The sequence below is a fragment of the Anabaena sp. UHCC 0187 genome (genome assembly GCF_009712035.1).
Lineage (GTDB): Bacteria > Cyanobacteriota > Cyanobacteriia > Cyanobacteriales > Nostocaceae > Dolichospermum.
The window spans coordinates 115,344-173,014 of the sequence record NZ_VILB01000004.1; the positions used below are offsets into that span (position 1 = coordinate 115,344).

The following is a 57,671-nucleotide window of genomic DNA, read 5'->3' on the forward strand; positions in this document are numbered from 1 at the left end:
CAAGGTGTTCACCTCAAAGGGAAAATTTATCCTATAGTTCATAGAGATATAAAACCAGAAAATATATTTATTAATGAAACCGGACAAAAATCAGAGATGGTGAAAATTCTCGATTTTGGGATTGCTAAATTTTTAACAGAAACTGGGGGAATGACACTAACAGAATCTTTTGTGGGTAGTTTACCTTACTCATCTCCAGAACACATGGAAGGACAAAAACACATAGATGCCCGTTCTGATATTTATAGCTTGGGACTGTTAATGTTTGAAATGCTGACGGGGAAACATCCCTTCCATAATACCAGTAAATCTTTTGGTACTTGGTATCACCTCCATCATTTTCAAAACCCTCCAACTTTTACAGAGGTAAATCCCCAAGTTGAAGTTCCCGATAAATTACAAAAATTAGTCATCAGTTGTTTAGCTAAAAATCCAAATAAAAGACCTCAGAACGTTAAAGAAATATTATCTAATTTAGAAGAGATTAAAACACAAATAGATAAAAAAAATCATCTATTAGTTAATTCTAAAACGACTGATAGTCAGGAATTTATGCCCACACCAGCAGTAGAATTAATCCTGGTTACAGCCATTACTGAAAAAGAATGTGTGCAAAAAAAATGGCCTAAAAGTAAACCAGTTGCACTAATTGGATTTCCTCATCTTTTATATACACAACAAGGTTTTATCCCAACTTTTTGGGCTATGCTACCCCAGCAAGAAATTGATAAATTCATTAACAATAAACATCATACTGAGTTGATTAGCCAAATGCAGATATATCCAATGGTATTATGGATAACAATGCTATATGATGAAAAATCTTCTCTGACTAGATGGTTATCCCACTATTTAGATATAAAAAATGAATTCGGGCAAAAAATTATCAAATCTTTAGAAAGAGTAGGTTATTATCATCTACTATTTTTTAGCGTGGAAAACCCAAATCATCAACCCAAAGTCATGACTTTGACTTTAAGTGCTATACAACGTCAATATTTGACTGACTGTATAAACGTAAATTATGTAGAAAATATCAATATTTCACCCCAGCAAGCTAAAAATTTACTTAAAATTGACTATGAAAAAGTTAAATTACAAATAGCAGAGAATTTAAATCGAGACGAACAAAAAATTACAGGTTGTGCAAAATCATGGATAGCTAAGATATTTGATAGTTTCTTAAGAAAAAATTCAGCGATAAATCGTGATCATTCAGAGTCAATAACCCCACCATGAAGAAGATAAGCTAGTCAGAAAGCAAATCTTAAGGTTAGGACTCGTACCCACAAAAGATTAATGCGGATACGCACTTCTAAATCGTCATGCTATGCCTACAGCACACTACGTGAACGCTATCGGACACATTCCTTGGCTATTTATTGAGTCGTTGGATGAAATTTGTTTTAGTTCTGACTCCTGACTGCTAAATTTTGTAATATTTACCTATATCTAGAGGTTATCGAAGTGAATAATAGCCCATACCTATCTCCACAAAATCAGGAGTTGGTGGCCAACCGTTATCAAATCAAAACATTAATTGACAGGGGTAGCATGGGTGAGGTGTTTCTAGCAGAAGATATGTTGCTAGGAGGAACACCAGTTGCCATTAAGTTTTTATCTCAAACTGTTACTGATCCTCAAATACAAGAAAGCTTTAACCGAGAAGCTCTCCTTAGTGCAGCTTTAAGTCAAAAAAGTATTCATATTGTCCGTGCTTATGATTATGGTGTAACTAATAATGGCAACCCATATTATGTCATGGAATATTTATCTGGACAGAGTTTAAAGGAATTAATTCCCCTGCCGATCCCAATGTTTCTGAATCTATCACGTCAAATTTGTTTAGGCTTAAAATGCGCTCATCAAGGTGTGAATATTGACGGAAAAGTTCATCCCTTAGTTCATAGAGATATTAAGCCAGCTAACATTATTGTCACCCCTGACCCCATATTAGGTAAATTAGCCAAAATATTGGATTTTGGGATTGCTAAATTCCTCAATAATACAGGAGTCATTACTGCTAGCCAAGGATTTCATGGGACTTTACCATACTGTTCTCCTGAACAATTAGAAGGAGGAAATTTAGATAGTCGCTCAGATATTTATAGTTTGGGAGTGATGATGTTTGAAATGTTGACAGGGCAAAAACCTTGGCAACCAGAAACAGATGGCTTTGGAGCTTGGTATCGAGTGCATTTATTTGAACCACCAAAACATATATCTGATATTAATCCCCATCTCCAAATTCCCCAGCAGCTAAATGATTTAATTATGAATTGTTTAGCAAAAAAGCCAGAGCAGCGTCCCCAAAATATGGCAAAAATTCTCCAAGTTTTGGAGAATATAGAACAATCTACTGACCAGATATCTTTAGCTTCAGGTCTTAGGAATACTGTATCATCAAAACAAAGAATCATCCCTGATCAACAGTTCATTTGGCCTGAAAGTAAACCAATTCAAGAAATTGTTTTTCCACAGCTAATCACTGAAGAAAAAGTACATAAAGCTTCTTTGTGGTTAATGTTGCCTCAATCAGAAATTCAAAATTATGCCTATACTACCCGTTACACTCGATTTATTTTTATTACACATCCCCATCCAATGTTGTTATGGATAACACTACTTTACGACCGTGACCTGACTCCTAAGTGGCTACCATGCTATTTAGATATGAAAAATTCCCAAAATCTAAAATTGATGTGGACATTGGCGGAAACTGAGTGCTATTCCTTGCTGTTCTTTGCCTTAGAACCCCCCCATCACTGCACTAATATTTTCAGTCTCAGCATTTCTCCCCCACAAACACAAAACCTCAAAAGTTGGGTGCAACAAAGTCTGAAATTAACAGACTCTAACCAAACCCTAATTAGTAAAAACTGGTTGAAGCAGCAATACAAGGAGATACAATTAAAAATATTAAAACATCTAGAAGCGTAAATTTTCTCATGTAAGTAGCAACTGAAATTGAGGAAGCAGATACTTTTTCCTAATTATCCTGTTCCTAATTCCCCTCAAAAAAAATTTTTCGCAAACTACTTGACAACTAGAAAAGGAATAGGCATAATAGTGAGAGTGCAAGTAACGAAGCAATCGAGGGACTGTAGTTCAATTGGTTAGAGCACCGCCCTGTCACGGCGGAAGTTGCGGGTTCGAGCCCCGTCAGTCCCGTTCTAAAATGCTGAATAGAAAATACTGAGGTTATGAAAAAGACTCACAGGTTCTTATTCAGTAGGTGTAATCATGATTTGTAAAAGAGAGAATCAACTGTGACCGTTAGAGTCCGTATAGCTCCGAGTCCTACCGGAAATTTACACATTGGTACAGCGAGAACCGCTGTATTTAATTATTTGTTCGCCCGTCACCATGATGGGAAATTTATTTTAAGAATCGAAGATACAGATTTAGAGCGATCGCGTCCAGAATACACAGATAATATTTTGGCTGGACTCCGCTGGTTAGGATTGAACTGGGATGAAGGTCCATTTTTCCAATCTCAACGCCTCCATCTTTACAAAGAAGCAGTTCAAAAATTACTAGATCAAGGGTTAGCTTACCGCTGCTACACCACATCCGAAGAATTAGATGCACTGCGAGAAGGGCAAAAAGCCAGAGGGGAAGCGCCTCGCTATGATAACCGTCACCGTCATCTTACCCCAGAACAAAGGGCTGAGTTTGAAGCTCAAGGGCGTTCTTCTGTAATTCGTTTCCAAATCGCCGATGATCGGGAAATTGTTTGGAATGATTTAGTGCGGGGGAAAATGAGTTGGCGCGGTAGCGATTTGGGTGGTGATATGGTCATTGCTCGCGCCGCTACTGATGGTACTGGTCAACCACTATATAATTTTGTGGTGGTTGTGGATGACATTGATATGGAAATTAGTCATGTCATTCGTGGTGAAGACCATATCTCTAATACTCCTAAACAAATTTTGTTGTATGAAGCTTTGGGGGGGAAAATTCCCGAATTTGCTCACACACCTTTGATTTTGAATCAAGAAGGGCGGAAACTATCGAAGCGAGATGGAGTAACTTCCATTTGTGACTTTCAAGAAATGGGCTTTGTTGCGGAAGGTTTAGTCAACTATATGACTTTGCTGGGATGGTCACCAGCGGATTCTACTCAAGAAATCTTCAATTTAGAATCAGCAGCTAAAGATTTTGGCTTTGAGCGGGTAAATAAAGCTGGTGCTAAATTTGACTGGGATAAATTGGATTGGTTGAATAGTCAATATCTCCACAGTATGCCAGTTGATAAGCTAACAGATTTAGTTGTTCCCTTCTGGTCAAAAGCTGGGTTTCAATTTACTGGTGGGAGAGAACGGCCTTGGTTAGAGCAGCTAGTGGCGTTAATTGCGGCTAGTTTGACTCGATTGGTGGATGCTGTGGACATGACCAAAGTATTTTTTACTGAGGGGGTAGAATTGACTGAAGAAGGCAGTCAACAACTACAGCAAGAAGGTGTGAAGACTGTACTGCAAGCAATTATCACAGCTTTAGAAAGTCAACCAGAGTTAACTGCCGATGTTGCCCAGGATATTATTAAGCAAGTTGTGAAATCAGAAAAGGTGAAAAAAGGCTTAGTCATGCGATCGCTCAGAGCCGCCTTGACCGGGGATGTACACGGACCAGACCTAATCCAATCTTGGCTACTATTAAATCAAATTGGTTTAGACAAAGCCCGTTTAAATCAGGCAATTAGTAATCACTAATTATTGGGTATTGGGTAAGAGTTTTCTGAAATTTTAAATTCCCCCCCTGCGGTACTCAAGTCTTTTCTGCAAAGGAACTTGAGACCGTAAATTAATGTCTTTAAAGATATTTAGGAATCTTCTCTAATTGCAATGTCAAAAATAGCTTTTACCACAGAAATCATAGTTATACTCTGCATTACAGCCGGATTTAATTCAGTCGCTAATGCTCAAACAGCTTCACCGATTTTTGGAGATATGACCATTCAGCATCCATTTTCTCCAGATCCATTAACAGTAAGGGGAATGAGTGGTGGTTCCATACCAGGAAGCAAAATAGCTGGAAAAGCAGAAACAGCGCCAACAGGTCCATGTAAAGGATTTGTGGATGAAACACCAGACCATACCCTAAAACTCACAAGTAAATTTGACTACCTGAAATTAGTAGTTCAAAGTCCTGCGGACACGACCATGATTGTCAAAGGACCCGGTGGAACTTGGTGTAATGATGACTTTGACGGTAAAAATCCCGGTATTGTTGGGGAATGGCTACCAGGTACTTATCAAATTTGGATTGGTTCTTATCAAGAAAATGAATCCCTACCTTATACCTTAAAAATTACGGAAGTTAAGTAAGAAGAGGGTTTCGACCTTTTTTAGATCAGCTTTTTCCCCTGGACTTGTGCTTGTAGGGCAACTTTGTATTAGAATTAAGTTAAGTTTAATTAAGATTCTTGATAAAAATCGTGGGTCTGCCATAAAACATCTCATTCTCAGACTGAAATTAAACAAAATCGTCTGAAACTGTGATTTTTGTGATGTTTATGATTAACTGTGATGACAGACTAATTAATCATCTAAATCAAATTAATCACGTAACTCATAGTTTAGACATTCCCTATAGAGCATATTGACATTTAGAGGCAAATTAAAGATGAAATTCTCTTGGAGAGTCGTAGCACTCTGGTCAGTGCTGGCTTTGGTAATCGGCTTTTTCTTTTGGCAAGGAGCTTTTGCAGGCGCTCCTGCGGATACAACTAAAAATGCAGCCAATACCCGCATGACCTATGGTCGCTTTCTAGAATACTTGGATGCAAATCGTGTTACCAATGTGGATCTTTACGATGGTGGTAGAACAGCAATTATTGAAGCTAATGACCAAGACATCGAAAACCGCGTTCAACACTGGCGGGTAGATTTACCTGTAAACGCTCCCGAATTAATCCAAAAGCTCAAAGAAAAGCAAGTTAGCTTTGATGCCCATCCCATGCGAAATGATGGCGCAATCTGGGGACTTTTGGGGAATTTGATTTTCCCAGTTTTATTGATTACCGGCTTATTCTTTTTGTTCCGTCGTTCTAATAATCTTCCCGGTGGTCCTGGACAAGCGATGAATTTCGGCAAATCCCGCGCTCGTTTCCAAATGGAAGCGAAAACTGGAGTCAAGTTTGACGACGTAGCCGGAATCGAAGAAGCAAAGGAAGAATTACAAGAAGTTGTCACTTTCCTCAAACAACCTGAAAAATTCACTGCTGTTGGCGCTCGCATTCCTAAGGGTGTACTGTTAGTGGGACCGCCGGGAACTGGTAAAACTTTACTCGCAAAAGCGATCGCTGGTGAAGCTGGTGTGCCTTTCTTCTCCATCTCTGGTTCGGAATTCGTGGAAATGTTCGTGGGTGTGGGAGCTTCCCGTGTCCGTGACTTGTTTAAGAAAGCTAAAGATAACGCTCCCTGTATCATCTTTATTGATGAAATTGATGCTGTGGGTCGTCAACGGGGTGCGGGTATTGGTGGTGGGAACGATGAACGGGAACAAACCCTCAACCAATTATTAACAGAAATGGATGGTTTTGAAGGCAATACTGGCATTATTATTATTGCTGCCACCAACCGTCCTGATGTCCTCGATGCGGCTTTGTTACGTCCCGGTCGTTTTGATAGACAAGTCAATGTAGATGCACCAGACATTAAAGGACGTTTGGAAGTATTACAAGTTCATGCTAGAAATAAGAAATTAGATGCTAGTGTTTCTTTAGAAGCGATCGCTCGCCGAACTCCTGGATTTACTGGTGCAGATTTAGCTAACCTCCTCAATGAAGCTGCTATTCTCACAGCGAGAAGACGCAAAGAAGGCATTACTTTACTAGAAATTGATGATGCTGTAGACCGGGTAGTTGCCGGGATGGAAGGTACTCCCTTGGTAGACAGCAAGAGTAAGCGTTTAATTGCTTACCATGAAGTCGGACACGCTTTGGTAGGGACTTTACTTAAAGACCATGATCCCGTACAAAAAGTGACTTTGATTCCTAGAGGACAGGCACAGGGTTTAACTTGGTTTATGCCTAATGAAGAACAAGGTTTAATTAGCCGTTCTCAGTTAAAGGCTAGAATTACAGGTGCTTTGGGTGGTCGTGCGGCTGAAGAAGTAATTTTTGGTGCAGCAGAAGTGACAACTGGTGCGGGTGGAGACTTACAGCAATTGTCAGGAATGGCACGACAAATGGTAACTCGATTTGGAATGTCTGATTTAGGGCCTTTATCCCTGGAAAGCCAACAGGGTGAAGTGTTCCTGGGTCGGGACTGGACAACCCGTTCCGAGTATTCCGAAGCCATCGCCTGTCGCATTGATGCCCAAGTGAGAATGATTGTGGAAGAATGCTATACCAACGCGAAGAAGATCATGCGTGATCATCGTAGTCTCGCAGATCGTTTGGTTGACTTATTGATTGAAAAAGAAACCATTGATGGTGAAGAATTCCGTCAAATTGTGGCTGAGTATGCTGAAGTACCTGATAAGTCTCAGTTTGTACCCATTCTGTAAGGTTTTGAATACATAGCAAAAGCCTCATATCCCCGACTTCTTAAAGAAGTCGGGGATTTTGTTATTTACAAGCAACTGCACAGACGCTGCTGCCACCCGCTATGAATATAACAAACAATTTCTCCTTCCCTACACCCCCACACCCCTGTTTCTTGAAATTTGCTGAAAAAGTTTTTGGGTTACTCCTACTACAAGAACGGTGTTAAATCTAAATGTTCTTCAATTTGAGTAGCTAAAGAATCTAAAAGCTGTTCTCGCTGTTCTCGGTAGTTAGATACACCTGTTGGTAAAGATTTCAAACCTCGTTGTTGACGAAGACGATTTACCCAAGCCCGTCGCCAAGGGCCATTATCAAAAATTCCATGCAAATAAGTTCCCCAAACTGATTGGCAACTATCTACTAACCCTAAATTAGCATCATCAAATAGAGGTTGACAGGATTTTTGATCCGCTAAGTTTTCTATGCGTGATAGCGAAGGACTGCTGAAAGTAGTTTTCCCTTGGTGGATTTCAAACCCGGTGACAGGTAAACCCGCTTGGGGATAATTGGAGGTAACTTGACGCTGACGGGCAATTTTTTGACCTGTAATTATTGTTTTTACTGATAATAAATTCAACCCTGGATATTTACCAACTTGTCCTTCCATACCTTCGGGATCGGCTATAGTCTGCCCCAGCATTTGGAAACCACCACAAATGCCTAAAACTGTGCCACCAGAAGCCGCATAGTTTTGAATTGCTTCTGCCATGCCGCTTTTTTGTAAGACTGTTAAATCAGCAATGGTGGTTTTTGTTCCTGGGATAATTACTGCATCTGGATGTCCTAATTCTTGCTTAGGATGTAAATAATTTACTGTCACCGATGGTTCTGATTCTAGAGGATCAAAATCGGTAAAATTGGCAATTCTTGGTAAACGAATCACCGCAATATTCAGTTCAGAGTTAGCTTTTGCTGGTTTCCGTTCTAGTAGATCTAGGGAATCTTCCGCTGGGAAGACTTGTTCTAAATAGGGAATCACACCCACAACAGGTATCCCTGTCCGTTCTTCTAACCATTTGATTCCTGGTTCGAGAATTGAGCGCTGTCCTCGGAATTTATTAATGACTACACCTTTAATTAAGGCGCGTTCGTCTGGGTCTAATAGTTCTAATGTTCCTACTACATGAGCAAAAGCCCCGCCTCTATCAATGTCAACAACTAATAATGTAGGTGCATTCAAGTGTTTCGCCACCCGCATATTAGTTAAATCCCGGTGTTTGAGATTAATTTCTGCGGGACTACCAGCACCTTCACAAACTAGGGCATCAAACTCTGTAGATAGGTATTCTAGACATTCTTTAATAGTCTGCCAACCAAGTTCAAAATATTGTTCATAATAGTCTGTGGCACTAACTTTACCTATGGCTTTACCTTTGAGGATGATTTGGGATGTCATATCCCCTTGGGGCTTAAGTAAAATTGGATTCATTTCTACCAGCGGTGCTACTCCTGCTGCCCAAGCTTGCACTGCTTGAGCATAGCCAATTTCTCCCCCACTGGCAGTAACATAGGCATTTAAAGCCATATTTTGACCTTTGAAGGGGGCTACTCGCCAGCCGCGCCGCGCTAGAATTCGACAAATAGCTGTGGTGATCAGTGATTTACCTGCGTGGGATGTTGTTCCCACCACCATGATTGATTTCATGTTTAATTATAATTTAGTGTATTGAGATTTAGTAGTGCATCGGTGAATAAGCTGTTATTTTTTTAACTTGCATAAGTATGGCGGGCAAGATGCCCACCCCACAAGAGTTTTAACGGCAATTAATTGGTTAGTTACTAATCAATAACATCTATCAAAAGGGTAAACGTAACCAACGAGTCATAAAATCATTGTAGCGATCGCTCAGTGAAGGACTACGCCAATGGTGATCTTGTAATTTTCCGATCAATTGATGACCCAGGGGTGTGAGCCGAAAACTATCTGTAATCCCCTGTCCATCAACTTCTCGCCGCAATACTCCTACATCAATTAACCAGGCTAAAGCATTTTCACAGGTTAATTCTGATAATGGGCGGTTGGTGTAATTTTGCCTAATGCCTTTATCCATTGCTATAGCACCTAATTGGATACTTTGGCTAGTCATGGCTACAAACAAATTCAGGTTAAAGGGCGAACAAATTAGCGATCGCTCGGCTCTTTCTAAGGCTTTATCAGTATAAACTAAGGGTTTCAGGTTTGGGGAATCAATGACAGACATTTTTTGTTACTCTAATTTGTACTTTTTGTCAAGGCTTTGGCAATAGATACTTCTTTGGGAGAATATTCATAAGCAAGTTATTTAAATATTGTAAATTATTGTAAAATCTTGATTGCATAAAGATTTTTAAACAGGACAAGGTGAATCATGGCTCTAGCAGTTGGTACAGTTGCACCTGCATTTACCACTAAAGACACTAACGGTAATACAGTTTCATTATCTGATTTTGCTGGTAAAACAGTAGTTCTCTACTTTTACCCCAAGGATGACACACCAGGTTGCACCAAACAAGCTTGTAGCTTCCGGGATGCCCAGACAGAATATACAAGCAAAGGGATTGTGGTGCTAGGTGTGAGCGCTGATGATGAAACAGCCCACCAAGCATTTACCTCTAAATATAGTCTCAATTTCCCTTTATTAGCTGATACCAATAAAAGCATCATCAGTTCCTATGACGTTGATGGTGGTGGTTATGCCAAGCGTGTTACCTACATCATTGATGGTGATGGCAAAATCATTCATGTGGATACAGCAGTGAATACACCTACCCATGCCAGTGATGTTTTAGCAAAACTTGGGTTGTAAGAGTTAAGGAGTATGGCCTTAGCCATACTTCTGCAAGTCCTTCTTCAGGTTTTATTTACCTGATGAGGGTAGGATTTGTAAAGGCAATGTATTTTGACCAGATGTAATTCCCGACATACCTGGGTTTTGTTGTTGCTGACTCTGAAGACGTTGATTTTGTGCAGCTTTAAATGCGGCTGTGGCTTGATCTAACTGTTGATTTTTTTCTTCAGGATTCCATTGGATAGTTCCCATTTGTGCTTGATGAATCAGGTTAAACATATTGAAATCTGAAGCATTATTGGACAAAGGATTACTATTCCTATCACTTTCCAAACTATTAAAGGGTTGATTAGGATCAGCTAAGGTAGGTTCTGCCACTAGCATAGAAGCAAAACCAAAACCGGCAATAGTGGCAACAATAATTTTCTGCACTGGTAAAAATGATCTTTTCATGAATTTCCCCTTATATTCTTCTTTGTATCTTAAGCAAGAGTCCGACGGAGTTGGGGTTGAATACTAAGTAAAGCGACTACTGCAAAACCCAGCAACACTAACAACGCTCCCCCAAAGGTAACATCACCCCAGAAGGCGTGCATGACGATATCATTTAATCCCCAACTGCTGTGTAAATATAAATAGCGAATTGGTTCAATCGCATAGCTGAGAGGATTAAGGGTAGCGATAACCTGTAACCAACCTGGCATAAAGGATAAAGGTGCTAAGGCTGTACTGGCAAATAATAGCGGTAGATTAGTTACAAAAATTACAGCGATAAGTTCAATGTGTCCTGGTAAGGCAAAAGCTAAACCCAGGGAAATGGCAGTAACACCCAAAGCCAGCATCAAGACAATCAGAGCGATCGCACATAATCCTGTAAAATCAGGTAAGCCAGCCCCTAAAAATGCTGCTGCTGCCACAATTACCGCTGCTTGCAGTAAACTTTGGCTAATAATAAAAATAGCAGACGCAAAAACAATTGAAAACCGGGAAGCTAAAGGTGCAACCAGCAACCGATTTAAAAAGCCAAATTCCCGATCAAACATGACAGGTAAACCGGCATTTAACGCTCCAGCAAAAGCTGTAAATACTATGACACCCGCTGCTAGAAATTGTCCGTAATTTGTCGGACTTCCAAACAAGCCTTTGGGCGCATTTTGGAATAAAGCCCCAAATAAAACTAACCACATGACCGGCTGAATAATCCCGGCTACAAAGCTAGAAGGACGGCGTTGCAGTTGAATAAACAGACGACGAGTTAAAGCAAAAGTTTCTTGGACAATTTCTCCGAAGAAATTGGAACTTGTATCGGCAACTACAGGAGATGAGGTTAATTGTTGCCAATTCATCACTACTTTATCATTATTCATACAAGATGCTAAGATTAAACGGTATCAGTTATAAACATCTCTGCAATTTTTAATTTGCAAAGAATATTTATAATTCTTAATACTATATTATAACGAAAATTATTACAGTATATTGCAGGTATATAGAAGAATTCAGGAGTCAGGAGTCAGGAGTCAAGAGTCAGTTGGAAATTGATAATTTTATAAAATCAGGACTTACGCAATAACTCTCTAAAACCCTCTTTCCTTCGTGTTCTTCGTTCCTTCGTGGTTCGTTTTTCCCTTACTTATGGGTAAGTCCTAAAAATAATTAATTATGAGTGAAGCTTTATTTAGTGTGGAAAATCTCCGTGTGGCTTATCCTCGACGGAGTGGGGAGGTGGAAAGTTGGGCGGTTGATGATGTATCTTTTGTTCTCCAGCCTGGGGAAAGAATGGGGTTGGTGGGTGAGTCTGGTTGTGGTAAATCTACGATTGGACGGGCAATTATGCGGTTGTTGCCTAGCTCTAGTTGTGTTGAGGGATTAGTAAGTTTTCAGGGGCAATCTGTATTGGATTTGACACCCATGCAAATGCGGAAGTTTCGGGGGGAAGCGGTAGCTTTGATTTTTCAAGACCCGATGACGCGCCTTAATCCGTTGATGACTATTGGCAACCATTGTATTGAAACTCTCCAAGCCCATTTACCGGACTTATCCAAACAGCAAGCGAAGGAAAAGGCTTTAGCGACTTTGGCAAAGGTGAAAATTCCCGCTAGTCGTTGGAGTCAATATCCCCATGAGTTTAGCGGGGGAATGCGTCAACGGGTAGCTATTGCTTTGGCTTTACTTTTGAGTCCTAAGTTAATTGTTGCTGATGAACCAACAACGAGTTTAGATGTAACTGTTTCGGCTCAAATTCTCCAAGAGTTAACGCGCTTGTGTGGGGAAGAAAATATGGGATTATTATTAATTTCCCATGATTTGGCAATGGTGGGAGAATATTGCGATCGCATTGGGGTCATGTATCAGGGTAAAATGGTGGAAATGGGGAAAACGGAAACTGTATTTGCTCATCCTCAGCATGAATATACTCAATCTTTATTAAAAGCAGCTTTACATATTCAAGCAGTTGATGAAGATGGGAATAATAACCAATCACCAATCACCAATCACCAATCACCAATTCTCAAAATTACAGAACTTAAACAGCATTATACTATAGAACCGAATTTTCTTGAACGGATATTTAAAGGAGAAGGTCAAACAGTTAAAGCTGTAGATGGAATTAATTTAGAATTGTATTCTGGGGAAATTTTAGGATTAGTGGGAGAGTCTGGTTGTGGGAAAAGTACACTTTCGAGAACTATCTTACAATTGATTAGTCCGACATCGGGAAAAGTCGAATTTTTAGGACAGGAATTAACCAGTTTATCCCGTCAAGACATTCGTTCTTCCCGGAGACAAATCCAAATGATATTTCAAGATCCTCATGCTTGTTTAAATCCAGCCATGACGGTAGGACAAAGTATAGCAGATCCTTTATTAATTCATAATTTGGCTAATACCCAAAAAGCTAAAGAACAGGTTTTATGGATGTTGGAAAAAGTTGGTTTAACACCCGCAGAACTTTATTATCATCGTTATCCCTCCGATTTATCTGGGGGACAACAACAACGGGTAGCTATCGCACGGGCTTTAATTACTCGTCCAAAACTGATAATATGTGATGAACCTGTGAGTATGTTAGATGCCAGTGTGCAAACGCAAGTTCTCGATTTGATGTTGCAATTAAAGGACGAATTTGATTTAACCTATTTGTTCATTACCCATGATTTATGGTTAGCAAGATTCTTGTGCGATCGCATTGCTGTGATGAATGGTGGTAAAATAGTTGAATTAGGACAGACTAAACAAATTTTTGCTCACCCCCAACATCCCTACACCCAAACTCTCTTAGCTGCTGCACCTTTACTCGCAAAAGCTTGATGTCAAGGAGTCAGGAGTCAGGAGAAAGAATAAAGAATAAAGAATAAAGAAGAAGAAGAATAAGAAGAAAATTACCAATTACCAATTACCAATTACCAATCACCAATCACCAAACTAATTAATGTCTAAAAATCCACCTTCTAACCCTTATCAAAATAAGATTTATGCCGCAGACAAATGGCAAGAGAGAATAGCACAAATAGCATATCGCTTTAATCGTCAATATCAAAATCAGAAATTTGAAGTACCCGACGAAGTTCAACAAATGCCAATATTTCAGGAATGGAAAAATGGCAGATTAAGTGAGAGAATAGTTTCACCATTTTGGGATATTGCTCAACCTCAAAAAAATCAACATTGCTTAGATATAGGTTGCGGTGTCAGTTTTTTAATCTATCCTTGGAGAGATTGGCAAGCATTCTTTTATGGGCAAGAAATTAGTAATATCGCCAGAGATACTCTCAACTCCCGTGGTTCACAGTTGAACTCAAAATTATTCAAAGGTGTGGAGTTAGGACCATCTCACCATTTAAACTATGATAAAGATCAGTTTGATTTAGTCATTGCGACGGGATTTAGTTGCTATTTCCCCCTAGAATATTGGAATGCTGTCTTGGTCGAAGTCAAACGGGTATTAAAACCAGGAGGACATTTTGTTTTTGATATTCTTAATTCAGAACAACCTTTAGCTGAAGATTGGGCTGTACTGGAAACTTATTTGGGTGCAGAGGTTTTTCTCGAACCCGTCGCTGAGTGGGAAAAAACCATTAAAGCTGGGGGTGCTAAGATAGTTAAACGGCAATTAGGAGAATTATTCGAGTTGTACAAAGTTCGGTTTTAAGAGAAAATTATCGAATAAATGGCCTCTTAACGCTGTATTATTTGGAAATATTTTATCAATAATTTTGCCCAAATAGCAGCAATGATTATCCGCCATGCCACAGAATCTGATTTACCTGCCATTGTCGCCATTTACAACGCTGCTGTTCCTGGACGCATGGCTACCGCTGATTTAGAACCTGTGTCTGTGGAAAGTCGTATGGCTTGGTTTCAAGGACGAGTTCCCTCAAAGTTTCCCTTATGGGTAATGGAAACGGATGGTGTAATTGCTGGATGGTTGAGCTTCCAATCATTCTATGGTAGACCAGCTTACTATGCTACAGCAGAAATTAGTATTTATATTTCTCCAAATTTTCAAGGACGTGGTTTGGGAAAACAACTTTTAGAAAAAGCAATTCAGGAAAGTCCAAATTTAGGGTTAAAGACCTTAGTTAGTTTTATTTTCGCGCACAATCAACCCAGTTTAAAGTTATTTGCCTGGTTTGGGTTTCAAGCTTGGGGAAATTTACCGAAAATTGCTGATTTGGACGGAGTGGAACGAGATTTAATGATTTTGGGTTTGCGGGTGATGTAAGCTTTTTTCCAGTAATATCAGACTTATGCAAGGCTGCACAGAATCATGAAACTCATTAATTCATCCGTCTTTATCTGCGTTTATTTGCGTTTATCTGCGGTGAATTATTCTGGAAATCCTGGAAACATTAAAAATAGCCCAAGCAAATTATAATCAAAATTATTGTACAAAAAATAGTTGAGAATATCAAGCCCTGAAATGAACTTTTTTCTCCGACTTATTGAGAATATTCTCAAGATTATTGACAATATAGGGGACTAGGCCTTTTTTGTAAAAATCTGATTGAAAAAAATTATAGCTTTCCGGGAAAACCATAAGTTAAAAAGTAGTTGGATTGACGAGAGAAAACCCAACTTGCTAATTGTCAAGTTACAGTAATGATCACACCTTCACTTTCATTCCCTAATCTATCCACAGCACATACCGCATAAGTTCCTGGTGTAACTGTCGCAAAGGTAGTACCAGCGGATAAAATGCGTTGAATTATCCAATTATTGCTATTTTGCAAATACAGAGTCCAAGAACGCACAGGTTGATCATCACCTGCTTCCCAGTTTAATTTCCCATCAATATACTTGAGGTTTTTGGGAGGTGGTGGCGTGATAGAACTTTGCCATGACATAGTGGGAATTAGAGCAGGTGTGGGATAATCGGTTTTAAATTGGTCAGCAATGCCTTGACGATTTTCCTTAATGCCAGTCATGCTGAAAAAGATATTACCCAAAGATAAATTACTTGCTAAATTCCGAGAAATCTGAACTTGCTTGGCAATTTCACTATTTTTCCATTCTTTACCATTTAGTTGTCCGAGATTATTACCTGCATAGACGTGACGCTGTTTAGTGTTAATTTCTGTCCACCATTTCAGGAGAACTTCATAACTTTGCTGGCTTTGGTCAGTCCGCCAATAGAGTTGGGGAGCGATATAATCTATCCAGCCTTCCTGTAACCATTTTTTAGAATCAGCATAGAGAACACCATAGGCATCTAAACCCACAATTCCCCCAGGTTGTCCAGGACGATAAATCCCAAAGGGACTAATCCCAAATTTCACATGAGGTTTGGTGGCTTTAATTCCTTGAGAAAGTCGCAATACCATTTGATTGACGTTTTCCCGTCGCCAATCTTCTAAATTCAGTCTACCCCCGCTAGTTTTATAAACTGAGTAGGTTTTATAATCGGGGAAAGATTTACCAGATATGGGATAGGGATAAAAATAATCATCTAAATGAATAGCATCTAAATCATAACGGCGAACAACATCAATAATAACGTTGTATGCTCTGTCTTGAACAATTTTTGCACCGGGGTCCATCCATAGTTGAGTACCCCATTCACAAATAAGTTCTGGGTTAGTAACGGCAATGTGGGGACTAACAGGGGAAATTTTACTATTTGCTCTAGCGCGATAGGGATTGAACCAAGCGTGTAATTCAATATTGCGTTTATGACATTCAGCGATCGCAAACTCCAAAGGATCATAAAATGGATTTGGTGCTTTTCCTTGAGTTCCCGTAATCCAAGCACTCCAAGGTTCTAACTCGGAAGCATATAAAGCATCACCTTCTGGTCTTACCTGCAAAACCAAAGCATTGAAATTTAAAGATTGTAACTGTTTAATAATCGCCACCAATTCCGCTTTTTGCTGTTCTACAGCTAGTCCCGGTTTAGAAGGCCAATCACTATTCCACACAGTCGCAACCCAAGCACCTCGGAATTCTCGACGATGATTTACCTTGACAGTATTAGAACTTGTGGGTGTCGGTTTCGATATGGTTGGAGGAACAACAATATAGTCAGAAGGGATTTTTTCCGCTTTTCCTAAATATACTAAAGCCTGATAAACCATGACTGCAACTTCGGCACGAGTAGCGGCTGTTTTATAATTCAGGATTTTGACATTGGGATAACTCACTACCCAACCAACGCGAGTTGCTAACGCGATTTGATTAATCCCATAATAGGGAATTAAAGATCCATCTTGATAAATTTCTGCCAGTTTACCTACTAAGTCTAAGTCAACTTGACCAGCAATGCCCAAACCATTGACCATTGCTACTAAAGCATCACCCCTAGCAATTCCTTCATCTGTGCCAAAACGCTTGTTTGGATAACCTGTCAAAAATCCACTTTCATAAACTTTTTTAATCGCGTTTATCGCCCAATGGGTCTGGGGAACATCTACAAAAGGCAGATATGCACGTTTAACTGGTTGGAAAAAAACTGAAGCGATAATAGCTGCAAATTCAGCGCGAGTTACAGGATTGTTGGGGCGACACGTCCCATCAGGATAACCATTGAGTATGCGCCGTGCTGCTAAGGCTTCAATAAATGGTCGAGACCAATGATTTTGAATATCGGAGAAAGTTATAGGAGTAGATACCATATTTATTGAGATAGTTGCATCTTCTGTTAATTTAGCAATATTTAAGTCATAGCTGCTAATTTTCTACCAGTGCAGTCAGACAGATAAGTTTTTTAAATCTCCCTTTTTCAAAAAAATCGCATTCCTATGTTTATTGAGAATATATTCGGTTTATTCTCAAGATTATTGAGAATGTAATCAATAAGCTAACCATTTTACTAGGGTATTGACATCTTGAAATTTTGTGCTATTGTCAAGATATATAATCTGCAAGTTTTTATATCTAAAAATTAGCGTTGCGGAAGGAAGAAATTTTTTTCACGCAGAGACGCAGAGGCGCGAAGAGTATAAAGTTTTATTTGCTGAATTTTATTGAGTATAGTTTGTGATATAGTAATCACGGCTTGACAAGTAATATCAGTTCACATGAATAATCATCAAATAATAGAACTTGAGATTAAGAATCTTAGAAACATTAAACAGTTTTCAATAGAACTTCCTTTTGAAGAAGGTGTTTATGCGATTACAGGCGAAAATGGAATCGGAAAAAGCACTATTTTTTCAGTTTTAGCGCAATTAGTCTCTAAGAATGCTTTAAAAACATTATTTAAAGTTATTGGTGATGAAAATAGTGAGATAAAATTCAAATTTGATGGTAAAGAAAATACCTGGCTAAAGAAATTAGGAAAATGGACATACTCTCATCAAAAAGAAGAGGGGATAATTTTTCATGGCTTTTTTGAAGGTAGTTTTATGTTTGGTTCAAGATTTTCAGATGTTCACAGATTGATTTTGAATAGAGATTATCCTGTTAAAGAATTTGAATTACGTGATGCAAACATTTTCATTATAAAAAATCTAGGAAAAATATTGAGAAATAATGAAAACTTCTATTCTGGTTTAAAAAAAATCAAAACAAAGAAACTTGCCCAAGAAATATATAGGTTTGAAGGGCAACCATACTTTATTAAAAGAGAAGGACATTGGTTCGCTCAGTTTTTTATGAGTTCTGGAGAATTATTATTAATCGGATTACTTAATTTTATTAATGAAACAATTAATTCCAAAAAAAGAAAAAAAATTGATACAAAAAGCCTAATTCTCATTGATGAAATTGAACTTGCTCTTCATCCTTCTGCACAAGCAAGATTATTATTATTTCTAAATGATATTTCTAGAGAACACGGGTTTTGTATATATTTTGCAACGCACTCTATCCAAATTATTAACCATATTAAGCCACAGATAATTTATCATATACAAAGAGATATAGCTGGCAATATTGAGTTAATAAATCCATGCTATCCAGCTTATGCAACACGTAATTTATACACAAATGATGGATTTGATTTTATTTTTCTTGTTGAAGATGAACTAGCAAAATATATTGTAGATAAAATCATTGACTTGAATAATCTTAGAATTAACAAGCTTGTAAAAATACTGCCTTGTGGTGGCTGGGAGCAAGTTCTCGCAATGCACTATGATATGATGGATTCTAAATTGGCTGGTAAAGACTGTAAAATATCCTCTATTCTCGATGGAGATGTAAAAGAACAGTGTGAAAAAAAATATTTAGTTGGTTCTAAATATTTTGCATTAGAAAAACATTATCTTCCTATACCAAGTATAGAAAAGTTCTTGAAAAAGAAATTTATTGATACACCTGATGCCGAATTAGCTAGACAAATTGGCGATAAATTTTTTCATTACGAGAGCATAAATTTAATTTTGGAAAGTTACAGAAACAATCCAAAATCGCAGAATGATAAGGATGGTAAACGATTATTTCAAGATTTAATAAAATCTGTAGAAAAACAAGGAATTTCAGAGAAAAATTTTAAATCAGATATTTGTATGTTTATTTACCAATATACAAAAGACACTTTTAGGGATTTAGAAGGATTTTTAAGAGGCTGGTTGCAAAGGTAAAATATTAGGATAGCTAATGCGAGTAAAGATAAGACAGTGAAATTGAGGACACGGGGAAGTATGCAATCTGAGGATTAGTAAAATGCTGCTATATTTAAGAATTGAAAATTTCGCCTTAATTGATCATCTGGAATTGGATTTTGGTGCGGGTTTGAACGTATTAACAGGAGAAACAGGTGCAGGAAAATCAATCATATTAGATGCCATTGATGCGGTTTTGGGTGGTAAAGTCTCCAGTCGGGTGATTAGAACTGGCACAAATCGCGCCATAGTGGAAGCGACTTTTAGCGTCACTCCGCCTTTAGCGGCTTGGTTAAGTGAACAAGAAATTGATTTAACGGATGATCATGCTGTGATCATTAGTCGGGAAATTGCCACTACTACCAGTAATATCCGCAGTAGATCAAGAGTAAATGGAGTGCTGGTAAATCGCCCCTTAATGGCAGGATTACGGGATAGTTTAGTAGAAATTACGGCACAAGGGCAAACCGTACAAGTAGGACAATCTGCCCAAGTTCGAGATTGGTTAGATTTATATGGTGGTGATGCTTTGTTGCACAAACGCCAAAATGTCGCCGCTGCTTTTATTGTCTATCAACAAGCCCGTCAAGCCCTGGAAAAACGCCGGACATCGGAACGGGAACGACTGCAACAATTGGATTTATTAACATATCAAGTGCAAGAATTGGGTGGGGCTAATCTAGATGATGCCCAGGAAATGGAACAATTAAATCAAGAACGGGACCGCCTCAATCATGTTGTGGATTTACAACAAATGAGTTACAAGGTTTATCAGGCTTTGTATCAAGATGATCAGGAAACGCGCACTGCGGCTGATTTATTAGCCGATGGAGAGATGACATTAACTCACATGGTAGAGTATGATTCTCAATTACAATCTTTGTTAGAATTGGTGCGAGATGCCATTGCTGCGGTGATGGAAGTGGGGAGACAAATTAATATTTATGGGGAAGGTTTGGAAGCAGATCCCCAGCGGTTAGAAGAAGTGGATGAACGGATACGGGAATTAAAACAAATTTGTCGCAAATATGGACCGACTCTCACGGAAGCGATCGCTTATTATGAACGTATTCAAACTGAATTAGCTGAATTAAATAATAGTGAACAATCTATCGAAACTTTAGAACAACAAGAACAATTATCTTTACAACAACTCCAGCAAATTAGTCAACAATTAACCCAATTACGGCGACAAACTGCGGCTAATTTAGAATCTCGGTTATTAGCTGAACTCAAACCTTTAGCAATGGATAAGGTGAAATTTCAAGTAGAAATTGTGGCAACTTCCCCCGCAGCTACAGGTGCAGATAAAATTACTTTTATGTTTAGTCCTAATCCTGGTGAACCTATTCAACCATTAACAGAAATTGCTTCTGGGGGGGAAATGAGCCGTTTTTTATTAGCTTTAAAAGCTTGTTTTAATCAAGGTAATGAAGTGGGAACAATGATATTTGATGAAATTGATGTGGGAGTTTCCGGTAGAGTTGCCCAAGCCATAGCGGAAAAATTGCACCAACTTAGTCAAGGACATCAAGTCTTATGTGTTACCCACCAACCTCTAATCGCAGCTATGGCAGATCGTCATTTTCGCGTTGATAAACTAGTGATTAACAAAGCCAGGAATAGCAATGATGAACAACGGACAGTTGTGAGAGTGACAAGTTTGGATAATTTAACCACCCGACGGGAGGAATTAGCACAGTTAGCTGGTGGTAAATCTGCAAATGACGCAATCTCTTTTGCAGAATCTTTATTATTACAAGCTGCTAATCATCGGGAAATTAAACAAACATAAATAAGGCTTTTTAGGTAGGGGATATTTCCTTGCGCTATTTACCACTGACACAACGTGATCCAAATCACTGGGATAAAAGACATCAAGGCTACACGATGAATTAAATACACACACTTTTTAATTCACCATGAGCAATCTAATTGTAATACTCACTCAGATAATCTTTATAGTTCTGGTGTTACGAGTCATATTTTCCCAGATTGATAGGGTTGTCGCGGCTTACAGGAAGAGGAAGTCGAACACATCAAATGTTGATACTCCCCGGTCTAAAGTTGGTTCAACCAGACCAGATAAACCGAGATGGGGTAAAATACAAAAATCTAGACAAGTCAGAGATGAACGCAACAAGAGGCTCTCACAACTCAATCGCCAAGCATCCAGTAAGTCTAGACTCTCTGGGCATTCTTGGAATCAACTATTAACAAAAGTTCAAGGAGACACAGCAACCGCGGAAAGATTAATTAACCATCTAAAAATTAAACATCCTGGCGAGACTGATAGATGGTACGTCGAGAAAGCAATTTTTGATTTAGAACGCGATAAAGGTCGTTACTAATAATTGACAGCCATACTCAAAGAAGAATGGAACGGACTCAAAAACATACTCCCAGCAATACATCCTCAAGGATCTGGAAAGAACCGAAAAATAATGGGTGAGGAGGGAATCGAACCCGCAACCAATTGATTAAGAGACATCACTTCATTGAATTTTCAACAGAAAAACCACCAATTTAATTTGGTGGAAAATTTATAAAATATTAATTTTGACTTTTAACTTTTTGGTGGTTGGGGGCGATCGCTCTTTTGCATGGCTAAATCAAAATCTCTTTAGAGGGGGCGCGGTTTGCAACCAAGGACTTAGGTATCTATTCCTTACATCTCCTCCAAATTCTCCTCTTCGGACTCCTGCCATTCCCCGTCCTCAAATATCCAGTATGGGTGATCTTCTGGCAAATCAATGGCGTATGCCCATCCAATACCATCCCATCTTAGTCCACTAATATATACAGGGTGCAAGATTTCCCCATTCTTCCGTTTTATCCTGTGCAACACCGTCTGACCAATGTAATATTTTGGTTTAGTAAATTCTTTCGTGACCCGCAGCCGCCAAAATTGGTCGTGAGAATCTGATGCCCACAAGGGCTGGTTAGACGCTAACATTTTATTGCTCCTAGTCAGTGTGTTTGATTTTGGGGAAGTCGTGCCAGTGAGGGAGAGGTTAGAGGCTCTCTCGCTGGGGCGCATTAAAAATTTAAGTTTCACTCAAATATCAATTGGCACTGTAGGTAGCGATGCGACGATACGAACTTACTCGCTATAACCTTAGTCAACCAACTGTATTCAACTGTATGCAAACAGGATAACTCCAGATTGAATACAATGTCAACAATATTGTAGACATTGCATGAAAACCTGATAAAATGTAATCAGTTGAAGACAGGAGTATTATGGTCAGCAAGGCATTTTCGTTTCGCTTACCCGATGAAGCGGTACAAGCATTGCAGTCTCAAGGGTTGGAAAATGAAACACTAAATCAAACCGCCCAAAGAGTTTTAACAGAGGCACTGGGATTATCTGCATCTCTATCACTTCCTAAAAGAATGACTGCCCCAATAGATATGCAAGAATTGGTTGAACGGGAAGTAGAACGTATTTTGGCTGCGTCTACAACTGTAAATAGTGTTGTAAACAACGTAACTGCACGGAAATCGGGCGTAGAGGCAAGTAAATTCCTGGATTCCCTTGGCGAACGCGTAGAGAAAGTAGAAAACCGTTTATGTGAAGTGGAAGAAACGCTAGAAAGTCTGCATGGAGAGGATTTTGGGTATAGCAATACGGTGGATGCAGGGATGGAACAGCGTATAAAGGCTGTAGAAGAGAGCCTGGCTAAATGGATTTTGCGATTATCGGACTTGATGGATCATTGGGAAGAAAAAGTGGCTGAACAGGTAGACAGACTGGATCGAAAGCTAGGGACTTATTATGATGATGTCCGCGATGACACTTTGAAAAAACTAAAGGTAGGAGGACAGTCAGCACAGGGAAAGGCAATCGACCGATTTATTAGGGAATTAGAGAAAAATGAAGGATAGTAGTTGGTAGTTGCCGAAATCTATAAAAAATATGGGTTCTAAGACGAACGACCTTGGCCACGCCGGGTCGTTTTGTATATGTTCAGTGGACAGTAGAGATGTCTACACCTGTATACAGATTTAACTATATTCACTACAAAATAAAAACAAAAGATATATAGATATCTTCTGAACCTGAATTACCACCAGAAAATAGTACAGCCCAGTGAATCAGTCCCGATTGATAAATTTGCCTGTCCACCGAAAGATGAGCATTACAAATTGACAGAAACACCCCCGATGATTTTCACTATTGAAACCAGTCTTGGGGATTGCCACGTCACCGCCACACCATTCAAAAGAATCCAATCATCAAAAACAAATGAGTCAGAAATCCATATTCTTTATGAAATGGAGAAAGGGAGAATAGCTGAAAAGGTAAAAATGCCACTTCACCCCGTCACAATCAAACGAGTAGCTAAAAATTCGAGTAACCTTGAGAAGCTTGTGGCGGCTGTCCGTAAAGATTGGGAGCATAAATCTAAACAAGTTACCTACAAAGTTTTGAAACCAGCCAACGAAGGAGAAGATATCTGGGTAGAGGGCTGTAAAATGACTCTGACTCCCACCGCCAAGGAAACATTCTTCGTATTCGTAGCGCCCAATGGGGAACGACTCCGTGCAGCATTGGGGAATTTTCAAGAAATAGGGAATAGGGAATAGGGAATTGTGCGATCGCCCAATTTTCAACACAAACCACTGTACAAACACCAAAAAAAGCTACACGATGAATTAGTTATAGTAATCTAATTCATCGTGAGCAACTTAATTACACTAATCTGGCTAGGAGCTATGGCTTGGGCTTTATACCTCGCATTTTTGGTGTTTGGAGTGGTCAGAGTTTGAAACTGTCTACAGGAAGAAGGACATAGCTCAACTCAAGGCTTTTATGGCCAGAAAAAGAGACACTTATCGCGCCCCCTACGACATCCAAAACAACGATCACCTGAGGAGATTTGTATTTTGTGGAACTTCAAACGAGTCAGAAATATTAAATGACCCTACTGGCAGTAGAAGATTTTGGATAATTCCCCTTAAAAATAAGATTCCATTGGAGTTGGTATCACAATTACGTGATCGCATCTGGGCGGCGGCTAATGCCCTCTTTAAAACTGGATATCAATTTTTCCTCAGTGATGAAGAAGAGATTCAACGTGAAGCTTTAAGCAAGGAGTATCAAGTAGTAGATCCTTGGCATGAGACAATCAGCCGATTTGCAAGCAATCGTGATTATGTGACCGTGGACGAAATCTATCATGAGCTTTCTATTGAACCAGCAAGAAGAGATATCATCAACCAACGACGGATAACCGCAGTCCTCAAGCTTTTAGGACTCAAGGATACACGGATAACAGTAGCTGGGACACAGATTAGAGTATGGGCTAACGACAATTACAACAATGGAATTGAAAAAAGTAATTTAAAAAGTGATGATTCCGCTGTCTACGCTGTCTTACCCGAAAATCCGACGGCTGAAACTCATACACAGCTAGGGATTGAGGGCAAGTCCGTAGAAAAAGACTCTCAAATTGATACATACCAAAACCATAAGACCGTAGAAGAAAAAATAGAAATTCCACTGTCTACTTACAGCAGCATGGATTCCAGCCATTCTAAGACAGGGAAGACAGCGGAAAATGGAAATTTTTCAAACAATTTTGTTGTTAATGTTGAGTCAATAAAATCATCAAACACTACAGAAGTAGTACAGCCAGTTGAGACACCACAACCTTGGAAACCGAATCTCAATAAAAAAGCCGATTACGCGGGGGAAATAGTAGAAATAGTTGGTTTTGGGACAGGCAAATTTCAGGTTGAGTATCCCAACAAACGACTGGAATGGGTGAAGGCATCTGCTTTAAAGGAACCAAAGGCTAGTGAACCAGTCCAAGAGGCAGAAACAGTCCAGGGAGATTTATTCGCGGAACCAAGTCCTGATTTAACAAAAACTCCAGAATTCATTGAACTAAGCCGTTATTGGAGTTTGAGTAAAAATAAAATTGTCAGAATTACCAAAATAACTGAGGATACGGTGGCGAATTTTAAATCTCCAGTAGTTCTGGTAACGCCTGAAAATGAACCACCTACAAATGTCAGTTTTGATGATCTAGTTCCCTTTGACAAGTCACCAGTGGCCAACATTAAAGTTAACGATATAGTTAGTGTCGTCACAGGAATCCATAAAAAGGAAAAGGTAATTGAAAAAGGAAAAGGTAATTGAACTCGGAGTGGTCACAAAACTAGACTCTACAGGCGTTTGGGTAGCCTTATCGAAAGGGGATAATTTTGCTCCAGCCAAGCGATTTTACGCTCATCGGATGGTAAAGGTTGAGGAATAGGGAATAGGGAATGGGGAATTGTGCGATCGCCTTTCCTGGAAGTGCGTAACTGAAATCTACCAAAAAAACCACCCACGGACACATATGGTGTAGTGGGTGGTTAACTAAATTATTTGTTTTTTTTTAATTGTCATCGGTCTTTCATCTCTTCCAATCGACAAACAATGATTTTGAAATCAATAACGTCTTCTACCTTTTTTTCTATTCTTTCAAACTTAGAACCAAATCGTTTTCCTTGCCCCGAAACTTTATCTTCTAGAGATAACCTGCTCGCTTGTGATTCCTGAGTAAGTAATGACAAGTTTTTGTCCAATAAATAAAGCTGTTTATCATGCCCGTCTTTTACTGCATCAATGGCGCGGTAAATGGCGGCTTTTTCTGTGGCTGCCTTCCAAGTGAGAGCGATTATTAATGGAACTTGCATCAAGACTGTTTCCATTAAATTATTTATTGTTGTCATAATTTAGAACTAAGTTGATCTATTTTAAAATTGATATTTGCAAATTCTTCTGTTAGGGTGATGTTCTCGCTAGTATCATCAACTCCCGTATATTGCCATAATTGTAACTCGACTGATTTAAACCATTTGGGGAAATATACTTTCAAGGAATACTGAGCGGTGATGGGGGGAAAGAATAAAGTAGTGATTTTATTAATGTAAATATTGTGTGGACTACCCGCAGCATCCGCACTGCCCCCCACTGTTAGACCGCTGGTAAATCGTTGTTCAACAAAGCCCCCATATCGCCAATTTCTACCGTCCGGAACATCTGTGTTAACGTAGACAGCGATAATGTCAGACTCTAGGAAAATAGGTGCTGTGGCTGGGGGGATAGGTATGTAAGTATTTTCTGACAAGATTCCAGCCGTAGCGTTAAAAGTGTAAATTGACTCCCAATTTTGAGCGGTAAAAGAAACATTGCGAGTCATTTTAGAACCCCAAGACTAAAGCATTTTCATCGGTGATATTTAAATAATCTTGAATATCTACACCCGCTACTTCTATTAAATCTAGATAATCTTGCCATGAAATTTTCAAAGCCAATAATTGGCTTTTCGCTTCTTGACAGATATCTAGCCTTTTCACCAAATCGTCACACTCGATGGCATCGAGATGGCTGGACACTATTATTTCAGTGTCCAGAATTAAATCAAGATGCTTGGTCATTAGTATTTCTCTGGTTTAAATGAAACGCTAGTATTGCCAGCGGCTGCGGACACCTTGGCTAAAACAATGCCTTTTTGAGCCCCCCATGATGCGCCTGTTGTAGTCCTGCCTAGGGGGATGGTATGCGTGTTAGAAGTCTTTCTCTTGTAGCTACTACCTAAGATTTTCGATGGTGTGCTGCTGGCAGTTGTCCCTGTTACTTTTTTGCAAATAGCTTTTGCTGGGGTAAATCCCACAGCCTCCTGCGCCTCGGCCGGGATTGCTGTATCAATCCCGGCTTCTGCAGCCGTTAGACCATAATCACCAATGTTGATCAATGCTCGATTGCTGATACCTGATTTTAAAACAAGTGTACTGGCAGCGGGAAACGCGAAAGGCTTCAAAGCTATTACCTTGATATCGCCAGGTAAAGAAGCTGTTGCACGAGTATAGGTAATAGCTACTTTCCCCGCTTTATAATCTTGATATTTTCTCAATGGCGTTCCGGCTGGAGCGTCTGGGACTTCTGTCTCAGCCGTAGCATTCACCGGTCGCAAGTATTTAAGCGCGGCATCTAAGTTGTTGAATCTTTTGGACATTGTTTTAATCGCTAGGTGTTTATTATTTCTAGCATCAAAAAACAGCTATTCTTTTCGCACCGATATCTAGATATTGGCAAAACAATTATTCAACGGATTAGACGGTATTTAGCCTTTCTATCACCTGCTTTAACCCTACTTCTGGGGTTGATACCAAGTTGATTACTTTTGTCCTGCCATGCAAAAATAATTGAGCATACCTAAACCTGATATCTGCTGTAGGACGACGAACGGGCTTGGGTACACTTTGTCCATAAATGGTATGATTCCCTGGGTTGTTTGGGTAGGTTCTAGAATTTTCTACATAGTCAGAGAAATCATCATTGAATGTATGACCACGGACACCTAAAACAGCCCTAGTTATTCGTTCCCCCTCGGATTTCGATGTTACATAAAGTCTGAACTGATAACCATGTTCATGGTCTTTGTAGTAGTAAACATATTTACCTTTATTCCAAATAAAAATAGGTGTGGCGAATTCTCTTTTTATGTCTCTTGCCAATTCTTCTGACTTTGCCCGTGACCAAGATTCTCCGGTTTCATTCATGATACGAAAACTAATCTCACCCCTTACCGCTCGTATCCTGTCAGCAATATAGGGATATCTCTCTTGGAAGTGTAAATGAACTTGAGGTTTGAAAATGACCTCTCCTTGAAAATCATTGACTGGAATTCCATAAATAGGAGCTTGCAAACTTTGCGCGTGACCAGCATCAAATTCAAATAGCAACTTCCTTAATAAAGTCATGTCAGAGGTGTCGCTGTTCTTCATTAAACAAGCGTGTTTTAAATGTTCTTTTGGTGTGGAGAAATTGTCACTGTTTGTATTTTTGAAGAATTTGTGAACTTCTTTATTGTGATACCTGCCTATTTGATCTTGTAGATGTTTCCACTCACTGAAATTTTCTGGCAATGGCATTGGTTAGTCCTCATCTGGCTCTAAATCTTTATCTGCTAAATCTTTACCTGCTGACTCGGTTTTGATTATATCTTGCTCCCTCTTGACTTCTGCGGCTTCCGGAATAGGTTTCGCTTGTGTAGTTCCTGGTTTCTGTTCTAAACTATCGGCTAATTCCTTGGATGTGGCTTCTAGTTCCTCTTTTGCTGACTTAATATTTAGAGGTTCTTGCGATACGCTCTCAACCATGCTGGCAGTTTCTTCCAAACTACTTAATTTTGTTAATAATGGATTGCTAAAATTGGGGGAAGGGTTCATCCAACTATAGGCTTTTTCGCTTACAACCCCCCACGCTCTTAAGGCATTTCCAATCTTTCCATTCTGTCCACCGATAACCTGCAATCCTTGGGTTAGTCTGTCCCCCATACTCATTAATGAATTGAAAACATTTGCACTGGCTTGATAAATTCTGTTGTATTTATTCCATTCTTTCTTGATTCCTGCTAAGTTTTCCGCTCCCAATATAGACTCTAGGAATCCATTCACCCCCTTACCTATGATGTCGGCTAAATCGTAATTATTTTTTTCGCTATCCTTTAGACCAACTAAATCAATAACATTTTGCATTGATTGAATTAATGTAACCGTGATGTTTGAAGATAGTTGGGTTGCGTTATGCAAAGTCGCGGCTAGACTGAGGATACCCAAGGCTCTATCTACTATTTGATGTGAGGTAAATCGCAACATCCACCCAGATAAGCCATCTGGGATAATATTCCCCATCTTCAAGTTTATAATTCCGATAGTCGCACCTAGCGAACTAACTATGCCCAATGTTGTAGAAGTTATGCCATTTATCGCCTGTAAGAAAATATTATTCCCTGTACTGGTTGTCAGATTAGCCGTAGTGGTAGCGTCAATCCTTCTAAGAAGTGCGCTGTCTTGAGGTGAAATTTGCTGAACATTGGTAACGTTATTTGTATTGTTTGTTATGAAATAATTATTCACGATTCCTCCAGGTCTAAAGGCATTTATCAAGGCATTTATCCCGGCAATTGCTAGTAAAATCCCAGCGATTTGCGCCCCAAGTGCAGCTAAAGTCCCAAATATTTTTGCAATATCCAATTTAAAATTCTTAAGCTGATTCTCGATATTTGCTTTAATCCCCTCAACCGTTGCAGTGATATTTTTAATCTGATTTTCCAAATTTATTTTTAATCCATTGACTGTAGCAGTAAGAGTTCTAATCTGTGCGTTTACCCCAATTTGAAGTGCTGCGAATTGTGCTTGAATTGCTTTGACTATTGATTTTAAATCGGTGACTGTAGCCACTAAACTTTGGATTTGACTAGCTACCGATTGCTGTAACTCAAGTAATTTACCATTGATAAATTGAACTTGACCTATCAATCCGATAACTAGATTATTTATTTCATTGACCACACCTTCTAGTGTTCCCAGTCTAGATTGAAGTCTTGCCAGCGCATCTAACGTTGACTTGGTTAAAAAAGCAATTTCACTTTTTATATAAGTTTCGAGGCGCTGCATTGCTGCTAACGCTCGTTCGGTAATGTACTTTATTTCTTCCATCGCCCGTTCGGCGAGTCCCTTGGCAATATCTGCTTTATTCTCGGCTTTTACTGCTAAAGTAGCGGCTGCACGGGCATCTCCACCAGCTTTCACAGCGGCATCATATGCCCTTTGTGCAAGTTGTCGAATTGAGTTTATATCGCTAATTTTCGAGCCGGCAAGAATTTGGGCCAGTATTTGGGCTACTGCATTAAATAAAGTGGAGGCAAGGATACTGAGTACGATTGTTTTTACGAGTGCGGGAAGTCCAGCGGTTAACGCCCCAATCATTTTTTGAACTACAGTAATAGCCCCCCATATTTTGGTATGTTCTGCCCTGTTCCCTCCTTCAGCCGCTTCGAGCGCTCTTATTTGCCCAGAAATTCGCTGAATATCGTATTTTGTTTGTGGATCGGGTCCACCAACTGGACCGCGTTCGCCCCTGTCGCCCTTAAGCCCTCTTGCTGGAGTTCCACGCGCCTCCAATGCTCTTACTCTATCCCATAGTCGGTTTATTTCCGCATCTTGGCTATTGTCTCTCTGATAATTGGGACTCCATCCTATTCTTTCCTGGAGTCCGTCGATCCTCCTATTTAATCCGTCACCCAACCGATTCACTTCTTTATGCCCAGCTTTTTCTTCATCCAATATCCTGAATAAATACTCAAATCCTTTTCTGATCCCTCCAAACATATTTTCTACATATTGCTTGTAACTGGTAAACTCCGATTTGGTTACAAACTTATTATTTAAAGCCGCAACATCAGCAGATAAAGCAGCTATTTGTGCAGAGATTTCGGAGCATGAACTCATTATTTTATTCCCGCTAATATTTTTCTAATACTGGAAATGCCATTAAAAATTTCTGCACAATCCAAGCAACAATCGCCACAGTCGAGGGTGTTTGGGGGGCATCCTTGGATACAATTAACAGAATAATTTGCGGTATCGAATAATTGATTGAATATTTCCGTACCAACGGAATTAAATATTTTAATTCGATATTTCAGAGGGCTTTGTACGCCTCCCGATGTAAAGTACCAACCAGTAATGACGTTTGTAAAAGGTCTGCCACCGGTAGACCCGCCTCCTGCATTAGTTATGCCTGCCTTATGTGATACTCTTAAATTCCAGAACCTGCCTTCTACCACATAATAAACATCGAAAATTGGAGCAAAAAAACTGCCAACCAATCCATAAGTACCCCCATTCGTTTGCGCCCAAACCGTACCGAACTGCGGTGGAATACCATCTTCTCTTTTTACAGTAACTTCTACGGGAGCATCCGCAAAATCCTGAATACTCCCATTTGGAAACGTTACGCGGGCAATATCGCCCGCCTGGCAATGTACAGGCATTAGTATTTGGTAGGATCTAATCCTGCTTCTGAATCTATTTTTGCAAGGTTGACGATAACCTGATCCACTCTGTACTGCGTAGTCCCACGCGTGGTAAAGCTGGCGAATCCGTCAGAAACATAGACGCTATTGTCATTATCTGCGTCGTAAACTGTCTGAGTAAGATTAGTTTTCAGTAATTTTACTATTGCAACAATATGACCTTCAGCCGTTGCAGTAGTAGGAGTTATTAATCCCGCACTGATAAGCAAGCTATCAGGAATAAATAAACCAGCACTGGGGGCAGCCGCGGACGATGCTAACCGAGTCGCACCCGTCCCTAAAATTTGCTCTAATGATTTTTCTGCCATGATACTCACTCAGTAAATGTATGAGTATATAGTAATTTAGTTTCAGTCCCTAGCTTGTGACAAGATACAGCCAAACACGTAACTTTTATCACTGATAAAAAAAACAAAATATTAAATAAATGCCTGGGGTATTCCCTGATTTTAGGCAAGAATTAGGCAAAGCCAAATACTAAAAAGCCTAAAAGCTAATGGGTGAGGAGGGAATCGAACCCGCAACCAATTGATTAAGAGTCAACTGCTCTACCGTTGAGCTACTCACCCGCTGATAAAGCCATAATATCAGACTTTTGAATTTGGCGCTAGTGTTGCAGCTAAAAAACTGGCAACAGCGGAAATTGCATGATAAAAGTGGTTTGACTGTTAGCACTTGTGACATAAATTAATCCATCTAAACGCTGCACCATTGTTTTTACCAATATCAACTCTAAGCCGGTGTTCTGTGCTTGCCAAGAGGAATGTTTAGGGATGCGGTAGAATGGCTGAAAAACTTGTGATAGTTCATGCTGAGGAATCTCCACACCAGAAATACTCACTTTTAATTCTACCGTGTCTGCATTCAAATCAGCGGTAACTGTAATTGATTTACCTGGAGCAGTGCATTGACAAGCTTGGTTGAGTAGTAGAGTGATAATTTTCTCTAAATCAGTGATATCTGTAGATACAGGGGGAATTTCTGTTGGCATATCCAGGTGTAACAGTTGTTGCTGACAACTGGTAACATCTCGAAAAGATTCCACAATGGGAGACAACCAAGTTAGAAAATTAATAGTAATTAAAATCGGTGGTTCAGGATGGTTTTTGAGATATGCAAAGGTGAGAAGATCCTTAAGTAATTTGTTTTCTCGTCCACATTCATGATGGAGAATTTGTAATAGCTGAGATACTATTTTTGGATCTAAAATTTCTCCTGGTGTCATCAGACTTTCTAAAGTTTGAGCCGCAAGACTAATATTCGTAATTGGTGTGCGTAATTCTTGAGCAAGATGTTTAATAAATTCGTTTTTATGCCGTTCTTGTTTGGCTATTTCCTGAAGCTGGGCTTTGGTTTTTGCGTGCAGTTGAGATTGACCAATTGCGATTGCACATTTATTAGCTACTTGCTGTAAAAAGGATATTTCTAATTCTCCAAATTTTGCTTCTGTCTGCCTAATTAGCCAAATATTACCCAAAACTCCTTGATGATAAAAAATTGGACAAGCTAATTGATTCACAAGCTGTAAACTAGCATGATATCCCGGCATAATTTCCACAGATTGCCAGATTTTTCTTTGTAATAGCGACTGATAAATTTGCGGAAAATCAGCAATTTCTCTAGTTAATCCTTGACAATGGGGTAAACTAGAAGTATACTCATAAGTAACTGTAACAGAAGTTAAGCAGGGATGATAAAGTTCAATTTGACAACGGTTAAGTTGTAATAAATCAACTAATTTTTGAGTAATAATTGTTAATAATTTTCGATCATCTAGACCATCCCGAATTTGTTCAGTTATATATTGTAGTAAAGATTGAAATTTTTGAATCTGCTCTAACTGATGAGTGTATTCCTGTCTTTCTAACTCTAATTGAATTTGTAAATATTGTATCTGCTGTTGTAGTTTTGCTTCTTCTGTAGCCATATCCAATTGCATAGATACTTCTGAACAAAATATCGGTGGAGATGGTAATTGAGTCCATTCTGGGATGGATTTTAGTTGATTTAGATTCATGCAGCAGTTAAAGAAAGAGGTAATGGATAATTGGTGATTGGGGAAGAGGTAATGGGAAAAAATATACAGTAGGAGTCAGGAGTCAGAATTCAAAACCTCTTGATTTTTGGTTTGAATCTTCTACTTCATTTACCTGCAATCCGTTATATTACTTGTTACGGATCTTCCCATCTGCCTATTACCTATTCCCTAACTGGAAAACGAGATTAGTATGAGTGAGCATACCAAATATTGTGTATTACCGATAACAAGCCTTGTGACGGTTTGTGAACAGGTACGTTAAGTTACAGCTAATCCTATAGCACCATTCTACTATGCTGTGAAAAATTAATCCTAATTTTTTATCCTTGATAGCGTAGTATCAGCCATTTTGTGATCAAAATTTTGTAGTTCATTTACCTTGAATTTGCTGTAATTTAAGGAAATATTACCCATTTAATTATGAATATCTCAAAATCTCAACCCAGTATTTTATGGGTGCAAGTTTTGGTTTTAGCCGGGTTACAAGGGGCAATTACCCTGACTTGGTTGGTTTATAATGTGTACTTACCCCAACTTTTAACTCAATTTGGATTTCCTGCATCCTTAGCAGTTGGTTTATTAGTCGTAGAAAATGCCTTGGCTGTGGTATTAGAACCACTCATGGGGGGACTTTCAGATCAAGCTATTCGCTGGGTAGGAAGTCGTTTTCCCTTTATTTCCGCAGGTGTAATTTTAGCATCAAGTTTATTTATTGCCATACCTTGCATTGTTACCTTCATTCCCCCAACGGAAGTAATCAAGGGAATTTTACCCTTAGTTTTGATAGCTTGGGCATTAGCAATGACAGTATTTCGTTCTCCTGCAATTTCCTTATTAGGAAGATATGCTATTCCCAAAGAATTACCATTAGCAGCGAGTTTTCTAACTTTAGCAGGGGGAATAATTGGGGCTTTTCGGGGGATTGCCAATACATTTATTTTAAGTTTAGGTCCTATTTTTGCTTTTTCTATCGCTTCCTTCGTACTTTTAGGTGCAACCTTTACATTGCGGTTTTTCAACCCTCCCGAAACACCAGCAAATCCAGAAAATGTAGAAATACCAAAAATTCCAATTGGCAAATTAGGCTTAATTTTATTAACAGGTTTTAGTATAGCTTGGGGTTCTCGATTACTCATGGATACTATAGGCAAAATCCTCAAAACCCAACTCCAGACAAATGATATTAGTACAATTATGCTAGGAATTGGCGTAACCTTAGCTTTTGCTGCCTTACCTGCGGGGTTTTTGGCTGTAAAAATTGGTAATCGTCAAGCCATGTTAGCAGGTATTTGTACAACCATTTTATCAATTATATTGATGTTAAATATAGGCGCACATTTCCTAATAATATTATTGACATTAGCCGGATTTAGCTTAATTCTCAATGGGGCAATTCCATTTACTTTAGAATTAATCCCTCAGAAATGGGCAGGATTAGGAATTGGGATGTATTTTAGCGGATTTTCTCTAGCCATGAGTCTATTTGGCTTTGTATTTCCACCAGGAATCACATCTGTAGTCACTGGAATAAGCAGCGTATTCGCCTTTTTACTGGCCAGTATGTGTATTATAGTAAGTGAAAAATATATAGCGATCCTAAACAAAAAGTGAGCGCGCAAAAGTGCCGTAGGCATACATCTCCTTCTTCTCCACCTCCGCGCCCTCTGTGCCTCTGCGGTATGGCTAACGCCACGCTGCGCGAACGTTAAAAAAAAATCCCGTTTGCTTACAGATTCCGTAACAGCTTACACAAATAAAATAGGAGTGCTATATGACTAACAAAACAAATTTTCGCATTGAAAAAGACTCAATGGGCGATCGCCAAATTGCCAATAACGTATATTATGGTATTCAAACTCAAAGAGCAATTGAAAACTTTCCCATTAGCGGCATTAAACCTTTACCCACTTATATAGATGCTTGTTTATATATTAAAAAAGCCACCGCTATTGTCAACGGAGAATTAGATTGTATTCCCGCAGATATTAGCAAAGCCATTATTCAAGCCACTGATGAAATCCTCGCAGGTGAATTACGAGATCAGTTTGTCGTTGATGTTTATCAAGCCGGTGCGGGAACTTCACACCACATGAATATTAACGAAGTTCTGGCAAATCGCGCTTTAGAAATTATTGGTGATCAAAAAGGTAATTATAAACTCCTTAGCCCCAACGATCATGTAAACTACGGACAGTCTACCAACGATGTCATTCCTACAGCCATTCGCATTGGTGGATTATTGGCACTTTCTCGCACCTTGCAACCAGCTTTAGAACAGGCAATTTCCGCCTTAGAAGCCAAAGCCACAGAATTTCAAGATATCGTCAAATCGGGGAGAACCCACCTCCAAGATGCTGTACCCGTGCGATTAGGTGATAATTTCGGTGCTTGGGCGCAAATCCTGTCAGAACACCAAAACCGTCTTTATATTGCTTCTGGAGATTTAATGGTATTGGGTTTAGGTGGTAGTGCTGCGGGAACAGGTATGAATACTCACCCAGAATATCGGCAAAGAGTCGTGGATATCCTGTCACAATTATTGGAATTTCCCCTAGAACCTGCACCTCATTTAATGGCTGCTATGCAAAGTATGGGGGCTTTTGTGAATGTTTCTGGGGCGTTGCGAAATTTAGCCCAGGATTTGGTGAAAATATCCCACGATTTGCGATTAATGGATTCAGGTCCCAAAACCGGATTTAAGGAAATTCAACTTCCACCTGTGCAACCTGGTTCTTCAATTATGCCCGGAAAATATAATCCTGTGATGGCAGAGATGACATCAATGGTATGTTTTCAGGTAATGGGATATGATAATGCGATCGCTTTTGCTGCCCAAGCCGGACAATTAGAATTAAATGTGATGATGCCCCTGATTGCCTATAATTTAATTCACAGTATCGAAATTTTAGGTAATACAATTTCGGCTTTAACTACAAGCTGTATTCAAGGAATTACTGCCAATAAAGAAAGATGTTTAGCCTATGCAGAAGGCAGTTTAGCATTAGTCACCGCCTTAAATCCCCACATTGGTTATCTTAACGCTGCGGCTGTGGCTAAAGAATCTTTAGAAACAGGAAAATCTCTGCGGCAAATAGTTCTCGAAAAAGGTTTAATGACAGAAGCAGAATTAGCAACAGTCTTAGATTTAGACCAAATGAGCGCGATTGTGCCTTTATAAAATTGGCGGGGTTTAGCATTGCTAAACCCTAAAAAATATGTTTAATGATTATGGTTTAGAGGCAATCATCCCCACGAAAATTAATTCATATTTATCCCCTTTCCCACTTTTAAAACATCCTCTGAAAAAATATCAAATATTCTATGTTGAAACTCCTCAAATACCTCAGTATTTGTTTCATTAGTGCCTGTTTGCTATTTGCTTGTCATGCTTGGACACCGACAGCAGTAAAACGCCCTCCCTTGAAAATACCATTTGGATATTTTGTTGGCGAGTATCCAAGCATTATTGCTCAAGAAAAAGGATTCTTCAAAGCCCAAGGGGTAGATGTGGAAGTAATTTATAAACGATATACCCGATTAGAAGCAGCAAATTTCAATGCGGGTAAATATGATGGTGTTATATCTTCCTTGGGAAGTTTTATCATCTTGAGCGCCACAAATCCAGATATACAAGGCGTGATGGTTGTAGATGAATCAACAGGTGCAGATGTAGTAGTCGCCCAATCACAAATTAAAACCGTTGCTGACTTAAAAGGAGAAAAGCTGGGTGCAAATCTAGGTGGTTTTAGCGAAGTTTTTGGGACTGAAATGTTGAAAACTGCCAACTTAACCAGCGATGATGTGAACTTAGTTAAATCAGAGGCTTCAGAAATTCCTCAACGTCTGAAAAATAATACTATTCAAGCTGGACACACTTGGGAACCCTATCTTTCTGAAGCTCTCAAATCAGGGGGACATATCCTATTTACCAGCAAACAAACCCCTGGCTTAATTTTAGATATGATTGTCTTTCGTGGTGAGATCATCCGCGGTCGCCCCGAAGATGTTCGGGCATTTGTGCGAGGATGGCTACAAGCAGTAAACTACTGGAAAGCAAATGTTCAGGAAGGAAACGCAATCATCAGCAAAGTCTTAAAAATTCCTAGCAATACAATCTCTCTGGAGGGAGTAACCCTCACTGATTTAGGTGACAATCAAAAATTCTTTCAATCTAGCAACCCTAATTCTATTTACAAAATTGCCAAGACATATACAGACTTTTTTATTCGCTCTGGAAATGTAACGCGTATTCCTCAGTTAGAAAGTTTGTTCAATTCTTCCTTCTTGAACTCTTCCTCCTAGTTTAGGGACTTCCAAGAAATAAATTATCCGGATTAACTAACCGCAGAGGCGCAGAGAACGCAGAGAAATGAGGGTTTGAGAGATTTTTTACGTTAGGTGGTTGAGTGTTTTTTTATTTGGAAGTCCCTTACAGCCATGCAGCATTCTCTTTTGGATAGCATCCGGACAAAGTTGATCGTCTCGTTTCTGATTGTTGCTTTGATTCCGTTACTGTTATTGACATTTATCAACAAACAGACTACAGAAAAGGCACTAACTGACAACGCCCGACAAGCCCTATCTGCGGCGGCTAAGGAAACTGCTAACAGAATAGATGCTTTTATTGATGGAAATCTCAATTCCGTGCGCGTAGAGGCGATTTTACCAGGTTTGGCACGCTATCTCAGCCTCACTCCAAAACAGCGAGATGACAGCCCCGAAATGCAATTGGCGACAGAAACATTAATCCGTCTCAGTCGCAAAGATATGCTCAATGTTCTCTCTTATGCTTTGCTCGACTTAAACGGGAAAAATGTATTGGATACATATACACCGAACGTTGGCAAAGATGAATCTGGTCAAGATTACTTTAAAAAACCACTGCAAACTGGGTTCTCTTTTGTTTCTGACATGAAGCTATCACCAAAAATTCCTGACCTTGTTACCATTTTTTTTAGCAGTCCGGTTCGTAATGCCAAGGGAGATATATTGGGTGTATTGCGTGTTTCATACAATGCGACTGTTGTTCAGCAGTTAGTAACTCGACAAACTGAACGGGCTGGGGCAAAATCTTTTGCTATTCTTTTAGATGAAAATAATATTTATCTGGCACATAGCACTGCACCAGAACTACTTTTTAAATCAATTGTGCCTTTGCCTGCCGATGTTTTAACTCAACTGCAACAAGAAGAACGTTTGCCTAATTCTCCTGTTAAAGAATTGGCAACTAATGAGTTTAAACTTAAGCAAGCATTGGATAATAAACAATCATATTTAATTGCATCTTTCTCAGGAACAGGTAATCAGGATAATTTGATTGCGATTACTCATTTAAAATATAAGCCTTGGTCTGTGTTGTTCGCACAGCCGATTAGTATTGCCCTAGCACCTGTAAAAAAGCAAATCCATGATGCAATATTTCTCTTTGCAATTATCGCTTCCGTAGTGACAATCATCGCTTTTACTATTGGGCAATTGCTAACAAAGCCAATAATTTACCTGACCAATATAGTTTATCATTTTACAATAGGTAACTTAGAGATCCGCGCCAAAATTAATTCAAAGGACGAAATAGGTCAACTGGCAAAGTCCTTTAACAACATGGCCCGTGAGTTACAAATATCTTTGGAAACTTTGGAACAACGGGTACAGGAGAGAACCGCAGAGTTAGTAATTGCTAAAGAAAAAGTAGAAGATACAAATCAGAAACTAGAAAAATTGGTAAATTTAGATGGTTTAACTGAGGTGGCTAACCGTCGTTGCTTTGATGGACGACTGCAAGCAGAATGGAAACGCCTTGCAAGAGAACAACAACCCCTGTCACTAATTTTATTTGACGTTGATAAATTCAAACTTTACAACGACTATTATGGTCATCTTGGCGGCGATGATTGCCTAGTTAGGATAGCGCAAACAGTGCAAAAGATAGTTAATCGTCCTGCTGATCTGGCCGCACGTTACGGAGGAGAAGAATTTGCGGTACTCCTCCCCAATACTGACTTAGCAGGGGCGATTAAAGTAGCACAAAGTATTCAACAAGCAATTCACGATCAGGCCATTCCCCATGCAAAGTCTGATGTCAAGGATATCGTTACACTTAGTTTAGGTATTACTTCTGTCATCCCCACTGGCGACATCAAGCCAGATACACTTATCGCTTCAGCCGATAAAGCACTGTACAATGCCAAAAACAAGGGGCGCGATCGCTATTGTTGCTCATTAGAGGATGTTTGAAAAGTAAGAATTGGGGGTAAAAAGATTTCTCAGATAAAACTCGTTTATATTGTTTATTTCTCTTACTTGTATTCTTATATTAAGGAAATATCTCAAAAGCAGCACAGTGTTGTGGATTAATAATACTAAAAATATGTTTATCTAAAGTTAAAATCTTAGGAATATTCATCCTTTCCGCAATAGCAACAATAGTTGCATCTACAAAATCCAACTCACTATCAGCATATTGGCTTAAAATCTCCGTCACCCTTTTTAAATCAGTTTTATTAATCCCTTCAATAATGACATTACTATTAACTAATTCACTTAAAACCTGTTTTGTTGTAGGATATCCTAACCGAGAAGTAAGCAAATGACAAACTTCAGGTAAAACTGTTGTTGGTAAAACTAATACTTCCTTTAAATTAACTATAATATCAAGGACACGTCCATAATTTTCGTCCTTAATATCAATGGTGGACACTAAGAAACTTATATCTAAAATAGCGGTCATGATTATTCATTTACCTCATGATTAAATTCCTTAATCCCTCTAGCTGGCTCAATTTCAGGTGCTAGATTTTCTGCATCTTTGTCTGATAAATAGAGTTCACTAGACTCTCCTATCCCAGAAATACTTAATAAAAAATTACTCTCTTTTTGTTCATTATTAATAGCCGCAGAAGTTAAATTTAGTTTAAAACGTAAGTCTTCAATAAAATCAGCTAATTCAGGCAGTGCTGCCAGTGGAAGTTCATTAATAGCTTGGGATAATTGTTGGTGGGTGAGATTTACAGAATCCATATTTTATGTCATCCTTCTAGAGGATTAGCTTTTGTCTGTTCTCAGGGATATTGGCATTAATTTCTGCTTGGTTGCCCTATTCCTACATAAATCTCGTTTATATTGTTATATAATAACGCAATTATTCCCCATGCAAACACAAAAATCATCTGTTAGTCTGATTCGGGCTAAATCCTACGAACAAGACGCTTTAAAAGAATCCTTGGAAACACTGCTAGAACCTTTAGGGGGCATGGCTGCTTTTGTTAAACCAGGAAACCGGGTACTACTCAAACCCAACCTGCTTACAGGTTCTCGTCCGACGAAAGAATGTACCACTCGTCCAGAATTAGTTCGTGCAGTTGCCGAAATGGTAATTGCCGTTGGTGGCAACCCATTTTTAGGAGATAGCCCCGCTTTTGGTAGTGCCAAAGGTGTGGCCATAGCGAATGGTTTATTACCAATTTTAGAAGAACTAAAATTACCACTTGTGGAATTTCACGGCAAACGTTATCAAACCGTCAACGACAATTTTAATCACCTGCTTTTATCTAAAGAAGCTATGGAAGCAGACGTGATTATTAACCTCCCCAAAGTTAAATCTCATATGCAATTAACTTTAACTTTAGGGGTTAAAAATCTCTTTGGTTGTGTTCCGGGAAAAATGAAAGCTTGGTGGCACATGGAAGCTGGCAAAGATGCTAATAAATTCGGAGAAATGTTAGTAGAAACTGCTAGGGCAATTAATCCAACTTTAACAATTTTAGATGGAATTATTGGTCATGAAGGTAATGGACCAAGTGGGGGAGAACCTCGGAATTTAGAAATTTTAGCAGCATCAACTAATGTATTTGCTTTAGATCGGGCAATGTTAGAAGTTCTCCAAGTTGCACCGGAACAAGTTCCCACCGTTGCCGCTTCCCAAAGATTGGGAATATGTCCAGAATTAAGTGATATTCACTTCCCGAATTTATCACCCGATTTACTACAAATTGCTGATTGGCAATTACCCGAAAAGTTAATGCCCATAGATTTTGCCATGCCCCGTGTGATTAAATCTACTTTTAGGCATCTTTACATCCGATTCATTAAAGAACCCATGAGCGCTTATACTAGATAAGACTTGTGATCTAAAGTTTAGACAGGGTGTAAATACCCTGTTACAGCGATTATCATTTGAATTTAATACAATTGAGGGCGGGCAGGGATGCCCACCCCACAAAAATTAGACTTATTTTAGGTTATACGGTTTGTTTAAATTTATCGGCTGAAAACGACAAGAAAGCAATTTTCTCAGAAATTGTTGAGGGTTGCTATAATTTCTTCACGATAACAAGGTTTAATTTTAGCAGTTTAATTAATGATCCCCATAAGGTTACTCTAGGATGAGCGATCGCATAAGATGACAAAACAAAACCCTAAAACTCAGAACTGCTGTTGAATACAACGCCCATGAATCAACTGAACAATGGTTTTACAATATTTCTCAGTCTACTAGTGGAGGCGATGCCATTTTTGCTGCTGGGTGTATTTTTATCCAGTCTGTTACTACTATTTGTCGATGAAAGTAAATTGGTGGAGAAAATGCCCAGAAATCCCCTATTAGGGGCTTTATTTGGCAGTATGATCGGCTTTTTGTTTCCAGTTTGTGAGTGCGGTAATGTGCCTGTGGCTAGACGGCTATTGATGCAGGGAGTACCTACACCAGTAGCAATTGGCTTTTTATTAGCAGCGCCGACAATTAACCCCATTGTGATTTGGTCAACTTGGACTGCATTTAGAGATCAACCAGAAATAGTAGTGTTAAGAGTGGTATTTTCCCTAGCCATTGCGACTATTATTGGTTTTATCTTCAGTTTTCAATCAGATTTAGGTCCTTTCCTCCAGCCAGCGATCACTCGTTATCTCAAATTTAACCCACCTGCCCAACCGAAAACAAAACGCGGGGGAAGACAGTCTCAATTACAACCTCAAATCAATACGCCTAGTTTATTGCAATCAGGGACGTATATTCTTGGAGGAACAACAGGAGGATCAAAACGCATAGATGATAATTACGGTGAAGCTGCTGCAATTCCTAACTTCAGTAAACCCTTGCCAGAAAAACTCCGTTCCCTATTAGATAATATCGTCCAAGAATTGCGGGAATTAGGCGGAGTCATGGTAGTAGGCAGCGCAATAGCCGCCGCCACACAAGTTTTAGCCCCCCGTGACTTGATTCTTAGTCTTGGTGCAGGTCCAATTACCTCAATTTTAGCCATGCTAGTATTAGCGGCAGTTGTATCAATATGCTCTACAGTTGATGCCTTCTTTGCCCTATCCTTTGCTTCCACCTTTACCAGTGGGTCATTACTAGCATTTTTAGTATTTGGACCGATGATTGATATCAAAGGCATTGGTTTGATGTTATCAATCTTTAAACCGAAAGCCATCATTTATCTCTTTGTCTTAGCTGGACAGTTGACGCTTTTATTCACCCTATTTCTCAATTTGCACGTAATCTAATCTCGATTCAATTCCATTTTTAGGAAAATTTTCTTCTTGCTTGTGATCGTGGGTGCAGCACGGTATAGGACTGATGCCACCTACAGCCATAATTCTGGGTGCTTGCACCCCTACAATCCTATCTTCTGCTTTTTTACTGGAATGTGGGGTGTGAGGTATAGGCTTTAAATCCTAGGAAAGTGAGAATATAGTAACTGGAGATTGGGAAAGAGCAATTTTATGAAATTACTCATCTGTTTCCCATCACCTATCACCTGTGATCAATAAATGACCTTAATTCCTAACTCCCAAACTAAAACCCCAAATAAATTCATCCCTTGGTTAGATGTGGTAGCCATTACCGCTTGGGGTATTTTAATGCTGAAATACTGGTTGACAGGTAAACTTTACTTGTTGATTCACCCTGATTACTTTTGGTTAGTAATCGTGGCTGGCATAGCTTTATTAATTATCGGTTTCTTTAAAGGATTACAACTGTGGAAACACCGTCGCCGTCCCCAAATACCTAATGCTCCACATATTAGTTTATTTCCACCTGGCTGGGGTAGTTTTCTACTATTGACCACTGCAATTTTAGGATTAACTATTACACCCCGTGTCTTTGCCAGTCAAACAGCACTAGATCGGGGTGTCACAGAATCACTTGGAGCTAGTCGCGCCCAACCCCAAGCATTTCGGGCTACAGTTCGTCCAGAAGAGCGATCGCTCGTAGACTGGGTGCGGACACTCAATGTCTATCCTGAACCAGACGCATACACAGGACAAAAAGTAAAAGTCCAAGGATTTGTGATTCATCCCCCGACGATGGGTGAAGACTATATCTTCTTAGCCCGATTTGTCCTCAGTTGTTGTGCCGCAGATGCCTATCCGGTGGGATTATCAGTCCAAATACCTGGATCACGTCAACAGTACCCCCCGGATATATGGTTAGAAATAGAAGGACAAATGACAACACAAACTGTCGGAGAGAAACGCCAACTCACTATCAAAGCTAACTCCCTGAAAAAAATTCCTCAACCGCAAAATCCTTACAGTTATTAGTCAGTGGTCAGTTGTCAGTTGTTCCCTAATCTAAAATCCCAAATCTAAAATTGTTAGATGAACAAATCCTATAAACTTATTCAACCATTAGATCGCATGGCGATCGCCGTCATACTCCTCCTGAGTGTGTTAATTGGGTTAATCATCTGGAATGGTGATGCCGTTAAACCCATTGTTCGCACCTTTACCTGGGAACAGCAACAAATCGGAGCAGATGATCTATCCTTCTCCCTCACCTTCAGTCGGCCAATGGACTTTAAAAGCGTCCAAGAAAATTTAAAAATAGATCCACCTTTAGCCGGTAAACCCAGTTGGGCAGGGCGAAGAATGGTGTATACACTACTCACACCAGCCCCCTACGGAACAAATTACCAAGTCAAATTAGAAAAAGGTCGAGATAAATACTCCCAAGCCGAAGGACAAAACCGGGTTATGCAGCCTTTTACGGGTAGCTTCACCACCCGCAATCGCGTCATCCTTTACATTGGTGCTGATCCAGAAATCCAAGGGCAATTGGTACTTTATAATTTAACCCAAGAACAAAAAAAAGTTCTTACTCCCAAAGACTTAATTGTGATGGACTTTGAGCCATTCCCCAATGGTGAAAAAATTGCCTTTTCTGCTCGTTCTTCTAAAAATCCTGACCTTCTTTCCGCCCAAATTTATACAGTCACCACGGGTATCAAGAGTCAAGTTGACAAAGAAACAGAAGCAGCAGGTAAAGTTGACTTGATTTTAGATAATAAAGAATATCAAAACCTCAAATTTGACCTTTCAGCCGACGGCAAAACAATTGTTATTCAAAGAGGTAAACGGGATAATCCCGGTGATTTTGCCCTATGGCATTTATCTACTAGCAATGACATTTCTGGTGAGAAATCCACCCCAAAAAAGTTACAAGGGCAACCAGGTGGAGATTTTTTAATTACACCCGATAGCAAAGCCGTAGCAGTTTCCCAAGGACAGGGAACAGCAATTGTTTCCCTAGAAGCTGATAGCAGCAAACCTCTGGATTTTCTCCCCCAATTTGGTTTAGTCCAAGCTTTCTCCAAAGACGGTTCCCAGGCAGCTATGGTCAAATTTAACACTGACTATACAAGAGATTTGTTTTTAGTCACCAATCAAGGCATACAAAAACAACTATTAAAAACAACAGGCTCAATTCTTAGCTGTCAATTTGACCCCGCGTCCCCTAGCCTTTACTGCTTAGTGACACAATTGATTTCTAAAGAACAATACATAGAACAGCCTTACTTGGTATCCATTGACTTAAAAACAGGAGTACAAAAACCACTATTACTCTTACCCCCCGCTCAACGCAATGTGCAAACCAGTTTAGCCCCCGACGGTTTAGGTTTCTTGTTTGACCAAGTAGTCCCCATTAGTAATAACACCACACAATTACCCGCCAACACCTTAAAAACTGATGACGGTGAACCAATTGCTAGTAGTAGTCTCTGGTTGATGCCCTTGCTACCTATCGCTGATCATACAAATACTGAGATTAAACCAGAACAATTGCCTTTAGTTGGGTTTCATCCCCAATGGCTACCTTAAGTGCAGGGGTCTGGGGGTGTAGAGGAAGATGATTTTTTCCAATTCCCAATTCCCAATGCCTAATAGTCCTGACACCTGTATTATTTCTTGATAAAATATCAAAATGTAAATAAGTGATAACGGTTACTTACTTGTGATTCCTGGATATTGACAATATGACCGTGACAAATTCACCTCTTTTATGGCTAACGCCGCGCTACGCTATCAGCCAGCTACAGATCATCAATATGAAACCGTAGTTATGGAAAAATCGGAAGACATTAACCAACAGGACTGGATTGCAGAACCTGACATTGATCAACAAGGACAGGTCAATTTAGAATTTCAGCAACTACTGAAGTTAAATACAGAATTAAGTACAGCTAATAATGATCTATATGCTCAATTAGGTCAATTAAAAACCGAATTAGCTGAGGCAGAAAAAATTTTGCAGTGGCAGAAAACACGCTCTAGCGTTACAGAGTCCATGTTTAACCAACAAAATCAAGAACTTTCCGCTGCTCAAGAACAAATTCAGTCATTATATCAACAGTTAGAAACATCTGTACAAACCGTTCAGCACCAAGAAATCTGTATTGAAACTTATAAGGCTAATTTGCAAATTAGCCAACAACGTTTAGCGCATTTAGAAAGAGAATGTTCCCAGCTACAAACTAACTACAGTCAAGAGTCTCAGCAGCTATTACACTCCGAAAATACTTGTCGTGAGTTGCGGACTAGACTAATGCGTCAACAACGGCAGACTATGCAATTTAAATCGGCTCTAGAAAAATGTCTAGATACACCGATTCCTAGTCATGAAAATTTAGAGGATCATATCCATCATCCCCATGATGTCATTCACAAACAAACGAGATTTTCTAGAAAAGCCCGGTCTTTATTTCCCAACGCCCAACCGATTCGACCCTGGTCTGGAGTTGCAGATTCTCTGAATGAATCTGTGCCTGATTCTTGGGTGCAACCAACAGCACCAACTGCTGATAACTATACCCATTATCAAGAACCATCAATCTCCCCACCGATAGAAGTTCATGAATTGCCAATTCAATCAACTACAGCTACTTCTGAACTATTACCCCTAGACCAGCAACTAGAAGGCATAATTCATAAGTTTTTTGCGACACCATCTACCTCAGACACGACCCAGGACACAGAAACCGAGGTAAATATTCATCAAGCTGATATATCTGTTGTAGAAACTTTAGTATCTACTTCTGAAAATTATGAACAACCAGAAATAATAATTAAACAGGATTTGCCGATAGAAATTGATCCCTATGCTATTGTTGATGATGTTGACAAAGAAAATTTGTCCCTATCAACAATAGAAAAATTACCCATCATTTCTACTTCTCTAAATCATCAGATAACTACGGTGGAAATAGAAGATTATTGGTTGGATATTTCACCTAATGTAGAGTCAAATTTACCAACTAATGATAGTTTATCTGAGTCATTGGATGATAATATCTCTGTCCATAAATCACCTTCACCTTTAATTTACCCACAACGACCACCCAAGGGACGTAAATCTTTAGCATCTGTAGAACTGCCGAATTTTAAACCTAAAAATAAGTAGGGTTTACTGAAATACTGAAAAAGTTTTTTGGTGATAGTATAGCATCAGCCATAGATTAGGAATCAGGAGTAAAAACAAGCTATACTCCTGAATTCTGACTGCTAGATTCTTTTTCAATTAATACTTGCGTTCTTTTGGTTCAAACATTGTGATGGTAACTGGACGATATTGAATATCAATTCCCGTTGGGGAATAATAAGCCATTGTGTGTTGCAAGAACTTATTATCATCCCTTTCGGAAAAGTCTTCTCTAAAGTGTGCGCCGCGACTTTCTTGACGATTGAGGGCGGAAGTTAAAATGGTTTGTCCCACTACCATTAAACTTTGTAGTTCTAAGGCTTCAACTAATTCTGTATTCCAGCTAGTTCCTTTGTCATCTAAATATATTTGTGAATATTGCTGTTGTAATTCGGCAATTTTTTCTAATCCCTGACGCATGACTTCATCGGTGCGGAAAACGCCACAATGTTCAGTCATATTATCTTGAAAGGCTTGACGAATTTGATTAATTCGGTACTGTCCTGGTTGTGCTATTAAGAGTTGAATTTGTTGCTGGGCTTCCTGAATATACCTGGCTTCATCTATTGATGGTAATTTGCGATTTTGGACATAATTAGCGATCGCTGCTCCAGTCCTTTTACCATAAACTACACATTCTAATAAAGAATTACTACCGAGACGATTTGCCCCGTGAACAGACACGCAAGCAGTTTCCCCAGCGGCAAAAAAGCCTTCGACAAAACTATCATTATTACTTCTAACTTGTCCGTCAGTGTTAACAGGAATACCACCCATACAATAATGATTGGTAGGACGCACAGGCATCGGTTGAGTTACAGCGTCCACACCAACTAAACGATGGGCTTCCTCCCAGCAGAAGGGAACACGACTCATGATTTTTTCCTTACCCAAATGGCGCAAATCCAGATAAACAAAGGGACCGCCTGGACTACCATCAGTATTCACACCACGACCGGCACGGATTTCATAGGTGATCGCCCGTGAGGTAATATCACGAGGGGCTAATTCCATGCGGCTGGGGGCGTAATTGGCCATAAAGCGATCGCCATCGGCATTAATTAAATATGCCCCTTCTCCCCGCACAGCCTCGGAAATCAGCACGCCCACAGGATACAAACCCGTAGGATGAAATTGCACAAATTCCATATCTGCCAAAGGCAACCCAGCCAAAGCCGTCATCGCCAAACCGTCACCAGTGGAAGCATAATCATTGGAAGTCGTGTTATAAACGCGACCATAGCCCCCGGTGGCAAACATCACAGCCTTTGCCCGTAAAACCTCAATTCGTCCATCCAAGAGGTGAAACATCACCACACCCTTAGCCTGACCATCCTCTAAAATCAGGCGCATTACATACCATTCTTCGTAAATTTGCACACCATGACGGCGCAAATTATTAACCAACTCATGTAAAATTGCATGACCGGTTTTATCAGCCGCATAACAAGTCCGGTTATGAGAATGACCACCAAAAGCCCGTTGAGCAATGCGACCATCAGGTAAACGAGAGAATAACACCCCCAGATGTTCTAAATCAATCACCACATCCGGGGCTTCTTGAGTTAAAATTGCCACTGCATCTTGATCTGCCAAATAATCAGAACCTTTAACAGTATCAAAAGCGTGAGCTTCCCAAGAATCCGTATCATCAACATTTTTTAAAGATGCCGCCATTCCACCTTGAGCAGCCACGGAATGAGAGCGAATTGGGTGAGTTTTGGCAACTACCGCTACCTTTAAACTAGGGTCAGTCCGGGCGATTTCCAGCGCAGCCCGACATCCAGCTAAACCGCCACCAACAATAATTACATCATGTTCGAGCATTATTAACCACCAATTAAAAAAAATTCCCTATCTACAAGACAGGGTAATAGGGAATGGATAAATTAGTAAAATTCCCTTTAGCTAGTTGCTTGGACTGGGTTTTGTTGGGGAATATTATTTGGGATTGATTCTGTCTTTGTTTTTGGTTCTACAGCATTGAGTTCAATATTATTTAATAAAGTCGTCACAAAGGCAAAAAGTAAAAAAGGCAGAGATAAAAGGACAACAAGACCTACTATAGCTAAAGCGTATACTGGTCTTTTTGCACCCATCAGTGCTAAAGCTGAAGCCAAGCTAATGGTAATCGTAATTAACCAAACGATAATTTGACCGTAAATATCACCAAAGGTCAAAGTGCAGACAAACCGATAGTTTTGAATGTTATTTTTGTTCATTAAAACTGCCCTCAATTTTATCCTATAGCTTCTACCTTAGAGCTATGCTTGGCAATGTGAAAATTTCTCAATATTTTTCCAAGGTTTGTAATATTACTTTACAAATATAGTAAATTTTTAAGTTAACCGACTCTACTAGATTGTGAATTTATGTATTTCTATGTATATATACTATTGTGATTATCATTTATTAGCTTCTTTCCCATCATAGTGGGAACACAGTTAATCAGCAATTCGTCCTATGGTATAACAAAGTTATCATTATAACCTTACCCAAAACTCACTGTAAACTCCTTATCATAGGTATTGTATTATACACTCTTTTTAACCTTAATGTTGATCTAATCCCTTGAGAAGAACAAACTTTTAGTACCCGATTTAAAAATATCAACAAGAACAGATTTTATTGCGTAAATTGCTATTAATGCTGTGGATCATATAAATATTGTCTGAAATACTCAATAATTAATCAAGAGGATATTTAACGATGAAATTGATGCAGAAATCTCTATTTTTTCTAGCTTTTTATGTAACTTTATCTTCCCAGATAGGGTTAGCACAGGCTCAATCATTGCCAAATACCAAAACTTGGCAAATCAGTCAGAAATTTAAACCACGAGTAGATAATAAACGCAATCCGGCCACAGATGGTGGTGCGACACGGGGAACATCTTGTTTGAAAAATAAGAAAGAATCTCTAGTCCCTTTAACTCCAGCAAATTTAGTTGGGCTAACTGTAGCAAAACATCCGACATTTTTTTGGTATCAGCCGAATTCTACAGCTAAATTTCTCAATTTTACTATTCTTGCTGATGGTGAAACTGAAAACTTATATGAAGGCAAATTACCAATACCAAATGAAGCGGGAATTATTAGCTTTACCCTGCCTGAAGATGCACCTCAATTAGAAATTAATCGCCCTTACAAATGGTCTGTCACTGTAGTTTGTGATCCTGAAGATTATAGTAGCAATATTGAAATGGATGCTTGGGTACAACGAATTGAACCAGATGTTTCCCTACTACAAAAGCTAAAAAAGACTAATTTACGGAATTTATCAACTGTTTATGCTGAAGCAGGAATTTGGTATGAAGGAGTAAATGCCATAGCCAAACAACGTTGTAATGAACCAAATAGCTTAACAGTCAAATTGAAGTGGAAACAACTTTTAGAATCGGTAGAATTGAAAGAGATTGCATCTAAGAAATTAATCAATTTCTGCCCAGTTAATAAATAATAGATAATGAGGAAAAAGCTGGCAAAAAAAATCTGGCAATGGCGGGCAGTATTAATTGCTATTTCTAATACTACCGTCATTGTCACGTTAATTAGGTTGATGGGCTTGCTACAATTTCTTGAATTCACAGCCTTAGATCAATTTTTTCTGCTTCGCCCAAGGGAGACAGTTGATAGCCGAATAGTTATTGTGAAAATTGATGAGTTAGACATCAATAAACAAGGACAGTGGCCGATTTCTGATGCTGTATTGGCGAGATTACTAGAAAAAATCAAGGCGCAAAAACCTAGAGCTATTGGTTTAGATATTTATCGAAATTTGCCAGTTAATCCTGGACACAAAGACCTAATTAATGTATTTACATCTACTCCTAACTTGATTGGTATTCAAAAAGTTTTGAAGAATGATGATGATGATTTCCCGATTAACCCGCCGTCTATACTCAAGAACAAGCAACAAGTAGGAGGCAATGATTTACCTAGAGATGATGATGGTAAAGTTCGGAGAGGATTACTTTACCTATATTTAGATAATGATGATTTCTTAGAAAGCTTGGCGTTAAAATTAGCATTGTTGTATTTAAAACCGGAGGGAATTACAGAAGAAACTGCAAAAACTAACCCCAATTATTTACAATTGGGCAAAGGTGTTTTTCCCCGATTTGAAGCTAATGATGGTAGTTATATTAGAACGACAGAGGGAAGTTATCAACTTCTTTTAAATTACCGAGGAAATATAGAAACCTTTCCCAATATTTCTTTAACAGAAGTTTTAGAAAATCGCATTCCCCCAGATTTGATGCGGGGAAAGGTGGTGTTAATTGGTTCTACTGCGGGAAGTTTAAAAGACCTATTCTATACGCCTTATACGAACGAATATTTTACAACTCCGAAGAAAATGCCAGGTGTGGTAATTCATGCTAATTTAATTAGTCAAATCTTGAGTACAGCCCTAGATAATCGTCCATTAATTAAGTCTTGGTCAGAACCAGGAGAATATCTATGGATATTTGTTTGGTCAACTATTGGTGCTACTGTCAGTTGGCAGCTACGCCATAGTAACAGACTCCTGGCAATTAGTATTATCTTGACAAGTGGTGTTTTAATTAGTGGTTGTTTCCTATTATTTATATTTGGTTGGTGGATTCCTGTAGTTCCAGCACTTTTAGCATTAGTAGGATCAGCAATAATCATTACGCAATATGTGGCTAGTAGTGCGGCGAATATGCAAAAGACTTTTGGCCGTTATTTAACAGATGAAGTAGTTAATAATTTATTAGAAAGTCCTGCTGGTTTGAAGCTGGGAGGAGAAAGGAGAAAAGTTACCATTTTAGTTTCTGATTTAAGAGGATTTTCCTCTATTTCTGAGGAATTTACCCCAGAGGAAGTGGTAAGAATTCTCAACCTTTATTTAGAAGCTATGAATGATATTATTTATGAATATAAAGGGACAATTAATGATTTCATGGGTGATGGAATTTTGGTAATGTTTGGTGCGCCAATTAGTCGAGAAGATGATTCCCAACGAGCCATTGCCTGTGCGATTGCTATGCAATTGGCTATGAAACAAGTTAATCAAAAAAATCAAGAAATGAATTTACCAATTCTCGAAATGGGAATTGGGATTAATACAGGTGAAGTGATTGCTGGGAATATTGGCTCTCAAAAACGTGCCGAATATACTGTTATTGGTGGTCATGTAAATTTAGCAGCGCGGATTGAGTCCTATACGGTGGGAGGACAGATTTTTATTTCCGAGCATAGTTATAAAGATGCAAATATTGATTTGCGAATTGATAGTGAATTAAAAGTAGAAGCTAAGGGGATAAAATATCCTGTCAATTTGTATGAAGTTGGTGGTATTGGTGGGGAATATCAGCTATTTCTACCCACAGAAGAAGACAGTATGGTAAGTTTAAGTGAGGAATTATTTATTGAATATATGGTGGTGCAGGGAAAACACGTAGATGAAGAATTATTCTCTGGTGCTTTGGTGGGACTCTCTGAGCATGGCGCACAACTGCATTCTCAACATCCTTTGGAAAGATTAAGTAATATTAAACTAAAATTATTAACAGATACGGCTTTATGTGATGAAGACCCAGATATGTATGCGAAAGTAGTGAGAAAGTCTACTATTGACCCAAATTATTTTTTAATTCGGTTTACGACTCTCCCCCAAAAAGCAATCTCTCGACTAAATAGAATCCGCGAAATAAATTTACAGCAAAACTGTTAAAAATTCAAAAATAATCTATTCAAAATTGGCAGTCCTTGATAAAGTATTGAGGGCTGCTAAATGTATCAATTGATAATTCAAAAATGTATAGAAATTTAATTATGAAACTTCCTGCTTTCCTCCAGATGCCTAGTCAAATTGGGTTTTATGGGTTTTCGGCTGTGAGTATGGTTTTATTTACTGGTGTCTACCCCAGCATTGCTCAAGCACCAAATCCAGAAGGAAATCCCAATCAAAACAGATTTCCCCAATCTCTACCCACACCAGCACCTCTAGCACCAGAACCACAACCCCCACTACAACCTACTCCCACTCCTAGTCCAGAATCTTCCGAAACTCCCAGCACGGAAACTATTCAAGTTCAGAAAATTGAAGTTTTAGGGAGTACCCTATTTAACTCCACTGCATTAAACCCGATTACTCAACCAGTCGAAGGACGGGCTGTGACTTTTGGGGAACTGAAAAGAGTCGCCGATTGTATTACCCAATTGTATCTAAATCAGGGTTACATCTCATCTAGGGCTGTGTTAGTAGACCAGAAAATTAGCAATGGGATTATTAAAATCCAGGTAATTGAAGGTGGTTTAGAAAAAATTGAAGTTCAAGGAACTAAACGTTTAAATCCTGATTATGTGCGTTCACGAATAGCCTTGGGTGCTGGTAAACCTCTGTCCACAGCTAAACTAGAAGAACAATTAAAAATCCTTCGCACAGATCCTCTTTTTTCTAATGTAGAAGCCAGCTTACAGCCAGGAAATAGTTTAGGTCAAAGTATATTATTTGTCCGCGTCACAGAAGCCAATCCCTTTGATGCCAATATCAGCATTGATAACTATTCTCCTCCTAGTGTGGGTTCAGAAAGATTGGGTTTGAGTGCTACCCATCGTAACCTCACTGGGATGGGAGATCAATTAGATGTTTCCTATTATTTTAGTACCAAAGGTGTTTCCAATATTTATGATTTTACCTACAAAGTCCCGCTGAATGCCATGAATGGAACTTTACAGTTGCGGACTTCTATTAATAATAACCAAGTTATTGAACCGAAGTTCAAAGCTCTAAACATTCGTGGAGAGTCGGAACTATATGAAATTAGTTATAGACAGCCATTAATGCGATCTTTACGAGAAGAATTTGCCCTATCTCTCGGTTTTAGTTATCAAGATGGCCAAACCTTTACCTTTGCAGGGCCCACACCCTTCGGTTTTGGGCCTGATACCCTGGGTAATAGTCGAACTCGTGTAGTTAAATTCGGTCAAGACTATGTGCGAAGAGATACAAAAGGGGCTTGGGCTTTGCGATCGCTTTTTAGTGTCGGTACAGGTGTATTTGATGCCACCATTAATCCTAATCCCATTCCTGATGGTCGCTTTTTTAGTTGGTTAGCACAAGTGCAACGAGTACAACGCCTCAACGAAAATAACTTATTAATTGCTCAAGCTGAACTTCAGTTAGCTCCCAATGGCTTATTACCGTCCCAGCAATATATTATCGGTGGCGGTCAATCGGTGCGGGGATATCGGCAAAATGCCCGCGCTGGGGACAACGGGATCAGATTTTCCCTAGAAGATAGAATTACAGTCCACAAGGACGCATCTGGTAATGCCATGCTGCAATTTGCCCCCTTTGTTGACCTAGGATACATCTGGAATGTAGATAACAACCCCAACCTTTTACAGTCTCAGCAGTTTTTAGCGGGAACAGGACTAGGAATATTATTTCAACCTCTCCCCAATCTGAATCTGAGGCTAGATTATGGTATTCCCCTCATTAATCTCCAAGATAGAGGAATTAACGCCCAAGATGATGGTTTATATTTCAGTGCTAATTATCGGCTGTGAATTGAGGAGTCAGAAATTTAGAAGGAAGAGGGAAGAAGGAAGAAGCAATTCTTCCTACCTGAAAACTTTTGAAAATCCAGGTATGATATAAAAGTCAATAAAACTTCAGAAATATTCATCCAAATGCTAAATGACTCCTCTGAATTACCCAAGGTTAAAAATTTACTAATCCAGAAAATTCTCTTAGGTAATGAACCTAGTGCTGAGTTAATAGCAATCCTTACCATTTATTTTGTTCAAGGCATATTGTTACTATCACGGTTAGCAGTCAGCTTTTTTCTGAAAGATGAATTGCTATTAAGTCCAGTGCAGATGTCAGCAATTGTGGGAATTAGTACCATCCCTTGGATGATTAAGCCATTATATGGTTTTATCTCCGATAGTTTACCCTTGTTTGGCTACCATAGAAAACCTTACATAGTTTTATCAGGAATTATAGGATGTACAGCTTGGGTAAGTTTAGGAACAATAGTGCATACTAGCTTAATAGCTACAATTATGATCCTCCTTTCTTCCCTTTCTGTAGCTATTAGTGATGTGATAGTTGATTCTATTGTAGTTGAAAGAGCTAGATCCGAATCAGCAGCTAAGATAGGTTCTTTACAATCTCTGTGTTGGAGTAGTTCAGCTATTGGTGGGTTGTGTACAGCTTATTTTAGCGGCTTACTTTTAGAATATTTTACCACCCGCACAGTATTTTTAATCACCGCATTATTCCCTTTAATTATTTCATCCGTAGCTTGGTTAATTGCGGAACAACCTATTAATAAAAATATTAAAAAAAGCAATAATACAAAACATCAATTAAGACAAATTCGCCAAGCTATCACACAAAAAACCATTTGGCTACCAACAGCATTTATATTTGTTTGGCACGCTACACCAAATGCCGAATCAGCATTTTTCTATTTTACAACTAACGAACTACACTTTCAACCAGAATTTTTAGGACGAGTGCGGTTAGTAACAAGTTTTGCTTCTTTAATTGGGGTTTGGGCTTTTCAAAGTTACTTTAAAACTCTCTCCTTTAGAATTATTTTTACTTGGGGGGCTGTTATATCCACTGCTTTAGGAATGACGACTTTATTATTAGTAACTCACACTAACAGACTTTTAGGAATAGATGATCATTGGTTTAGCTTAGGTGATAGTTTGATTATTGCTGTTATTGGGCAAGTTTTATTCATGCCAATATTAGTATTAGCAACAAAGCTTTGTCCTCCTGGTATAGAAGCCACATTCTTTGCTTTATTAATGTCTATATATAATTTAGGAGGAACTATTTCTTTCGGATTAGGATCTATCATAATGAAATGGTTGGGAATTACAGAACATCAATTTGATTCTCTATGGTTATTAATCATTATTACCAACTGTAGTTCTCTCATACCAATATTATTTATTAAATGGCTACCAGATGCTAATATTGAGATAGATACTAGCCATAATGGAATTAGTTCATAGATAAAACAGCCAAAAAATGAAAACAATAGACACTCAAGATAGTCAAATCTCAGGAAAATCCTATACCCTCAAAGATTGGCAAGGAGGATATGAATCTCTCAACCAAGAATGTGATTATTGGATAGATGATATAGAAGGAGAAATACCTCCAGAATTAACAGGAACATTATTTAGAAATGGTCCAGGTTTATTAGATATAAATGGGCAAAGATTACATCATCCTTTTGATGGTGACGGGATGATTAGCCGCATTACTTTTACCAATAGCCGCGCTCATTTTCGTAACCGATTTGTAAAAACAGAAGGTTATTTAGCAGAACAAAAAGCTGGTAAAATTCTTTATCGTGGTGTTTTTGGTACACAAAAACCTGGTGGTTGGTTAGCTAATATTTTTGATTTTAAAATTAAACATATTGCCAATACAAATATAATTTATTGGGGTGGTAAACTTTTAGCACTATGGGAAGCAGCAGAACCTTATTTACTTAATCCCCATACCTTAGAAACATTAGGAAATGAATATTTCAACGATGTTTTATCCAAAAAAGAAGCCTTTAGCGCCCACCCGCGAATTGATCCAAATGGTACATTAGTTAACTTTGCCATTAAACCAGGACCATCAACCACAATTAGCATATTTGAATTAAACATAAAAGGGGAAATCACCAGTAAACAAAATCATAGTGTTTCTGGTTTTTGCTTCATTCATGATTTTGTAATTACAGAAAACTACTGTATTTTCTTTCAAAATCCTGTTAGTTTTAATCCCTTAGCTTTTGCTTTAGGAATATCTAGCGCAGCCCAATGTATTAAGGTTCAAAAAAATCAACCCACAAAAATTATCATTATTCCGCGCACAGGAAAAACCCAAACTGAACAAGTCAAGGTTTTAGAAACTCAAGCAGGTTTTATTTTCCATCATGTTAATGCTTTTGAAATGGAAAATGAAATTATTATTGATTCTATTTGCTATGAATCATTAACAGATGTTGAACCAAATAGCGATTACAGAGAAACTGATTTTGAGTCCAATTCTCCTGGACAAATTTGGCGATTTAATCTGAATTTATCAGAAAATAAAGTGCAAAATCAGTTAATAGATAACCGTGCTTGTGAATTTCCAACTATTCACCCAAATAATGTCGGTAAAGCCTATCGTTATGTATACGCTGCTGCGGCTCATCATGCAACGGTTAATGCACCCTTACAAGCCATTTTCAAACTTGATTTCAAATCAGGGAAAAAACAACTTTGGAGTGCAGCACCGCGAGGTTTTGTCGGTGAACCAATTTTTGTTCCTAAAGTAAATTCTCAACAAGAAGATGATGGTTGGTTAATTGCTGTGGTCTATGATGCAGAAAACCATCGTTCAGATGTGGTGATTTTAGATGCTGTCAATTTGGAAAAAGGGGCAATTGCAAAACTACACCTGAAACATCATATTCCCTACGGTTTACATGGGAGTTTTACACCAGAAATATTCATTTAAATATTAAATATAGGTTGGGTTGACTAAAGCGAACCCAACAAAGTCATGAAAATTTTGGGTATTTTTGTAGTTTATTCTAGTTAACCTCACATATCATATAACCAAAAATTAAATTGTAACAAAAACTACAAAATTGATATCTTTTCCAAAAAAGAGGGTAAGCTAATTATATAAATCTGGTTCACGAGTATACGTGATGAGGA

General features: G+C 38.9%; 46 protein-coding genes, 2 tRNA genes and 1 pseudogene (1 of these 49 only partly in view). 30 read left to right on the forward strand and 19 right to left on the reverse strand.

The features are described 5' to 3' along the window. The 6 genes from FJR11_RS04245 to ftsH2 form a co-directional block, all read left to right on the forward strand. On the forward strand, window positions 1-1,239 hold the 3' portion of the coding sequence (locus tag FJR11_RS04245) for a serine/threonine-protein kinase (protein WP_168502473.1). It extends 411 nt beyond the left edge of the window; the window shows 1,239 of its 1,650 coding nt (coding positions 412-1,650); its start codon lies beyond the left edge, outside the window; it ends in the stop codon at window positions 1,237-1,239. A gap of 228 nt (window positions 1,240-1,467) precedes the next feature. Then, window positions 1,468-2,940 (forward strand): serine/threonine-protein kinase, encoded by a 1,473-nt coding sequence (locus FJR11_RS04250; RefSeq protein ID WP_168502474.1) that lies wholly within the window; start codon window positions 1,468-1,470, stop codon window positions 2,938-2,940. 157 nt (window positions 2,941-3,097) lie between these two features. Next, window positions 3,098-3,171: transfer RNA gene (locus FJR11_RS04255), tRNA-Asp, on the forward strand. A 98-nt stretch (window positions 3,172-3,269) separates the two neighbouring features. Next, the gene (gene gltX / locus FJR11_RS04260; protein ID WP_168502475.1) at window positions 3,270-4,712 is read left to right on the forward strand and encodes a glutamate--tRNA ligase; all 1,443 of its coding nucleotides are present in this window, start codon (window positions 3,270-3,272) and stop codon (window positions 4,710-4,712) included. Window positions 4,713-4,844: 132 nt separating this feature from the next. Further along, the gene (locus FJR11_RS04265) at window positions 4,845-5,327 is read left to right on the forward strand and encodes a hypothetical protein (protein ID WP_174762911.1); all 483 of its coding nucleotides are present in this window, start codon (window positions 4,845-4,847) and stop codon (window positions 5,325-5,327) included. A gap of 298 nt (window positions 5,328-5,625) precedes the next feature. Further along, entirely contained in the window at window positions 5,626-7,512 is a 1,887-nt protein-coding gene (gene ftsH2 / locus FJR11_RS04270) for an ATP-dependent zinc metalloprotease FtsH2 (protein WP_168502476.1), read from the forward strand. A gap of 188 nt (window positions 7,513-7,700) precedes the next feature. On the opposite strand, the gene cobQ is transcribed toward ftsH2, so the two are convergent. After that, on the reverse strand, window positions 7,701-9,197 hold the full coding sequence (cobQ, locus tag FJR11_RS04275) for a cobyric acid synthase CobQ (protein ID WP_168502477.1): 1,497 nt from the start codon (window positions 9,195-9,197) through the stop codon (window positions 7,701-7,703). A gap of 151 nt (window positions 9,198-9,348) precedes the next feature. Continuing rightward, a complete protein-coding gene (locus tag FJR11_RS04280) occupies window positions 9,349-9,753 on the reverse strand; it encodes an Npun_F0494 family protein (RefSeq protein WP_168502478.1) in 405 nt (134 codons plus the stop codon). A gap of 147 nt (window positions 9,754-9,900) precedes the next feature. On the opposite strand from FJR11_RS04280, the gene FJR11_RS04285 reads away from it, so the two are divergent. Continuing rightward, entirely contained in the window at window positions 9,901-10,338 is a 438-nt protein-coding gene (locus tag FJR11_RS04285; protein WP_168502479.1) for a peroxiredoxin, read from the forward strand. 51 nt (window positions 10,339-10,389) lie between these two features. Here the strand turns inward: FJR11_RS04285 and FJR11_RS04290 are convergent, their stop codons facing one another. Next, a complete protein-coding gene (locus tag FJR11_RS04290) occupies window positions 10,390-10,773 on the reverse strand; it encodes a hypothetical protein (RefSeq protein WP_168502480.1) in 384 nt (127 codons plus the stop codon). Window positions 10,774-10,802: 29 nt separating this feature from the next. After that, on the reverse strand, window positions 10,803-11,687 hold the full coding sequence (locus FJR11_RS04295; protein WP_168502481.1) for an ABC transporter permease: 885 nt from the start codon (window positions 11,685-11,687) through the stop codon (window positions 10,803-10,805). A gap of 295 nt (window positions 11,688-11,982) precedes the next feature. Here FJR11_RS04295 and FJR11_RS04300 point away from each other — a divergent pair, with 295 nt between their 5' ends. From FJR11_RS04300 to FJR11_RS04310, 3 genes are all read left to right on the forward strand, one after another. Further along, entirely contained in the window at window positions 11,983-13,632 is a 1,650-nt protein-coding gene (locus FJR11_RS04300; RefSeq protein WP_168502482.1) for an ABC transporter ATP-binding protein, read from the forward strand. A gap of 121 nt (window positions 13,633-13,753) precedes the next feature. Continuing rightward, entirely contained in the window at window positions 13,754-14,473 is a 720-nt protein-coding gene (locus tag FJR11_RS04305) for a class I SAM-dependent methyltransferase (protein ID WP_168502483.1), read from the forward strand. Window positions 14,474-14,554: 81 nt separating this feature from the next. Continuing rightward, window positions 14,555-15,046, forward strand: a complete 492-nt coding sequence (locus FJR11_RS04310; RefSeq protein WP_168502484.1) for a GNAT family N-acetyltransferase — start codon at window positions 14,555-14,557, stop codon at window positions 15,044-15,046. A 364-nt stretch (window positions 15,047-15,410) separates the two neighbouring features. On the opposite strand, the gene FJR11_RS04315 is transcribed toward FJR11_RS04310, so the two are convergent. Next, window positions 15,411-17,432, reverse strand: coding sequence for a family 10 glycosylhydrolase (locus FJR11_RS04315; protein WP_168502485.1), 2,022 nt, complete (start codon window positions 17,430-17,432; stop codon window positions 15,411-15,413). 405 nt (window positions 17,433-17,837) lie between these two features. Here FJR11_RS04315 and FJR11_RS04320 point away from each other — a divergent pair, with 405 nt between their 5' ends. The 6 genes and pseudogenes from FJR11_RS04320 to FJR11_RS04350 all read left to right on the forward strand — a co-directional run. Then, window positions 17,838-19,343 carry an AAA family ATPase gene (locus FJR11_RS04320; RefSeq protein WP_168502486.1) on the forward strand — a complete coding sequence of 502 codons (1,506 nt, stop codon included), beginning with the start codon at window positions 17,838-17,840 and terminating at the stop codon, window positions 19,341-19,343. Between the two features lie 82 nt (window positions 19,344-19,425). Then, the gene (gene recN, locus FJR11_RS04325; RefSeq protein ID WP_168502487.1) at window positions 19,426-21,159 is read left to right on the forward strand and encodes a DNA repair protein RecN; all 1,734 of its coding nucleotides are present in this window, start codon (window positions 19,426-19,428) and stop codon (window positions 21,157-21,159) included. A 127-nt stretch (window positions 21,160-21,286) separates the two neighbouring features. Further along, window positions 21,287-21,715, forward strand: coding sequence for a hypothetical protein (locus FJR11_RS04330; RefSeq protein WP_168502488.1), 429 nt, complete (start codon window positions 21,287-21,289; stop codon window positions 21,713-21,715). An 892-nt stretch (window positions 21,716-22,607) separates the two neighbouring features. Continuing rightward, window positions 22,608-23,252 carry a hypothetical protein gene (locus tag FJR11_RS04340; protein ID WP_168502490.1) on the forward strand — a complete coding sequence of 215 codons (645 nt, stop codon included), beginning with the start codon at window positions 22,608-22,610 and terminating at the stop codon, window positions 23,250-23,252. Window positions 23,253-23,513: 261 nt separating this feature from the next. Continuing rightward, on the forward strand, window positions 23,514-23,954 hold the full coding sequence (locus tag FJR11_RS04345; RefSeq protein WP_168502491.1) for a hypothetical protein: 441 nt from the start codon (window positions 23,514-23,516) through the stop codon (window positions 23,952-23,954). A 160-nt stretch (window positions 23,955-24,114) separates the two neighbouring features. Continuing rightward, window positions 24,115-25,512 (forward strand): annotated as a pseudogene (locus tag FJR11_RS04350) (VapE domain-containing protein); the annotation flags it as partial. Window positions 25,513-25,760: 248 nt separating this feature from the next. On the opposite strand, the gene FJR11_RS04360 reads toward FJR11_RS04350, so the two are convergent. From FJR11_RS04360 to FJR11_RS04405, 10 genes are all read right to left on the reverse strand, one after another. Continuing rightward, window positions 25,761-26,090, reverse strand: a complete 330-nt coding sequence (locus tag FJR11_RS04360) for a hypothetical protein (RefSeq protein ID WP_168502494.1) — start codon at window positions 26,088-26,090, stop codon at window positions 25,761-25,763. Further along, complete coding sequence (locus FJR11_RS04365; RefSeq protein ID WP_168502495.1) at window positions 26,087-26,560, reverse strand: hypothetical protein; 474 nt, start codon at window positions 26,558-26,560, stop codon at window positions 26,087-26,089. Before FJR11_RS04365 ends, FJR11_RS04360 begins: the two co-directional genes overlap by 4 nt. A 1-nt stretch (window position 26,561) precedes the next feature. Next, window positions 26,562-26,798: a hypothetical protein gene (locus FJR11_RS04370; protein WP_168502496.1), complete on the reverse strand. Its 237-nt coding sequence runs from the start codon at window positions 26,796-26,798 to the stop codon at window positions 26,562-26,564. Next, the gene (locus FJR11_RS04375) at window positions 26,798-27,376 is read right to left on the reverse strand and encodes a hypothetical protein (protein ID WP_168502497.1); all 579 of its coding nucleotides are present in this window, start codon (window positions 27,374-27,376) and stop codon (window positions 26,798-26,800) included. The genes FJR11_RS04370 and FJR11_RS04375 overlap by 1 nt, the downstream gene beginning before the upstream one ends. 97 nt (window positions 27,377-27,473) lie before the next feature. Then, window positions 27,474-28,295, reverse strand: a complete 822-nt coding sequence (locus FJR11_RS04380; protein WP_168502498.1) for a hypothetical protein — start codon at window positions 28,293-28,295, stop codon at window positions 27,474-27,476. A gap of 3 nt (window positions 28,296-28,298) precedes the next feature. Further along, window positions 28,299-30,656, reverse strand: coding sequence for a hypothetical protein (locus FJR11_RS04385; protein WP_168502499.1), 2,358 nt, complete (start codon window positions 30,654-30,656; stop codon window positions 28,299-28,301). Beyond that, window positions 30,656-31,201, reverse strand: a complete 546-nt coding sequence (locus FJR11_RS04390) for a hypothetical protein (RefSeq protein ID WP_168502500.1) — start codon at window positions 31,199-31,201, stop codon at window positions 30,656-30,658. The genes FJR11_RS04385 and FJR11_RS04390 overlap by 1 nt, the downstream gene beginning before the upstream one ends. Beyond that, window positions 31,201-31,551, reverse strand: a complete 351-nt coding sequence (locus FJR11_RS04395) for a hypothetical protein (protein ID WP_168502501.1) — start codon at window positions 31,549-31,551, stop codon at window positions 31,201-31,203. The genes FJR11_RS04390 and FJR11_RS04395 overlap by 1 nt, the downstream gene beginning before the upstream one ends. A gap of 189 nt (window positions 31,552-31,740) precedes the next feature. Further along, window positions 31,741-31,812 (reverse strand) — tRNA-Lys (locus tag FJR11_RS04400). 50 nt (window positions 31,813-31,862) lie between these two features. After that, entirely contained in the window at window positions 31,863-33,260 is a 1,398-nt protein-coding gene (locus FJR11_RS04405) for a GAF domain-containing sensor histidine kinase (protein ID WP_168502502.1), read from the reverse strand. 441 nt (window positions 33,261-33,701) lie between these two features. Between FJR11_RS04405 and FJR11_RS04410 the strand changes: the two genes are divergently transcribed. The 4 genes from FJR11_RS04410 (at window position 33,702) to FJR11_RS04425 (ending at window position 39,515) form a co-directional block, all read left to right on the forward strand. Next, on the forward strand, window positions 33,702-34,892 hold the full coding sequence (locus FJR11_RS04410) for an SLC45 family MFS transporter (RefSeq protein ID WP_168502503.1): 1,191 nt from the start codon (window positions 33,702-33,704) through the stop codon (window positions 34,890-34,892). 160 nt (window positions 34,893-35,052) lie between these two features. Then, window positions 35,053-36,459: an aspartate ammonia-lyase gene (locus FJR11_RS04415; protein ID WP_168502504.1), complete on the forward strand. Its 1,407-nt coding sequence runs from the start codon at window positions 35,053-35,055 to the stop codon at window positions 36,457-36,459. Between the two features lie 143 nt (window positions 36,460-36,602). Beyond that, a complete protein-coding gene (locus FJR11_RS04420; RefSeq protein WP_174762912.1) occupies window positions 36,603-37,583 on the forward strand; it encodes an ABC transporter substrate-binding protein in 981 nt (326 codons plus the stop codon). A 135-nt stretch (window positions 37,584-37,718) separates the two neighbouring features. Further along, window positions 37,719-39,515: a diguanylate cyclase domain-containing protein gene (locus FJR11_RS04425; protein WP_168502505.1), complete on the forward strand. Its 1,797-nt coding sequence runs from the start codon at window positions 37,719-37,721 to the stop codon at window positions 39,513-39,515. Between the two features lie 79 nt (window positions 39,516-39,594). On the opposite strand, the gene FJR11_RS04430 is transcribed toward FJR11_RS04425, so the two are convergent. Both FJR11_RS04430 and FJR11_RS04435 read right to left on the reverse strand, forming a co-directional pair. Beyond that, the gene (locus FJR11_RS04430; protein WP_168502506.1) at window positions 39,595-40,008 is read right to left on the reverse strand and encodes a type II toxin-antitoxin system VapC family toxin; all 414 of its coding nucleotides are present in this window, start codon (window positions 40,006-40,008) and stop codon (window positions 39,595-39,597) included. A 2-nt stretch (window positions 40,009-40,010) separates the two neighbouring features. Continuing rightward, a complete protein-coding gene (locus tag FJR11_RS04435; RefSeq protein WP_168502507.1) occupies window positions 40,011-40,298 on the reverse strand; it encodes a hypothetical protein in 288 nt (95 codons plus the stop codon). 130 nt (window positions 40,299-40,428) lie between these two features. Between FJR11_RS04435 and FJR11_RS04440 the strand changes: the two genes are divergently transcribed. From FJR11_RS04440 to FJR11_RS04460, 5 genes are all read left to right on the forward strand, one after another. After that, window positions 40,429-41,397, forward strand: a complete 969-nt coding sequence (locus FJR11_RS04440; RefSeq protein ID WP_168502508.1) for a DUF362 domain-containing protein — start codon at window positions 40,429-40,431, stop codon at window positions 41,395-41,397. Window positions 41,398-41,729: 332 nt separating this feature from the next. After that, entirely contained in the window at window positions 41,730-42,782 is a 1,053-nt protein-coding gene (locus FJR11_RS04445; protein WP_168502509.1) for a permease, read from the forward strand. 267 nt (window positions 42,783-43,049) lie between these two features. Beyond that, complete coding sequence (locus FJR11_RS04450; protein WP_168502510.1) at window positions 43,050-43,823, forward strand: TIGR03943 family protein; 774 nt, start codon at window positions 43,050-43,052, stop codon at window positions 43,821-43,823. A gap of 57 nt (window positions 43,824-43,880) precedes the next feature. Then, window positions 43,881-45,380 (forward strand): Ig-like domain-containing protein, encoded by a 1,500-nt coding sequence (locus FJR11_RS04455; protein WP_168502511.1) that lies wholly within the window; start codon window positions 43,881-43,883, stop codon window positions 45,378-45,380. Between the two features lie 181 nt (window positions 45,381-45,561). Further along, window positions 45,562-46,959 carry a hypothetical protein gene (locus tag FJR11_RS04460; protein ID WP_168502512.1) on the forward strand — a complete coding sequence of 466 codons (1,398 nt, stop codon included), beginning with the start codon at window positions 45,562-45,564 and terminating at the stop codon, window positions 46,957-46,959. 117 nt (window positions 46,960-47,076) lie between these two features. Here FJR11_RS04460 and FJR11_RS04465 read toward each other — a convergent pair whose 3' ends face one another. Together FJR11_RS04465 and FJR11_RS04470 are read right to left on the reverse strand one after the other, a co-directional pair. Next, window positions 47,077-48,804, reverse strand: a complete 1,728-nt coding sequence (locus FJR11_RS04465; RefSeq protein WP_168502513.1) for a succinate dehydrogenase/fumarate reductase flavoprotein subunit — start codon at window positions 48,802-48,804, stop codon at window positions 47,077-47,079. A 77-nt stretch (window positions 48,805-48,881) separates the two neighbouring features. Beyond that, complete coding sequence (locus FJR11_RS04470; protein WP_168502514.1) at window positions 48,882-49,199, reverse strand: hypothetical protein; 318 nt, start codon at window positions 49,197-49,199, stop codon at window positions 48,882-48,884. A gap of 487 nt (window positions 49,200-49,686) precedes the next feature. Here FJR11_RS04470 and FJR11_RS04475 point away from each other — a divergent pair, with 487 nt between their 5' ends. The 5 genes from FJR11_RS04475 (at window position 49,687) to FJR11_RS04495 (ending at window position 57,468) form a co-directional block, all read left to right on the forward strand. Then, entirely contained in the window at window positions 49,687-50,436 is a 750-nt protein-coding gene (locus tag FJR11_RS04475; protein ID WP_168502515.1) for a DUF928 domain-containing protein, read from the forward strand. 6 nt (window positions 50,437-50,442) lie between these two features. Continuing rightward, window positions 50,443-52,674 carry a CHASE2 domain-containing protein gene (locus FJR11_RS04480; RefSeq protein ID WP_168502516.1) on the forward strand — a complete coding sequence of 744 codons (2,232 nt, stop codon included), beginning with the start codon at window positions 50,443-50,445 and terminating at the stop codon, window positions 52,672-52,674. 101 nt (window positions 52,675-52,775) lie between these two features. Then, window positions 52,776-54,515 (forward strand): ShlB/FhaC/HecB family hemolysin secretion/activation protein, encoded by a 1,740-nt coding sequence (locus tag FJR11_RS04485; RefSeq protein WP_168502517.1) that lies wholly within the window; start codon window positions 52,776-52,778, stop codon window positions 54,513-54,515. 123 nt (window positions 54,516-54,638) lie between these two features. After that, window positions 54,639-55,979, forward strand: coding sequence for a folate/biopterin family MFS transporter (locus FJR11_RS04490; protein WP_168502518.1), 1,341 nt, complete (start codon window positions 54,639-54,641; stop codon window positions 55,977-55,979). Window positions 55,980-55,995: 16 nt separating this feature from the next. Next, complete coding sequence (locus FJR11_RS04495) at window positions 55,996-57,468, forward strand: carotenoid oxygenase family protein (protein ID WP_168502519.1); 1,473 nt, start codon at window positions 55,996-55,998, stop codon at window positions 57,466-57,468. The last annotated feature ends 203 nt before the right edge of the window (window positions 57,469-57,671 follow it).

Excerpts from the sequence above, each read along its gene's own strand:
- FJR11_RS04265 (WP_174762911.1), top strand. The coding sequence starts at position 4,845 with ATGTCAAAAATAGCTTTTACCACAGAAATCATAGTTATACTCTGCATT.
- ftsH2 (WP_168502476.1), top strand. The coding sequence starts at position 5,626 with ATGAAATTCTCTTGGAGAGTCGTAGCACTCTGGTCAGTGCTGGCTTTG.
- cobQ (WP_168502477.1), bottom strand. The coding sequence starts at position 9,197 with ATGAAATCAATCATGGTGGTGGGAACAACATCCCACGCAGGTAAATCA.
- FJR11_RS04280 (WP_168502478.1), bottom strand. The coding sequence starts at position 9,753 with ATGTCTGTCATTGATTCCCCAAACCTGAAACCCTTAGTTTATACTGAT.
- FJR11_RS04285 (WP_168502479.1), top strand. The coding sequence starts at position 9,901 with ATGGCTCTAGCAGTTGGTACAGTTGCACCTGCATTTACCACTAAAGAC.
- FJR11_RS04290 (WP_168502480.1), bottom strand. The coding sequence starts at position 10,773 with ATGAAAAGATCATTTTTACCAGTGCAGAAAATTATTGTTGCCACTATT.
- FJR11_RS04295 (WP_168502481.1), bottom strand. The coding sequence starts at position 11,687 with ATGAATAATGATAAAGTAGTGATGAATTGGCAACAATTAACCTCATCT.
- FJR11_RS04300 (WP_168502482.1), top strand. The coding sequence starts at position 11,983 with ATGAGTGAAGCTTTATTTAGTGTGGAAAATCTCCGTGTGGCTTATCCT.
- FJR11_RS04305 (WP_168502483.1), top strand. The coding sequence starts at position 13,754 with ATGTCTAAAAATCCACCTTCTAACCCTTATCAAAATAAGATTTATGCC.
- FJR11_RS04310 (WP_168502484.1), top strand. The coding sequence starts at position 14,555 with ATGATTATCCGCCATGCCACAGAATCTGATTTACCTGCCATTGTCGCC.
- FJR11_RS04315 (WP_168502485.1), bottom strand. The coding sequence starts at position 17,432 with ATGGTATCTACTCCTATAACTTTCTCCGATATTCAAAATCATTGGTCT.
- FJR11_RS04320 (WP_168502486.1), top strand. The coding sequence starts at position 17,838 with ATGAATAATCATCAAATAATAGAACTTGAGATTAAGAATCTTAGAAAC.
- recN (WP_168502487.1), top strand. The coding sequence starts at position 19,426 with ATGCTGCTATATTTAAGAATTGAAAATTTCGCCTTAATTGATCATCTG.
- FJR11_RS04330 (WP_168502488.1), top strand. The coding sequence starts at position 21,287 with ATGAGCAATCTAATTGTAATACTCACTCAGATAATCTTTATAGTTCTG.
- FJR11_RS04340 (WP_168502490.1), top strand. The coding sequence starts at position 22,608 with ATGGTCAGCAAGGCATTTTCGTTTCGCTTACCCGATGAAGCGGTACAA.
- FJR11_RS04360 (WP_168502494.1), bottom strand. The coding sequence starts at position 26,090 with ATGACAACAATAAATAATTTAATGGAAACAGTCTTGATGCAAGTTCCA.
- FJR11_RS04365 (WP_168502495.1), bottom strand. The coding sequence starts at position 26,560 with ATGACTCGCAATGTTTCTTTTACCGCTCAAAATTGGGAGTCAATTTAC.
- FJR11_RS04370 (WP_168502496.1), bottom strand. The coding sequence starts at position 26,798 with ATGACCAAGCATCTTGATTTAATTCTGGACACTGAAATAATAGTGTCC.
- FJR11_RS04375 (WP_168502497.1), bottom strand. The coding sequence starts at position 27,376 with ATGTCCAAAAGATTCAACAACTTAGATGCCGCGCTTAAATACTTGCGA.
- FJR11_RS04380 (WP_168502498.1), bottom strand. The coding sequence starts at position 28,295 with ATGCCATTGCCAGAAAATTTCAGTGAGTGGAAACATCTACAAGATCAA.
- FJR11_RS04385 (WP_168502499.1), bottom strand. The coding sequence starts at position 30,656 with ATGAGTTCATGCTCCGAAATCTCTGCACAAATAGCTGCTTTATCTGCT.
- FJR11_RS04390 (WP_168502500.1), bottom strand. The coding sequence starts at position 31,201 with ATGCCTGTACATTGCCAGGCGGGCGATATTGCCCGCGTAACGTTTCCA.
- FJR11_RS04395 (WP_168502501.1), bottom strand. The coding sequence starts at position 31,551 with ATGGCAGAAAAATCATTAGAGCAAATTTTAGGGACGGGTGCGACTCGG.
- FJR11_RS04405 (WP_168502502.1), bottom strand. The coding sequence starts at position 33,260 with ATGAATCTAAATCAACTAAAATCCATCCCAGAATGGACTCAATTACCA.
- FJR11_RS04410 (WP_168502503.1), top strand. The coding sequence starts at position 33,702 with ATGAATATCTCAAAATCTCAACCCAGTATTTTATGGGTGCAAGTTTTG.
- FJR11_RS04415 (WP_168502504.1), top strand. The coding sequence starts at position 35,053 with ATGACTAACAAAACAAATTTTCGCATTGAAAAAGACTCAATGGGCGAT.
- FJR11_RS04420 (WP_174762912.1), top strand. The coding sequence starts at position 36,603 with ATGTTGAAACTCCTCAAATACCTCAGTATTTGTTTCATTAGTGCCTGT.
- FJR11_RS04425 (WP_168502505.1), top strand. The coding sequence starts at position 37,719 with ATGCAGCATTCTCTTTTGGATAGCATCCGGACAAAGTTGATCGTCTCG.
- FJR11_RS04430 (WP_168502506.1), bottom strand. The coding sequence starts at position 40,008 with ATGACCGCTATTTTAGATATAAGTTTCTTAGTGTCCACCATTGATATT.
- FJR11_RS04435 (WP_168502507.1), bottom strand. The coding sequence starts at position 40,298 with ATGGATTCTGTAAATCTCACCCACCAACAATTATCCCAAGCTATTAAT.
- FJR11_RS04440 (WP_168502508.1), top strand. The coding sequence starts at position 40,429 with ATGCAAACACAAAAATCATCTGTTAGTCTGATTCGGGCTAAATCCTAC.
- FJR11_RS04445 (WP_168502509.1), top strand. The coding sequence starts at position 41,730 with ATGAATCAACTGAACAATGGTTTTACAATATTTCTCAGTCTACTAGTG.
- FJR11_RS04450 (WP_168502510.1), top strand. The coding sequence starts at position 43,050 with ATGACCTTAATTCCTAACTCCCAAACTAAAACCCCAAATAAATTCATC.
- FJR11_RS04455 (WP_168502511.1), top strand. The coding sequence starts at position 43,881 with ATGAACAAATCCTATAAACTTATTCAACCATTAGATCGCATGGCGATC.
- FJR11_RS04460 (WP_168502512.1), top strand. The coding sequence starts at position 45,562 with ATGGCTAACGCCGCGCTACGCTATCAGCCAGCTACAGATCATCAATAT.
- FJR11_RS04465 (WP_168502513.1), bottom strand. The coding sequence starts at position 48,804 with ATGCTCGAACATGATGTAATTATTGTTGGTGGCGGTTTAGCTGGATGT.
- FJR11_RS04470 (WP_168502514.1), bottom strand. The coding sequence starts at position 49,199 with ATGAACAAAAATAACATTCAAAACTATCGGTTTGTCTGCACTTTGACC.
- FJR11_RS04475 (WP_168502515.1), top strand. The coding sequence starts at position 49,687 with ATGAAATTGATGCAGAAATCTCTATTTTTTCTAGCTTTTTATGTAACT.
- FJR11_RS04480 (WP_168502516.1), top strand. The coding sequence starts at position 50,443 with ATGAGGAAAAAGCTGGCAAAAAAAATCTGGCAATGGCGGGCAGTATTA.
- FJR11_RS04485 (WP_168502517.1), top strand. The coding sequence starts at position 52,776 with ATGAAACTTCCTGCTTTCCTCCAGATGCCTAGTCAAATTGGGTTTTAT.
- FJR11_RS04490 (WP_168502518.1), top strand. The coding sequence starts at position 54,639 with ATGCTAAATGACTCCTCTGAATTACCCAAGGTTAAAAATTTACTAATC.
- FJR11_RS04495 (WP_168502519.1), top strand. The coding sequence starts at position 55,996 with ATGAAAACAATAGACACTCAAGATAGTCAAATCTCAGGAAAATCCTAT.